At 70.8% G+C, this 56,917-nt stretch carries 51 protein-coding genes and 1 tRNA gene (2 of these 52 only partly in view); 21 read left to right on the top strand and 31 right to left on the bottom strand.

The window, feature by feature from the left end; all coding sequences use genetic code 11:
- The 3 genes in view from ACFC1I_RS09085 to ACFC1I_RS09095 are tightly spaced (each overlapping or abutting the next) and all read left to right on the top strand, a layout consistent with a single transcriptional unit that may run on beyond the window.
- Nucleotides 1–983 carry the end of an RNA degradosome polyphosphate kinase gene (locus tag ACFC1I_RS09085; RefSeq protein WP_376008180.1) on the top strand. 1,183 nt of this gene lie to the left of the window's left edge, so only the last 983 of its 2,166 coding nucleotides appear in the window; the start codon falls outside the window, past its left edge; the stop codon is at nt 981–983.
- On the top strand, nt 980–1,918 hold the full coding sequence (locus ACFC1I_RS09090; RefSeq protein ID WP_376008182.1) for an NUDIX domain-containing protein: 939 nt from the start codon (nt 980–982) through the stop codon (nt 1,916–1,918). Before ACFC1I_RS09085 ends, ACFC1I_RS09090 begins: the two co-directional genes overlap by 4 nt.
- Entirely contained in the window at nt 1,918–2,460 is a 543-nt protein-coding gene (locus ACFC1I_RS09095) for a chemotaxis protein CheY (RefSeq protein ID WP_376008184.1), read from the top strand. Before ACFC1I_RS09090 ends, ACFC1I_RS09095 begins: the two co-directional genes overlap by 1 nt.
- On the opposite strand, the gene ACFC1I_RS09100 is transcribed toward ACFC1I_RS09095, so the two are convergent.
- Genes ACFC1I_RS09100 through ACFC1I_RS09110 form a run of 3 tightly spaced genes read right to left on the bottom strand, consistent with a single transcriptional unit; the run spans nt 2,435 to nt 8,551 of the window.
- Nucleotides 2,435–3,769, bottom strand: coding sequence for a M1 family metallopeptidase (locus ACFC1I_RS09100; RefSeq protein ID WP_376008186.1), 1,335 nt, complete (start codon nt 3,767–3,769; stop codon nt 2,435–2,437). The two genes, ACFC1I_RS09095 and ACFC1I_RS09100, sit on opposite strands and share 26 nt — an antisense overlap.
- Nucleotides 3,766–7,713, bottom strand: coding sequence for a Pls/PosA family non-ribosomal peptide synthetase (locus tag ACFC1I_RS09105; RefSeq protein ID WP_376008188.1), 3,948 nt, complete (start codon nt 7,711–7,713; stop codon nt 3,766–3,768). The genes ACFC1I_RS09100 and ACFC1I_RS09105 overlap by 4 nt, the downstream gene beginning before the upstream one ends.
- 1 nt (nt 7,714) lies before the next feature.
- Nucleotides 7,715–8,551 carry a hypothetical protein gene (locus ACFC1I_RS09110; RefSeq protein WP_376008190.1) on the bottom strand — a complete coding sequence of 279 codons (837 nt, stop codon included), beginning with the start codon at nt 8,549–8,551 and terminating at the stop codon, nt 7,715–7,717.
- Between the two features lie 239 nt (nt 8,552–8,790).
- On the opposite strand from ACFC1I_RS09110, the gene pstS reads away from it, so the two are divergent.
- The 4 genes from pstS to pstB all read left to right on the top strand — a co-directional run bounded on the left by pstS (nt 8,791) and on the right by pstB (nt 12,847).
- A complete protein-coding gene (gene pstS / locus ACFC1I_RS09115) occupies nt 8,791–9,909 on the top strand; it encodes a phosphate ABC transporter substrate-binding protein PstS (RefSeq protein WP_376008192.1) in 1,119 nt (372 codons plus the stop codon).
- 71 nt (nt 9,910–9,980) lie between these two features.
- Nucleotides 9,981–10,925, top strand: a complete 945-nt coding sequence (pstC, locus tag ACFC1I_RS09120) for a phosphate ABC transporter permease subunit PstC (protein WP_376008194.1) — start codon at nt 9,981–9,983, stop codon at nt 10,923–10,925.
- A gap of 1 nt (nt 10,926) precedes the next feature.
- A complete protein-coding gene (gene pstA / locus ACFC1I_RS09125; RefSeq protein WP_376008196.1) occupies nt 10,927–12,036 on the top strand; it encodes a phosphate ABC transporter permease PstA in 1,110 nt (369 codons plus the stop codon).
- A gap of 31 nt (nt 12,037–12,067) precedes the next feature.
- The gene (pstB, locus tag ACFC1I_RS09130; protein ID WP_376008198.1) at nt 12,068–12,847 is read left to right on the top strand and encodes a phosphate ABC transporter ATP-binding protein PstB; all 780 of its coding nucleotides are present in this window, start codon (nt 12,068–12,070) and stop codon (nt 12,845–12,847) included.
- 50 nt (nt 12,848–12,897) lie between these two features.
- On the opposite strand, the gene ACFC1I_RS09135 is transcribed toward pstB, so the two are convergent.
- Nucleotides 12,898–13,446 (bottom strand): TetR/AcrR family transcriptional regulator, encoded by a 549-nt coding sequence (locus ACFC1I_RS09135; RefSeq protein ID WP_376008200.1) that lies wholly within the window; start codon nt 13,444–13,446, stop codon nt 12,898–12,900.
- Nucleotides 13,447–13,513: 67 nt separating this feature from the next.
- On the opposite strand from ACFC1I_RS09135, the gene ACFC1I_RS09140 reads away from it, so the two are divergent.
- Nucleotides 13,514–13,966, top strand: a complete 453-nt coding sequence (locus ACFC1I_RS09140) for a hypothetical protein (protein WP_376008202.1) — start codon at nt 13,514–13,516, stop codon at nt 13,964–13,966.
- Between the two features lie 9 nt (nt 13,967–13,975).
- Here the strand turns inward: ACFC1I_RS09140 and ACFC1I_RS09145 are convergent, their stop codons facing one another.
- From ACFC1I_RS09145 to ACFC1I_RS09180, 8 genes are all read right to left on the bottom strand, one after another.
- Nucleotides 13,976–14,863: an aminodeoxychorismate lyase gene (locus ACFC1I_RS09145; RefSeq protein ID WP_376008204.1), complete on the bottom strand. Its 888-nt coding sequence runs from the start codon at nt 14,861–14,863 to the stop codon at nt 13,976–13,978.
- A gap of 413 nt (nt 14,864–15,276) precedes the next feature.
- Entirely contained in the window at nt 15,277–16,104 is an 828-nt protein-coding gene (locus ACFC1I_RS09150) for an endonuclease domain-containing protein (RefSeq protein WP_376008206.1), read from the bottom strand.
- Between the two features lie 291 nt (nt 16,105–16,395).
- A complete protein-coding gene (locus ACFC1I_RS09155) occupies nt 16,396–17,034 on the bottom strand; it encodes a DNA-directed RNA polymerase subunit beta (RefSeq protein ID WP_376009326.1) in 639 nt (212 codons plus the stop codon).
- 107 nt (nt 17,035–17,141) lie between these two features.
- The gene (locus ACFC1I_RS09160) at nt 17,142–17,549 is read right to left on the bottom strand and encodes a VOC family protein (RefSeq protein WP_376008208.1); all 408 of its coding nucleotides are present in this window, start codon (nt 17,547–17,549) and stop codon (nt 17,142–17,144) included.
- A 59-nt stretch (nt 17,550–17,608) separates the two neighbouring features.
- Nucleotides 17,609–17,956 carry a helix-turn-helix transcriptional regulator gene (locus tag ACFC1I_RS09165; RefSeq protein WP_045298308.1) on the bottom strand — a complete coding sequence of 116 codons (348 nt, stop codon included), beginning with the start codon at nt 17,954–17,956 and terminating at the stop codon, nt 17,609–17,611.
- A gap of 128 nt (nt 17,957–18,084) precedes the next feature.
- The gene (locus ACFC1I_RS09170) at nt 18,085–18,918 is read right to left on the bottom strand and encodes an anti-sigma factor domain-containing protein (protein ID WP_376008210.1); all 834 of its coding nucleotides are present in this window, start codon (nt 18,916–18,918) and stop codon (nt 18,085–18,087) included.
- Nucleotides 18,918–19,520 carry an ECF RNA polymerase sigma factor SigK gene (gene sigK / locus ACFC1I_RS09175; RefSeq protein WP_376008212.1) on the bottom strand — a complete coding sequence of 201 codons (603 nt, stop codon included), beginning with the start codon at nt 19,518–19,520 and terminating at the stop codon, nt 18,918–18,920. Before sigK ends, ACFC1I_RS09170 begins: the two co-directional genes overlap by 1 nt.
- Before the next feature lie 33 nt (nt 19,521–19,553).
- Complete coding sequence (locus tag ACFC1I_RS09180) at nt 19,554–21,272, bottom strand: cytochrome c biogenesis protein CcdA (RefSeq protein ID WP_376008214.1); 1,719 nt, start codon at nt 21,270–21,272, stop codon at nt 19,554–19,556.
- A gap of 224 nt (nt 21,273–21,496) precedes the next feature.
- Between ACFC1I_RS09180 and ACFC1I_RS09185 the strand changes: the two genes are divergently transcribed.
- The 7 genes from ACFC1I_RS09185 to ACFC1I_RS09215 all read left to right on the top strand — a co-directional run bounded on the left by ACFC1I_RS09185 (nt 21,497) and on the right by ACFC1I_RS09215 (nt 32,289).
- Nucleotides 21,497–22,159 (top strand): fasciclin domain-containing protein, encoded by a 663-nt coding sequence (locus ACFC1I_RS09185; protein ID WP_376008216.1) that lies wholly within the window; start codon nt 21,497–21,499, stop codon nt 22,157–22,159.
- A gap of 195 nt (nt 22,160–22,354) precedes the next feature.
- Entirely contained in the window at nt 22,355–23,740 is a 1,386-nt protein-coding gene (locus ACFC1I_RS09190) for a serine/threonine-protein kinase (protein WP_376008218.1), read from the top strand.
- A 459-nt stretch (nt 23,741–24,199) separates the two neighbouring features.
- The gene (locus ACFC1I_RS09195; protein WP_376008220.1) at nt 24,200–27,907 is read left to right on the top strand and encodes a nitrate reductase subunit alpha; all 3,708 of its coding nucleotides are present in this window, start codon (nt 24,200–24,202) and stop codon (nt 27,905–27,907) included.
- Nucleotides 27,907–29,598, top strand: a complete 1,692-nt coding sequence (gene narH / locus ACFC1I_RS09200; protein WP_376008222.1) for a nitrate reductase subunit beta — start codon at nt 27,907–27,909, stop codon at nt 29,596–29,598. Before ACFC1I_RS09195 ends, narH begins: the two co-directional genes overlap by 1 nt.
- Nucleotides 29,595–30,218: a nitrate reductase molybdenum cofactor assembly chaperone gene (gene narJ, locus ACFC1I_RS09205; RefSeq protein WP_376008224.1), complete on the top strand. Its 624-nt coding sequence runs from the start codon at nt 29,595–29,597 to the stop codon at nt 30,216–30,218. Before narH ends, narJ begins: the two co-directional genes overlap by 4 nt.
- Complete coding sequence (gene narI, locus ACFC1I_RS09210; RefSeq protein WP_376008227.1) at nt 30,218–31,006, top strand: respiratory nitrate reductase subunit gamma; 789 nt, start codon at nt 30,218–30,220, stop codon at nt 31,004–31,006. The genes narJ and narI overlap by 1 nt, the downstream gene beginning before the upstream one ends.
- Nucleotides 31,003–32,289: a nitrate/nitrite transporter gene (locus ACFC1I_RS09215; protein WP_376008229.1), complete on the top strand. Its 1,287-nt coding sequence runs from the start codon at nt 31,003–31,005 to the stop codon at nt 32,287–32,289. The genes narI and ACFC1I_RS09215 overlap by 4 nt, the downstream gene beginning before the upstream one ends.
- Nucleotides 32,290–32,305: 16 nt before the next feature.
- Here ACFC1I_RS09215 and ACFC1I_RS09220 read toward each other — a convergent pair whose 3' ends face one another.
- From ACFC1I_RS09220 to ACFC1I_RS09255, 8 genes are all read right to left on the bottom strand, one after another.
- On the bottom strand, nt 32,306–32,608 hold the full coding sequence (locus ACFC1I_RS09220) for a hypothetical protein (protein WP_376008231.1): 303 nt from the start codon (nt 32,606–32,608) through the stop codon (nt 32,306–32,308).
- Nucleotides 32,605–33,054 carry a GNAT family N-acetyltransferase gene (locus tag ACFC1I_RS09225; protein WP_376008233.1) on the bottom strand — a complete coding sequence of 150 codons (450 nt, stop codon included), beginning with the start codon at nt 33,052–33,054 and terminating at the stop codon, nt 32,605–32,607. The genes ACFC1I_RS09220 and ACFC1I_RS09225 overlap by 4 nt, the downstream gene beginning before the upstream one ends.
- A gap of 27 nt (nt 33,055–33,081) precedes the next feature.
- Nucleotides 33,082–33,747 carry a DNA alkylation repair protein gene (locus ACFC1I_RS09230; protein WP_376008235.1) on the bottom strand — a complete coding sequence of 222 codons (666 nt, stop codon included), beginning with the start codon at nt 33,745–33,747 and terminating at the stop codon, nt 33,082–33,084.
- Nucleotides 33,740–34,330 (bottom strand): isochorismatase family protein, encoded by a 591-nt coding sequence (locus ACFC1I_RS09235; protein WP_376008237.1) that lies wholly within the window; start codon nt 34,328–34,330, stop codon nt 33,740–33,742. The genes ACFC1I_RS09230 and ACFC1I_RS09235 overlap by 8 nt, the downstream gene beginning before the upstream one ends.
- Nucleotides 34,327–36,633 (bottom strand): MMPL family transporter, encoded by a 2,307-nt coding sequence (locus ACFC1I_RS09240; protein WP_376008239.1) that lies wholly within the window; start codon nt 36,631–36,633, stop codon nt 34,327–34,329. Before ACFC1I_RS09240 ends, ACFC1I_RS09235 begins: the two co-directional genes overlap by 4 nt.
- 71 nt (nt 36,634–36,704) lie before the next feature.
- Entirely contained in the window at nt 36,705–37,100 is a 396-nt protein-coding gene (locus tag ACFC1I_RS09245) for a hypothetical protein (protein ID WP_376008241.1), read from the bottom strand.
- A gap of 110 nt (nt 37,101–37,210) precedes the next feature.
- On the bottom strand, nt 37,211–37,405 hold the full coding sequence (locus ACFC1I_RS09250) for a hypothetical protein (RefSeq protein WP_376008243.1): 195 nt from the start codon (nt 37,403–37,405) through the stop codon (nt 37,211–37,213).
- Nucleotides 37,405–37,480, bottom strand: a tRNA-Thr gene (locus tag ACFC1I_RS09255). The genes ACFC1I_RS09250 and ACFC1I_RS09255 overlap by 1 nt, the downstream gene beginning before the upstream one ends.
- A gap of 257 nt (nt 37,481–37,737) precedes the next feature.
- Here ACFC1I_RS09255 and ACFC1I_RS09260 point away from each other — a divergent pair.
- From ACFC1I_RS09260 to ACFC1I_RS09270, 3 genes are all read left to right on the top strand, one after another.
- Nucleotides 37,738–38,643, top strand: a complete 906-nt coding sequence (locus ACFC1I_RS09260) for a MetQ/NlpA family ABC transporter substrate-binding protein (RefSeq protein WP_376008245.1) — start codon at nt 37,738–37,740, stop codon at nt 38,641–38,643.
- A gap of 89 nt (nt 38,644–38,732) precedes the next feature.
- A complete protein-coding gene (locus ACFC1I_RS09265) occupies nt 38,733–39,770 on the top strand; it encodes a methionine ABC transporter ATP-binding protein (protein ID WP_376008247.1) in 1,038 nt (345 codons plus the stop codon).
- Nucleotides 39,763–40,422 carry a methionine ABC transporter permease gene (locus tag ACFC1I_RS09270; RefSeq protein WP_376008249.1) on the top strand — a complete coding sequence of 220 codons (660 nt, stop codon included), beginning with the start codon at nt 39,763–39,765 and terminating at the stop codon, nt 40,420–40,422. Before ACFC1I_RS09265 ends, ACFC1I_RS09270 begins: the two co-directional genes overlap by 8 nt.
- Before the next feature lie 81 nt (nt 40,423–40,503).
- Here ACFC1I_RS09270 and ACFC1I_RS09275 read toward each other — a convergent pair whose 3' ends face one another.
- The 9 genes from ACFC1I_RS09275 to ACFC1I_RS09315 all read right to left on the bottom strand — a co-directional run bounded on the left by ACFC1I_RS09275 (nt 40,504) and on the right by ACFC1I_RS09315 (nt 50,006).
- On the bottom strand, nt 40,504–42,063 hold the full coding sequence (locus ACFC1I_RS09275; protein WP_376008251.1) for an alpha/beta hydrolase: 1,560 nt from the start codon (nt 42,061–42,063) through the stop codon (nt 40,504–40,506).
- Nucleotides 42,060–43,229, bottom strand: a complete 1,170-nt coding sequence (locus ACFC1I_RS09280; protein ID WP_376008253.1) for a DNA polymerase III subunit delta' — start codon at nt 43,227–43,229, stop codon at nt 42,060–42,062. The genes ACFC1I_RS09275 and ACFC1I_RS09280 overlap by 4 nt, the downstream gene beginning before the upstream one ends.
- A gap of 241 nt (nt 43,230–43,470) precedes the next feature.
- Entirely contained in the window at nt 43,471–44,109 is a 639-nt protein-coding gene (tmk, locus tag ACFC1I_RS09285) for a dTMP kinase (protein ID WP_376008255.1), read from the bottom strand.
- Nucleotides 44,106–46,823, bottom strand: coding sequence for a type I DNA topoisomerase (topA, locus tag ACFC1I_RS09290; RefSeq protein WP_376008257.1), 2,718 nt, complete (start codon nt 46,821–46,823; stop codon nt 44,106–44,108). Before topA ends, tmk begins: the two co-directional genes overlap by 4 nt.
- A gap of 67 nt (nt 46,824–46,890) precedes the next feature.
- On the bottom strand, nt 46,891–47,208 hold the full coding sequence (locus tag ACFC1I_RS09295; protein WP_376008259.1) for a helicase: 318 nt from the start codon (nt 47,206–47,208) through the stop codon (nt 46,891–46,893).
- Between the two features lie 46 nt (nt 47,209–47,254).
- Complete coding sequence (locus ACFC1I_RS09300; protein WP_376008261.1) at nt 47,255–47,587, bottom strand: TadE family type IV pilus minor pilin; 333 nt, start codon at nt 47,585–47,587, stop codon at nt 47,255–47,257.
- On the bottom strand, nt 47,587–47,829 hold the full coding sequence (locus ACFC1I_RS09305) for a DUF4244 domain-containing protein (protein WP_376008263.1): 243 nt from the start codon (nt 47,827–47,829) through the stop codon (nt 47,587–47,589). Before ACFC1I_RS09305 ends, ACFC1I_RS09300 begins: the two co-directional genes overlap by 1 nt.
- 108 nt (nt 47,830–47,937) lie before the next feature.
- The gene (locus ACFC1I_RS09310) at nt 47,938–48,918 is read right to left on the bottom strand and encodes a type II secretion system F family protein (RefSeq protein ID WP_376008265.1); all 981 of its coding nucleotides are present in this window, start codon (nt 48,916–48,918) and stop codon (nt 47,938–47,940) included.
- 125 nt (nt 48,919–49,043) lie between these two features.
- Nucleotides 49,044–50,006 carry a TadA family conjugal transfer-associated ATPase gene (locus tag ACFC1I_RS09315; protein ID WP_376008266.1) on the bottom strand — a complete coding sequence of 321 codons (963 nt, stop codon included), beginning with the start codon at nt 50,004–50,006 and terminating at the stop codon, nt 49,044–49,046.
- Between the two features lie 744 nt (nt 50,007–50,750).
- Between ACFC1I_RS09315 and acs the strand changes: the two genes are divergently transcribed.
- The gene (acs, locus tag ACFC1I_RS09320) at nt 50,751–52,742 is read left to right on the top strand and encodes an acetate--CoA ligase (protein WP_376008268.1); all 1,992 of its coding nucleotides are present in this window, start codon (nt 50,751–50,753) and stop codon (nt 52,740–52,742) included.
- A 76-nt stretch (nt 52,743–52,818) separates the two neighbouring features.
- Here acs and ACFC1I_RS09325 read toward each other — a convergent pair whose 3' ends face one another.
- Together ACFC1I_RS09325 and ACFC1I_RS09330 are read right to left on the bottom strand one after the other, a co-directional pair.
- Nucleotides 52,819–53,286 carry a RidA family protein gene (locus tag ACFC1I_RS09325; RefSeq protein WP_376008270.1) on the bottom strand — a complete coding sequence of 156 codons (468 nt, stop codon included), beginning with the start codon at nt 53,284–53,286 and terminating at the stop codon, nt 52,819–52,821.
- A gap of 2 nt (nt 53,287–53,288) precedes the next feature.
- Nucleotides 53,289–53,504: a hypothetical protein gene (locus tag ACFC1I_RS09330; protein WP_045298026.1), complete on the bottom strand. Its 216-nt coding sequence runs from the start codon at nt 53,502–53,504 to the stop codon at nt 53,289–53,291.
- Nucleotides 53,505–53,613: 109 nt separating this feature from the next.
- Here ACFC1I_RS09330 and ACFC1I_RS09335 point away from each other — a divergent pair, with 109 nt between their 5' ends.
- Complete coding sequence (locus ACFC1I_RS09335) at nt 53,614–56,457, top strand: transglycosylase domain-containing protein (RefSeq protein WP_376008272.1); 2,844 nt, start codon at nt 53,614–53,616, stop codon at nt 56,455–56,457.
- Nucleotides 56,457–56,917 carry the start of a metallophosphoesterase gene (locus ACFC1I_RS09340; protein ID WP_376008274.1) on the top strand. The gene runs 472 nt beyond the window's last position, so 461 of the gene's 933 nt are visible here — the first part of the coding sequence; it begins with the start codon at nt 56,457–56,459; its stop codon lies off the right edge, out of view. Before ACFC1I_RS09335 ends, ACFC1I_RS09340 begins: the two co-directional genes overlap by 1 nt.

Genomic DNA, 56,917 nt, shown 5'->3' on the forward strand with positions numbered 1-56,917 from the left:
TCGCCATCAAGCAGACGCTGTACCGCACGTCGGGCGACAGCCCCATCGTCGAAGCGCTGATCGACGCCGCCGAGGCGGGCAAGCAGGTGCTCGCGCTCGTCGAGATCAAGGCGCGCTTCGACGAGGCCAACAACATCGTGTGGGCGCGCAAGCTCGAGAAGGCCGGCGTCCACGTCGTCTACGGCCTGGTGGGCCTCAAGACGCACTGCAAGCTCGCGCTCGTCATCCGCGAGGAGAACGGCGTGCTGCGCAGCTACAGCCACGTCGGCACGGGCAATTACAACCCCAAGACGAGCCGCATCTACGAGGACTTCGGCCTCTTCACCGCCGACGACCAGGTCGGCCGCGATCTCACCCGCCTGTTCAACGAGCTGAGCGGTTACGCGATCGAGAAGAAGTTCAAGCGCCTGCTCGTCGCGCCGCTGCACCTGCGCAAGGGCCTCTTGCGGCTCATCGACAAGGAGCGGCGCAACGCGCTGGCCGGCAAGCCCGCCAGCATCCGCATCAAGGTCAACTCGATGGTCGACGAGCAGATCATCGACTCGCTGTACCGTGCGAGCCAGGCCGGTGTGAAGGTCGAGGTCTGCGTCCGCGGCATCTGCTCGCTGAAGCCGGGCGTCGAGGGCATGAGCGAGAACATCACGGTGCGCTCGATCCTGGGCCGCTACCTCGAGCACTCGCGCATCTTCGCGTTCCACAACGACGGCGATCCGGTCGTCTACATCGGAAGCGCCGACATGATGCACCGCAACCTCGACCGCCGCGTCGAAGCGCTGGTGCGCGTGGTCGCCCCGGCCCACGTGAAGGAGCTCAACGACCTCTTCACGCTGTCGATGAGCGACTCGACGAGCTCGTGGCACCTCGGCCCCGACGGCGAGTGGGTGCGTCACAACGTCGACGCCGAGGGCAAGCCGCTCCTCGACCTGCAGGACCGCAGCATGGTCAATGTGCAGCGCCGTCGGCGGGCGCGGGCGGTGCGATGACCGAGACGGCCGTCTACGCGGCCGGGGGCGTCGTCTGGCGTGTCGTCGACGACAAGCTGCGCGTGCTCCTGATCCACCGCACGAAGTACCGCGACGTCACGCTCCCCAAGGGCAAGGTCGACCCCGGCGAGATGCTCGCCGAGACCGCGGTGCGCGAGATCCACGAAGAGACCGGCATCCGTGTCGCGCTCGGTGTTCCCGTCGGGGTGTCGCGCTACCGGCTGCCCAGCAAGCGCACGAAGATCGTGCACTACTGGGCGGCGGAGGCGACGGATGCCGCGATCCGCGCGTCGGCGTTCGTGCCGAACAAAGAGATCGCGGCGATCGAATGGGTGTCGCCGAAGAAGGCGCTGAAGCGGCTGAGCTACCCCGTCGACACCGAGATCATGGAGAACTTCCTCCGCCTCGTCGACGAGGGCGTGCTGCGGACCTTCCCGATCATCGCGCTGCGGCACGCCAAGGCGGTCGCCCGCGAGGAATGGGAGGGGAAGGATGCTGCGCGCCCCCTCGCCGCGCGCGGCCGCAAGCAGGCGGCCTCCATCGTCGGCCCGCTCCTCGCGTTCGGCGTGCGGCGCATCGTGTCGAGCCCTGCCGCCCGCTGCATGAAGACGGTCGCGCCCCTGGCGGCGGCCGTCGGCCGTGACATCGACACGACCAAGCTGATCAGCCAGGACGCGTGGGAGGACGGCCAGTCCGACGCACGCACGGTGATCGGCGAGCGGGTGCGTTCGCGCAAGCCCGCGGTGCTGTGCAGCCACGGCCCGGTACTGCCCGACATCCTGAGCGAGCTCGCCCTCGCGACGGGCACGCTGCGCGGCTCGTACCTCGGCAGCGCCTCGGCCCTGGAGCCCGCCGCGTTCTCGGTGGTGCATCTGTCGGTCGAGAACCCGGGCTCGGGCATCGTCACGATCGAGACGCACGAGCCGAAGGTGTGATGGCGCCCGCGCGGCCTGCCGTCGACATCGCGTGGGCCGTGGTGCCGCCCGGTTCGCCCCGGCGCGCGCACGCGTGGGCTCTGCTGGCACGCCTGCTGCCCGCCGACGCCGAGCTCGACAACCGGTGCCCCCGCTGCGGCGGGCCGCACGGCCCCGTGACCGTCTCGGGTGCGCCGTTCGTCGCGAGCGTCACCTACGCAGGTGGGTACGCGATCGCGGCCGTGGCGGAGATCCGGGATGCTGCGGCCCTGGGCGTCGACGCCGAGCCCGAGGTCGACGCGCGCCGTGAGGCGGCCGGCATGGCCGGGGTGCTCGGCGACGGCGAGGCCACCGTCCGGGACTGGGTTCGGGTCGAAGCGGCCCTCAAGGCCGACGGCCGAGGCCTGCGCGTCGAGCCCGCGACGGTCGTCGTGACCCCGACAGCGGGCGGCTGGACCGCCGTCGTCCCCGGGGGCGAGGTCTACGCGGGGTGGGATGCGGCCGGGCCACCCGGGGTCGTGGTGAGCGTGGCGGTGCTCAGTCCCGGGAGCCCGGAAGCCTGAGCCACCGCCGGGTGGCGGGAGCCGGCAGTCGTTCGGGCAACGGCGGGAGCGCTGGGGCATCGAGCCACTCGCCGAGCAGCTCCGCCGCCGCCGCGCCCGCGACCCGCGTGACGCAGTCGCGGAAGGCGTCGGTCGTGGCCAGCGCGTGCCGGTGCTCGCGCACCCACGTGTGCAGCAGCTCCGCGAACACCTCGGCGCCGACGGTGCGGCGCAAGGCCTCGAGCGTCAGAGCACCGCGCTTGTAGACGCGGTCGTCGAACATGAGCGCGGGGCCTGGATCCGAGATGACGAGGTCCTGCGGCAGCGCCTGCAGGCGCGCGTGGTGCTCGTCGGCGAGCGTCGCGATGTCGGGGCCGCCCGATGCCTCGGACCACACCCACTCGGCGAAGCACGCGAAGCCCTCGTTCAGCCAGATGTCGCGCCACCGCTCGACACCGACGCTGTTGCCGAACCACTGGTGGGCGATCTCGTGCGGCACGAGGCGCGCGGCCTCGGGATCGAAATGGTTCGCGCCGAACACCACGAGCCCCTGGGCCTCGAGGGGGATCTCGAGCGGGTCGGCGGTGACGACCACGGTGCACCCCTCCTGCGGGTACGGCCCGAACGCCTCCTCGAAGCAGCCGAGGATGCGCGGCACGTCGGCGAACCACCGCCGGGCGGCGGTGACGAGCGGGGCCGGGGCCATCAGCCGCGCCGGGCCGAGCGCGCTCTCGCGATACGGGCCGATGTGGACGGCCGCGAGGTAGGTCGCCGTCGGCACCTCCGACACGAACTCCCAGCGCGTGAGCCCGCCGGCGCGCACCGGGGGCTGCGGCACGCCGGTCGCCGCAACCGTGTACTCGGGGTCGGTGGTGATCGCGATGCGGAACTTCGCGCGGTCGTCGGGGCGGTCGTTGCACGGGAACCACGTCGGGGCGCCGACGGGCTGCGAGGCCACGAGCACCCCGTCCTCCAGTTCCTCCCACCCGATCGTCCCCCACCGCGAACGCCGGGGCCGCGGCGCACCCGCGTAGCGCACCTCGATCGAGAACTCCTCGCCCGCCTCCAGCGCCTGCGGCGGCGTGACACGCAGGCCCGCAGCATCCTGTGCGAACTTCGTCCGCGCGTCGCCGTCGACCCGCACCCGCGACGCGCGGAGGCCGATCAGGTCGAGCCGCACCGAGCGCGTGCGCTGGGTCGCTACCGCGTTCACGAGAGCCGTGCCCTCGAGCCGGTTGGTGTGCACGCGGTAGCGCAGGTCGAGGTCGTACGACACGACGTCGAACGAGGCGTCGCCGCTGCGCGGCGTGTACGGATCGGGCCCGATCACGACGTCGACTGGTACGCGCGCACCTTGACCGCGCGCCACGGTCCGATCGGGTTGCCGCTCCAGCGGGAGCCGACGGGCACGCTCTCGCCGCGCATCACGAGGGAGGCAGGCCCGACGGTCGCGTGGGCGCCGATCGACGCGGCCGGGAGGATCACGCTGTGCGGTCCGAGCGTCGCACCGGGTTCGAGTTCGACGGTGTCCATGCTCATGATTCGATCATGGAACAGGTGCGTCTGCACGACGCACCCCCGGTTCACGGTGGACGCCTCGCCCAGCGTCACGAGATCGGGCTCGGGGAGCCAGTAGCTCTCGCACCAGACGCCCCGCCCGATGCGGGCGCCGAGGCTGCGCAGCCACACCGCGAGGGCCGGCGTGCCGGCGGCCGCACGTGCGAACCACGGGGCCGCGAGCATCTCGGTGAAGGTGTCCGACACCTCGGTGCGCCACACGAAGCTCGACCACAGGGGCTGCTCCCCCGCGCGGATCGGTCCGACGAACAGCCACTTCGCCACGGTCGAGATGCCCGCCGCGACCGCGCCCGCTGCCAGCAGCACGATGCCCGACAGCAGCAGCGTGATCCACGGGCCGACGGTGTCGACGAGTGCGGCGAGCGCGAAGAGCACGAGCAGGCCGAGCCCGCACGTGACGACGACCGGGATGAAGCGGCAGATCTCCCACAGCGACCGCGCGACGCGCAGCGACGTCGGCGGGTTGTAGGTGCGGCTCGCGTCGCTCTCGTTCGGCTGGCGACGCAGGCGCGTGGCCGGCGAGCCGAGCCACGACGATCCCGCCTTCGCCTTGACGGGCGCGGCCGACAGCACGGCGACAAGGCCGTCCTTGGGCACTGTGTGACCGGGCGACGCCATGCCGGAATTGCCCAGGAACGCGCGCTTGCCGATGCGCACCTCGCCGAGCCGCAGCCAGCCGCCGCGCATCTCGTAGGACGCCACCATCGTGTCGTCGGCGAGGAACGCGCCGTCTTCGATGCGCGTCATCGCGGGGATGAGGAGGACCGTGGATGCCTCGACATCGTGCCCGACCCGCGCCCCGAGCAGGCGCAGCCAGACCGGCGTGAACAGGCTCGAGTAGAGCGGGAAGAGGATCGTGCGGGCGGAGTCGAGGAGGCGCTCGGTGGTCCACGCCTGCCACCCGACGCGGCTGCGCACGGCGTGCGTGCCCTCGTGGAGCCGGATCGCCGCGAGGCGGACGCCGAGCACGACCGCGCCCGCGTACACGACGCCGGTCACGAGCACCGCCGGGACCAGCCAGACGAGCGCCGCGCCGAGGGCGCTCGCGAGGTCGGGGGCGCCGCGCATGCCGATCGCGAGCACCACTCCGCCGGCCGCGAAGCTCACGATGGGGAGGAGCCCCAGTGCCACGGCCGAGGCGGCGTACGCCCACAGCCACCGGCGCGCCGCGCGCGGGCGCTCGGCCGGCCATCCCTCGGAGGTGCCGCCGACCCGGACGGCGGGCGAGCCCGCCCACGACTGGTTCGCGCGCACGCGGCCGAAGACGGCAGAGCCCGGCGCGATCTCGGCGCGCTGGCCGATGCGGGTGCCGGGCGCGAGCGTGCTGCGCGTGCCGACGGTGGCGTCGGCGCCGATCCGCACCTCTCCGATGCGCACCAGGTCGCCGTCGATCCAGTAGCCGCTGAGGTCGACCTCGGGCTCGATCGAGGCGCGATCACCGACCTTGAGCATGCCGGTGATCGGCGGCAGGGTGTGCATGTCGACGTCGGCGCCGATGCGGGCGCCGAGGGCACGCGCGTAGTACGACACCCACGGCGCGCCGGCGAGGCCGACGGCGTCAACCTGGTCGGAGATCTGCTCGGCGAGCCACAGGCGAAGGTGCACCGACCCGCCGCGCGGGTAGTCGCCGGGACGCAGCCCCGCAAGCAGCAGACGAGCGGATGCCGCGGAGATCGCCATGCGGCCGAACGGCGTGGCGAAGAGCACGAGGCCGATGAGGAGCAGCCACCACGGCGCCGAGGGCAGCGCCTCGAACCCGGGGAAGAGCTGGAGGATCGCGCCGGCGGTGAGGAGGTAGAGCAGCCACCGGACGCCCGCGAGGATGAACAGCGGAGCGCCGAGGAGCGACTGCACCCACTGCGTCGTGCGGGGCGTGGGCTCCGGCATGCGGAACTCCCCTGCCTCCTCGCGTGAGAGGAACGGCTGCAGCGCCTTCGCCATCGCGCCGAGGCGCGGCACGTCGTAGATGTCGGCGACCGAGAAGTCGGGGACGCGGGCGCGGATGCGGGAGACCAGCTGCGCGGCGGCGAGCGAACCGCCGCCGAGGTCGAAGAAGTCGGCCTTGCGGTCGGGCACGGGCAGGCCCAGCACCGCCTGCCACTGGTCGGCGAGCCACGCCTCGTCGGGGCTGAGGTCGGCCCGCGGGATGTCGAGGTCGGGCAGCGGCCACGGCAGGGCTGCACGGTCGACCTTGCCCGAGGTGCGCACCGGCAGGTCGGGCACGACAGCGAGAAGGGGCATGACGCCGGCGGCGAGACGCTCGGCGAGGTGCGCGCGGGCGGCCGCGCGGTCGAGCTCGCCGTCGACGACGAGGTACCCCACGAGCACGGGGACGCCGGCATCGCTGGTGCGCACGGCGGCGCTCGCGGCGGTCACGCCGGGAAGCTCCTGGAGCGCGTTCTCGACCTCGCCGAGCTCGATGCGGCGCCCGCCGACCTTGACCTGGTCGTCGGCACGGCCCTGGAAGAGGAGACCCTCCGGCTCGTAGCGCACGAGGTCGCCGGAGCGGTAGGCGCGCTCCCAGCCGAGGGTCGGCATCGGCGCGTACTTCTCGAGGTCCTTGACCGGGTCGAGATAGCGCGCGAGTCCCACGCCGCCGATGATGAGTTCGCCGAGCCCTCCCGGCTCGACCTGCCGGTCGTCGCCGTCGACGACGGCCAGCGCCCACCCGTCGAGCGGAAGGCCGATGCGCACCGGTCCTTCGCCGTCCAGCAGCGCGGCACAGGCGACGACGGTGGCCTCGGTCGGGCCGTACGTGTTCCAGACCTCGCGGCCGTCGGCCACGAGGCGAGCGACGAGCTCGGGCGGGCAGGCCTCTCCGCCGAAGATGAGCAGCCGCACGTTCTCGATCGCGTCGGCGGGCCACATCGCGGCGAGCGTCGGCACTGTCGAGACGACGGTGATCGCCTGGCGGATGAGCCAGGGCGCGAGGTCCTCGCCCGATCGCACGAGCGAGCGCGGCGCCGGCACGAGGCATGCGCCATGACGCCACGCGAGCCACATCTCCTCGCACGACGCGTCGAAGGCGACCGAGAGGCCCGCCAGCACGCGGTCGCCCGGGCCGAGCGGCGCGCCCTGCAGGAAGAGGCGCGCCTCGGCGTCGACGAACGCGGCAGCAGAGCGGTGCGAGACCGCGACGCCCTTCGGCACGCCCGTCGAGCCCGACGTGAAGATGATCCAGGCGTCGTCCTCGATCGTCGGCGGCGGGACCGTGACGACCGCGTGCGTGCTCGGGTGCGGCGCCGCGCCGCCGAAGAGCGCTGCGGGCTCCTGGCCGTCCGCGGCCGCCGCGGGGATGTACGCGCCGCCCTCGCCGATCACGCCGTGGACGTGGGCCTCGCCGAACACGAGCCGCGCCCGTTCGTCGGAGTCGTCGGCATCGACCGGGACGTACGCCGCGCCGGCGGCGATGATCCCGAGGATCGAGATGTACAGCTCCTTCGAGCCCGAGGGCATCCGCACCCCGACCCGGTCGCCGCGGCGGACGCCCGCCTCGTGCAGCAGCGCCGCAGTGCGGCCGACCCGGGCCATCAGCTCGCGGTAGCTGAGCGCGCCCGAGCCGTCGTCGAGAGCCGAAGCCTCGGGCGTGCGCGCGACGGTCGCACGGAGAATGTCCAGCAGCGTGCGCGGCTCCGGTGCCGCGTCGATGCGATCCAGCGGTGCCGGCACGGCCGGGAGCGAATCGATCGAGCTCACGTCAGGACAGCAGCGTGATCAGCTCGGCCTTGGTGAGCCGCGAGTAGCCGGTGCGTCCCGCGCCGCGTGCGCGCTCGCGCAGCTGCGCGACGGTGAGCGAGTCGAGATCGGACGGGGTGGATGCTGCGGCTGACGCGGCCGGCTTGCTCGCGGGCTTCGCGGCTCGGGGCGCGCGGGTGCGCGGCGTCCGGGGCTTCGGCGCCGGCGCGGCAGGGACCTCTTCGACGGCGGCGACCTCGGCCGCGGCGGCTTCTTCGACGACGGGCTGTGCGGCCTCGGGTTCCCGCGCGGCGGGGGCCGCAGCTGGGCCCACGCGGCCGGAGGCTCCGCGCGACGCGCCAGCGGCGCGTGGAGGGGCCGTGGGGACCGTCACCGTCTCCGTGGAGGTGAGCTCGACTTCGAGCACGCGGTCGGCCTCGAGGGCCTCCTGCTCGGCTTTCGCTGCGGCGCGCTCGGCCTTGGCGGCCGCCTTCTTCAGCGCCTTCGCCTCGGCGGCACGGGTCTTGGCGTCTTCAGCAGCCTTCGCGGCCTCGGCGGCGGCGCGCTCGGCCTCTGCACGCAGACGCGCCTTCTTCTCGGCCTTCGCGACTGCGGCGCGCGTGGCCTTGCGTACGCGCTCCTCGGCGCGCTGCGCCTTCTTCGCGACCTTGCGCGGGTGCTTTCGGACGGCCTTCTTCGACACGTCGACGTCGTCGACGGCCTCGGCCGCGACCTCGCGCAGCTTCTTCGCGCTCTTGCCGGGGAGGGTCTTCGCGACGCGTCGGGCCTTCTTCGCCGCGGACTCCGCGTCATCGATCGCGTCGAAGGCCTTCCGCTCTGCTTTGCTGGTCTTGCTCATGCCAGGCACAATAGCGGGCGCATGTGAACGGCCGGCAGTGCGTGACGCGGAATTCCGGGGAACAGCGGGCCTCCGTGTCAATGCCCGTGCATGGATGTCGGCATCCCGTTCACCTTCCGTTCACCCGCTGAGCCCAGTCTCTTAAGAGTCCGAGCCTACGTTTCAGAGCGAACCCCGCACCGGGTTCGAACCCGAAGGCCGTTTCGGCCTGTTTCCCTGACACGTGAAGGATTCACACAGTGAAGATCTCCCGCATCGCCCAGGTGGGCGCTGTTGCCGCGGTCGCGGCCCTCGCTCTTGCCGGCTGCGCCTCGAACGAGGGCACCCCCGGCGGCACCGACGAGACCACCGCCCCGTCGAACCTCTCGGGTGAGATCTCGGGCGGCGGCGCGTCGTCGCAGGAAGTCGCCGTTCAGGCCTGGACCGCCGGCTTCCAGACGGCGAACCCCGACGTCACCATCAACTACGACCCGTCGGGCTCCGGCGCCGGCCGTGAGTCGTTCCAGGCCGGCGCGTTCCCGTTCGCGGGCTCCGACCGCGCGTTCAAGGTCGAGGAGATCGAGGCCGGCCCGTTCGACGCGTGCGTCGACGGCTCGGGCATCATCGAGCTCCCCACCTACATCTCGCCGATCGCGATCATCTTCAACGTCGAGGGCGTGGACTCGCTCAACCTCGACGCCGCGACCGCCGCGGGCCTGTTCGCCGGCACCATCACGAACTGGAACGACCCGGCGATCGCCGCGCTCAACCCCGACGCGACGCTCCCCGACCTGGCCGTGACGCCGGTGCACCGCGCCGACGACTCGGGCACCACCGAGAACTTCACCGACTACCTCTTCCAGGCCGCCGGTGACGTGTGGAGCTACGAGCCCGACGGCGTGTGGCCGTCGACGCCCGTCGCCGGTGAGGCCGCGCAGGGCACCTCGGGTGTCGTCTCGGCCGTCGCGGGTGGCAACGGCACCATCGGCTACGCCGACGCGTCGCGCGCCGCTGAAGAGGGCCTGTCGACCGCGGCCATCCAGGTCGGCGACGAGTTCGTCGAGTACTCGCCCGAGGCCGCTGCCGCGATCGTCGACGAGTCGCCGTTCGAAGAGGGCCGTGGCGAGGGCGACCTCGCGATCGAGCTGCACCGCACGTCGGACGCCGCGGGTGTCTACCCGATCGTCCTCGTCAGCTACATGATCGCGTGCCAGGAGTACGCCGACGCGGCCGTCGCGCCGATCGTCAAGGGCTACCTCGAGTACGTCGCCAGCGCCGAGGGCCAGGACGCGGCCGCTGCCGCTGCCGGCAACGCGCCGATCTCCGACACCCTGCGCGAGCAGGTCAACGCCGCGATCGACCTGATCGTCGTCGAGTAAGACCCCGATGCCCGGCCCGGTCGCGAGACCGGGCCGGGTATCACCCTGAGACCCGACTCCAGAAGGACACCATGACCACGACGACCGCCCCCGCGACGGGCAAGGTCAAGCAGCGGCCAGGCGACCGCTGGTTCTCGGGAACCGCGCTCGGCGCCGGCGTGATGATCCTCGTCACCCTCGCCGCCGTCGCGATCTTCCTCATCATCCAGTCGATCCCCGGCCTCACCGCCACGGGCGAGACCGCCAGCATCCTCTCGGGCAACTTCTGGGAGTACGTCTGGCCGCTCGCGTTCGGCACCGTGTGGGCGTCGTTCCTCGCGCTCCTGATGGCCGTGCCGCTCGCGGTGGCGGTCGCCCTCTTCATCTCGCACTACGCACCGCGCCGCCTCGCGCAGAGCCTCGGCTACATCGTCGATCTGCTGGCCGCGGTGCCTTCCGTCGTCTTCGGCCTGTGGGGCATCCTCGTGCTCGCCCCCGCCGTGCAGCCGGTCTACGCGTGGCTCAACGCGAACATGGGCTGGATCCCGCTCTTCGGCGGCACGGTCTCGAGCACCGGCCGCACGATCTTCACCGCCGCGATCGTCCTCGCGGTCATGGTGGTCCCGATCATCACCGCCATCTGCCGCGAGATCTTCCTGCAGACGCCGGTCCTCCACGAGGAGGCCGCGCTCGCCCTCGGCGCGACGCGCTGGGAGATGGTCCGCATGGCCGTGTTCCCGTTCGGCCGCAGCGGCATCGTCTCGGCCTCGATGCTCGGCCTCGGCCGCGCGCTCGGCGAGACGATGGCCGTCGCCATGGTGCTCTCGGTGGCCAACGTCGTCACCTTCCAGCTCTTCACCTCGGAGAACCCGGGCACGATCCCCGCCAACATCGCGCTCACCTTCCCCGAGGCGTACGGCCTCAACATCAACGTCCTCATCGCGACGGGCCTCATCCTCTTCATCGTCACCTTCGCGGTCAACGCCATCGCCCGATGGATCGTCAGCCGGCGCAAGGAATTCTCGGGAGCGAACTGACATGACCGTGACGACCGCTCCTCCTCAGCCTCCGCAGGCCTCGCCCTTCGTGCGCGAGACTCCCCGCCTCACCAGCGGCCGCCTGCCCGTGTGGGCGCCCTGGGCCATCCTCGTGGGCAGCCTCGCCATCAGCGCGCTGCTGTTCGGCGTCCTCGCGATGAGCTCCGGCGACGGCTTCAACCTCGGCGGCTGGGCCGTCGTGGCCGGACTGCTGTACCTCATCCTGATCACGACCACCTCCTCCCTCGTCGAGGGCCGGCGCAAGGGCGTCGACCGCCTCGTCACGGGTGTCGTGACGATCGCGTTCCTCATCGCGATGGTCCCGCTCGTCTCGGTCGCCATCACGGTGGTCACCAACGGCGTCGCGGCGCTGTCGGCCGAGTTCTTCACCTCGTCGATGCGCAACGTCGTCGGCGAGGGCGGCGGCGCCCTGCACGCGATCGTCGGCACGGTGCTCATCACCCTCGCGGCGGCCGTCATCTCGATCCCGATCGGCATCTTCACCGCCATCTACCTGGTCGAGTACGGTCGCGGCGGCCGCCTCAGCCGCGGCATCACGTTCCTCGTCGACGTGATGACGGGCATCCCGTCGATCGTCGCCGGCCTGTTCGCCTACGCGGTCTTCGCGCTGATCTTCGGACCCGGCATCCGCATGGGCATCATGGGCTCCATCGCCCTGTCGGTGCTCATGATCCCGGTCGTCGTCCGCTCCACCGAAGAGATGCTGCGTCTCGTGCCGAACGAGCTGCGCGAGGCGTCGTACGCGCTCGGCGTGCCGAAGTGGCGCACGATCTCGAAGGTCGTCCTGCCCACCTCGATCGCCGGCATCACGACGGGCGTCATGCTCTCGATCTCGCGCGTCATCGGCGAGACCGCGCCGCTGCTGCTGACCGCGGGTGTGGCGACCTCGATGAACTACAACCTCTTCGAGGGCCGCATGATGACGCTCCCGGTGTTCGCTTACTCGCAGTACATGAACCAGGGCATCCCCGCGCAGGCCTACATCGACCGCGCCTGGGCTGCGGCGTTCATCCTCATCGTCCTCGTGATGCTCCTCAACCTCATCGCGCGCATCGTCGCGAAGGTCTTCTCGCCGAAGCTCGGCCGCTGAGCGTCCTCACCCGAAAGAACTGACAGGAACCATGTCCAAGAGCATCGAAGTCAACGACCTCAACGTCTACTACGGCGACTTCCTGGCCGTCGAGGGCGTCTCGCTCGACATCGAGCCGCGCAGCGTCACCGCCTTCATCGGCCCCTCGGGCTGCGGCAAGTCGACCTTCCTGCGCACCCTCAACCGCATGCACGAAGTGATCCCCGGCGCCCGCGTCGAGGGGGAGGTGCTGCTGGACGGCGACAACCTCTACGGCGCCAACGTCGACCCGGTCCTCGTGCGCCGTCAGGTCGGCATGGTCTTCCAGCGCCCCAACCCGTTCCCGACGATGTCGATCAAGGAGAACGTGCTGGCGGGCGTGAAGCTCAACAACAAGAAGATGTCGAAGTCGGACTCCGACGCGCTCGTCGAGAAGTCGCTCCAGGGCGCCAACCTCTGGAACGAGGTCAAGGACCGTCTCGACAAGCCCGGCTCGGGCCTCTCGGGCGGTCAGCAGCAGCGTCTGTGCATCGCGCGCGCGATCGCCGTCTCGCCCGAGGTCATCCTCATGGACGAGCCCTGCTCGGCCCTCGACCCGATCTCGACCTACGCGATCGAGGAGCTGATCGGCGAGCTGAAGAACGACTACACGGTCGTCATCGTCACGCACAACATGCAGCAGGCCTCGCGCGTCAGCGACAAGACCGCGTTCTTCAACATCGCGGGCACGGGCAAGCCCGGCAAGCTCATCGAGTACAACGAGACCAAGACGATCTTCACGACGCCGTCCGTCCAGGCGACCGAGGACTACGTCTCGGGCCGCTTCGGGTAAGCCCGCCCGACTCCACGAAGCCCCTCGCCGCACGGCGAGGGGCTTCGTCGTCATACCGGCGCTGTCGCCAGTGCGAAGAGCGTCTCGACCAGCGGACGCGGGTCGGCCGCAGCATCCCATCCGCTCGAGACGAGCTGCTGGTAACCGATGACGGCCGATACGACAATCACCGCGCGGCGGCGCGCCTCGCGCTCCGGAACACCGGATGCCTCGAGCAGGCCGCTCAGGTACGACACGCGTCGCTCGGTCACGGCCTCGACGATCTCGCGCACGTCCGCGGCGGCGGCATCGGCGTAGAGCGTGCGCTCCCCCGAGCGCTCCCCGGTGCGGTGCGCGATGATCTCGAGGAGTGCCGACAGACGCGCCTCGGGGTCGGCGATCGCCTCGACCTGGGCGATGAGGGCCTCGGTCTCGCGGTCCCGCCATGTCTCGAGCACGGCGTCGACGAGTGCCCGGCGGTCGGCGAAGTGCCAGTAGAACGATCCCTTCGTGGTGCCGAGCTCGCGAGCGGTCGGTTCGACGGCGACCGCGCCGATCCCCTCGTCGCTGAACCGCCGGTAGGCGGCGTCGACCCAGTCCGCACGGGTGAACCTTGCCATGTCCGTACGGTACCGTATAGTTTCTCCTCAGGACCATACGTCGGCGTATGGTCGCGAGGAGCTTCCCATGAGAGAACCCGCCTTCTGGTCGCTCGCCCTGGTCGACATCGCAGACCCCGACTACACCCAGGTGTGGATCGACGTGCTGCCCGCGCACGCGTCGGCCGATCCGTCGGCGTGGGCGCGCAACCTGCTGTCGACCTCCGCACTCCCCCGTGGGATCGCGCTCGCCCTGGCGGGCCTCGCGGCGCTCCGCCGTCGACCCGCTCGCTGCGACAGGCTCGCGGTCACCCGGGTCGAAGGCGACGAGGCCCTGGTCGCCGTGGACGCGCGGCGCCTCGACGTGCGCGTCGGCGTGGGGATCGACGAGCAGAACTCGCTCGTACGCGTGGTGGCGGCCATGCGCTTCAAGGGCGCCGGCGGCCGTCTGGCGTCTCTGCCGGTGCGCGCCGGCCTGGCGCTTCTCGCGCGCGCCATGATCGCCCGCGCCCGCCGCGACATGTCGGGCGTGACGCGCTGAGCTCGGGCCTCAGTCGCGCGGACTCAGCAGATACCGGTTGAAGGATGCGGTGAGCTCGGCGTCGAGCGGCACCTCGACGCCGTCGATGGCCGTGATCGGAGCCGCGAGCCGCACGCTCGACACCAGCCACGCGGCATCCGCTCGCTCCAAAGCGCTGGTCGGAAGCACCTCGTAGCCCGTCTCCTGCCCGTGCTCTTCGAGGTGGGCGAACAGGCTCAGCTGCGTCGTGCCGTGGAGGATGCCGCCGTTCGGCGCGGGGGTGACGAAGCGCCCGCCGATGCGGAGGATGAGCGACGCGGTCGGCGCTTCGAGCACGAAGCCGTCGGAGGTGACGAAGATCGCGTCGTCGGCGCCGCGCCGCTTCGCCTCACGGATCGCGGCCATGTTCACCGCGTACGACAGGGTCTTCGCCCCGAGGAGCAGCCACGGCGCCTGCGCGGGAGTGTCGATGCCGTAGCCCCGATCGAGCGTCACGACGCGGATGCCCTGCTCGCGCGCGACCGAGTTGTCGGCAGCGGCCGTGGCCGTCACCCACGCGGTGGGCGCGGGTCCGTGCTCCACGCCGCGGCTGAGGATGAGCTTGATGACGCCCTCCCCCGTCTCGGGTGCGTGCTGCGCGGCGATGGCGACGGCCTGCCGCCACTGCTCGAGGTTCGGGGCGGGCAGGTCGCAGATCTGCGCGGAGTGCGCGAGACGCTCGAGGTGGGCCTCGGTCTCCTGCGCGTGGCCGTCGACGACGCCGATCGACTCGAAGATGCCGTCCCCGCGCTGCGTGCTCAGCTCGCCGACGCTGAGCGCCGGCGCGGAGGGATCGATCACGCGGAACGAGTCGGAGAAGATCGGACGAGGATCATCGGATGCCGCGGGCTCGATCACGAGCGCGAAACGCAGGGCCATGTCCCCGAGCTTAGGCGCTCGGGAATGCCGCGCCCGTGGACTCGGTTACACTGGATCGGCCGGGCCGCAGTAACCCCGGGCTCCAAAATTTGCCGCTTCGAGCGGCACCGCGCCGAGAGGCGTTCTGCGGCCCGGCACTTTCATGCCCGGGCCGCGCCGGCCGCCCGGGCCACTGTGCTTCCGTCGTTGCAGCGCCGCCGCAGCCTGTCGCGTTGCAGCCCTGCCGCTGCGCGACCCGAGGCTCCCGCACCGCCGAGGGGCGTAGCATCCACTCCCCGACACAACATCGGATCCGCAGGTGCGGAGCCGCCGGGCGACACGCCGATGATGGATGCCTCGACCCGGCGTGTTGCGCAGGCCATCCGCACCTGCGGATCCGATTCTGTGTCGGCGAGCACGGCGCACCGCCGCCGTCACACCAGGTGCAGGCCGCGATCGATGAAGCCGAGGATGGCCAGCTCCACGGTGGGCCAGTCATGCACGACCATCGCGTAGTCGAAGCGGAGAGTGACGTACCCCCAGGACGCGGCATGCGCGTCGCGCACGAGGTCTTTGTGGCGGTGGGATTCCCCGTCGTGGTTCGGCGCGCCGTCGACCTCGACGATGAGGCGGTCGCCGATGAGGAAGTCCACGCGCCCGACCGAGACCACATTCATCTGCGTGCGCACGGGCAGCCTTCGACTCCGAAGCCGCCAGCGCAGCAGCGACTCGAGCCCGCTGTCGGCGTCATCGCGCGAATAGTTGATGGCGACGCGCGCCTCGGGACCGACGCGCTCGCGGAGCCACTTCAGACCCGACGCCGTCAGCAGGTGCTGTCGCCGGGCGGACTCCAGCACCACGAAGAACTCCTCGATGCCCCGGCAGATCAGGATCTGCCGCAGAATCCTCGGAACGGTGGGCAGCCCGAACGCATCCTTCGTCGTGCCCTCGTCCCAGTGGGTGACGCAGCGGCAGCCGTCGTGCACGTAGGACCGCCCGTGCGCACGCAGCCACACGTGCGGAGTCGTGTCGGTCTCCAGCACCCACAGCCCGGCGTGACGCGCCGCGGTCAGGCAGGCGATCGATCCCCCGTGCGCGGCTGCGACCGTGACGTCAGCGCACGCGCCGTCCATGGCGTACACGCCGCGACGCAGTGCACGGCGTCCACCGTCGGCCACCTCTTCGCGTAGCCGCGCTCGCGTCATGCCGGCGGCGCTCAGTTCGCGGTACGTCGCCACTGCGGGCTGATCGACACTGCACATGCGCCCATGCTGGTGGGCGCAGCATCCACTCGTCTGCTCGGCGGGGTGATCTGTGGAGCGTTCGCCTCCCGCCTCCCCTGGGGAGGATCCCCCGCTCGACCGAACACAGAATCGGATCCGCAGGTGCGGAGACACCGGGCGACACGCCGATGATGGATGCCTCGACCCGGCGTGTTGCGCCGACCATCCGCACCTGCGGATCCGATTCTGTGTCTGGAACGGCGGCGCGGGAGCCGAACGACGGCGTACACGGGGCACGCCCGCGGGTGGGACTCGGGAGGTGGTCGACGGTCAGGTCAGGGCGTCGCGGCGCCACAGGGACGCGCAGGCCGCGAGGTCGGCGGCATAGTCCGAGAGGCGCAGGGCGCGAGTGGTGAACGACGACGCACGCTCAGGCTCGGTCGCCTCGTAGTCGTCGGCGATGTGGGTGGCGCCGGACGCCTGCACGCGGCAGAACGCGGCCGCGCGGTCGAGCGCGACGGCGAAGTCGCCCTCGAAGAGGCCGCGCAGGATGGTGTCCACCAGCGCGACGAGCTCGTCCGGTCCCGCCGGTGAGGGAGCGCCCGCCACCACGTCGTCGGCGGAGGCGAGCTGGGCACGGCCGCGCTCGTACAGGAGCGCGGCCGTGCGCGGGTCGTCGTGGATCATGAGCTGCACCAGGTACAGCCGCCACAGCGCGCCCGGAAGGGTCTTCGCGGGAGAGCGCGACCACAGCTCGGCGAGGTCGTCGATGCCGTGCTCGTCGGTGAAGGCGACGAGCCGGTCGACGACGGTGCCGTCGGGGTCGGCCCGCACGCGGGCGAGCAGGGCGTGCGCGGTCGTGTGCGCGACGCGGGACACCTCGGCCGGGTCCTCGGCGGCGAACAGCCGGTCGAACATCTCGGCCGGCCGGCGCACGGGCTTGTGGAACTCCCTGGACGAGTCGCTCATTCCGTCCAGGCTACTCGCCGCCACGAGCACGGGCTCGCGGGCGAGCTCCTGTTCGAGCTCGCGCTGCAGGGCCGCGGCCCACGGCAGGCACATGACCGCGCTCCGCCTCAGACCTGGTTGATGCGGATGTGGTTGCCCGCCGGGTCGCGGAACGCCGCGTCGCGCGGACCCCAGCCCTGCTCCTTAGGCTCCTGCAGCACCTCGGCGCCGAACTCGCGCAGCTTCTCGAAGGTGGCGTCGAGGTCGGTGGTGGTGAAGACGTACGGGCCAGGGCCCGATCCCTTCACCACGAGACGCTGCAGCGAATCGCCGTCCTCGGGCGAGCGGCCGGCGGTCGGGTCCGACACGACGAGCGAGAGGCCGGGCTGACCGGGGAAGCCGAAGCTCACCCAGCGGTGGCCGTCGTAGGCGACGTCGTTGACGACCTCGAGGCCGAGTCCGTCGCGGTAGAAGGGGATGGCGGCGTCGACGTCGTCGACGGTGATGGGGCTGTACGCCAGGGCGATGTTCGTCATGGCTGCCACGCTATTGCGCCGCGGCGGCGCGCGCTTCTCCGATCCTGCTCGGTTGCGGATCAGGCGTAGCGCGTGGGGCGCGTGAGGATCTTCGCGACGCACAGCGGCATCGCCTCGGCGGCGTCGTGCGGGCGCGAACGGTACGAGCTCGGCGTCTCGCCGACGATCTCGGTGAACGTCGAGCTGAACGAGCCCAGCGAGGTCGCGCCGACGGCGGTGCAGGCATCCGTCACCGACATGCCCTCCCGCAGCAGCGCCATGGCGCGCTCGATGCGCCGGGTCATCAGGTACGCATAGGGCGTCTCGCCGTACGCGGCCTTGAACTCGCGCGAGAAGTGCGCCGGCGACATGAGCGCCTTGGTCGCCATCGTGGGCACGTCGAGCGGCTGCGCGTAGTCGCGGTCCATGAGGTCGCGCGCGCGGCGCAGGTGTGCGAGGGTCTGGGTCGTCTGGGGGGCGGATGCCACGGCCTCACGCTACCCGGATCGACGACGTCGCGCCGCGCCCGCGCGGCTCAGCGCGCCGCACCCCGGTGTCAGGCTGTCGGGATCGTGACGATCGGGTCGGAAGACGGCTCCCCCGTCGGCGAGCCGCCCTGGGGTTCGACCGTGACCGCGATGACGTCACCCGGCTCCATCGAGCCGTCGAGCAGCGCCGTCGTCGTGCCGTCGGCGGACTCGAACACCCCGGCGGGCACCGCCGCGCCGTCGCGCACGAACCAGAGCTCGAAGCTCTCGTCGTCGGCTATCTGGGGCAGTCCCTGCGAGACCAGCACGACCTTGCCGACGGACTCCGACCAGTGCGCCGTCGCCGTGCCGCCGTCGGTCAGCTCGGCCGTCGACGACTGCGCGTCGGGCGCGCCCTCGATCTGCTGCAGCGCCACGATCTCCGCCGGACGGGTCATGTACTCGTTGAGCTGCACGGCGCCGAGCCCGAGGGCGACGAGCAGCACCATCGAGGCGGCGAGCGCCAGGATGCCGCGGGTCCACCGGCGTCGCGACACCGCCTGGATCACCGCTGTCGGCGGAGGCGGCGGGGCAGCCGGCCCTTCATCGGGCTGCTCGGGAGCGGTCGCCGGGGCCGGCGTCCAGCGGTCGACGGGATCTGCGGTCGCGGCCACCGCCGCGTCCATCGCCGGCAGCTGCGGCGTCGTCGCGATCCGCGAGAGCAGTGTCGAGCGCAGCGTCAGCGGAGGCACGGCATCGGAGACGGTGTCGGCGAGCACCGCGGCGGTGGCGGCATCCGTCTCGATCCAGTGCTCCCATTCGGGGTGCGCGCGGCGCGCCGCGTCGAAGGCCGCGCGGTCGGCGGGCGACAGCGCGTTCAGCGCAGCGCCGGCGGCGAGCTCGGCGAATTCCTGCTCGTCCATCACGCGGTCACCCCCATCTCGGCTCTCAGGCGGGACAGGCCGTCCCGCATCCTCGTCTTGATCGTCCCCAGCGGCGCCCCCACCAGGGCCGCGATCTCGCTCTGACTGTAACCCCCGTAATACGCGAGGGTGAGCGCCTCCCGCTGCGCATCGGGAAGCCCCGACAGCGCGACCGTCACCTTCTCACCCTCGATGCGCAGCTCGACCTGTTCGGCGACCCCGTCGTGGGCGACGTCGAGGTTCCGCAGGCCCGCGCGCACGTCGCGATCGCTCGACGCCTGCGACGACCTCACGCGATCGACCGCCCGGCGGTGCGCGATCGTCAGCACCCACGATCGTCCCTGACCTCTGTTCGGAGCGAACCGCGAAGCGGATTGCCACACCTCGAGGAAGACCTCCTGCAGCACCTCCTCGCTCTGCGCGCGGTCGACGAGCACGCGCAGGATCAGACCGAACACGCGAGGCGAGAGCATGTCGTAGACGCGCGCGAACGCGGCCTGGTCGCCCGCGGCGACACGCTGCAGCAGCTCCCCGATGTGGTCGACGGGGTCGGTGCCGTCCTCGGGCACGTCGATTCCGTCGATCACCATGTCCACCAGCATGCCTTACGCACCTCCCTCCGACCCGCCGTGGCCTCACCCGAAGGTGAACGAGTACACTTCCACGCCCGGCGACACCTCGGCGTCGAGAACGTGGGTGCGTCCGTCCCCCGTGTTCTCGGCGACGGCGTAGGAGCGGGGCGTGCCGGAGACAGCCACGATCTCTTCGCCGCCGCCCTCCAGGCGCACGCGCACCTCGCCTTCGCCCGCGAGCACCATGCGCACCTCGTCGGCATGGAATCGCAGACGGATGCCTCCGCCGCCGTCGCCCGAGGGCGTGGCGTACTGCGTCTCGATGCGCCAGGCGCCGTCGAGAGCGAACGAGTCATCCGGCTGCGCCGCGGGCAGCGCATAGTCCCCGTCGCCCGCGCGATAGGAGCCGTCGCCGCCGTAGTTCACGTCCTTCGCAGACCCCAGGAACGTCTCCCGCGTGCGGCTCGCGTCGGGGGTGTCGTCGGCGACGTCGGTCGGAGCGGGCAATACGACTCCCGGGTGGGCGTCTTCCAGGAGTTCGCGGATGAGCTTCTCGGTCGCGGCGTAGTTGCCCTCACCGAACGCGATGTGGCGCACGGTGCCGTCGGCGTCGATCAGGTAGTGCGCCGGCCAGTAGCGGTTGCGGTAGTTCGTCCAGGTGGACAGGGAGTTGTCGAGGGCGACGGGATAGGTGATCCCGAAGTCGCGCGCACCCGCCGCCACGTTGCCCGCGTCCTTCTCGAAGGCGTACTCGGGCGAGTGGATGCCGATCACCCGGAGTCCCGCGTCGCGGTAGGCGGCGTCCCATGCCACCACGTGCGGGATGCTGCGCTGGCAGTTGATGCAGGAGTACGCCCAGAAGTCGATGAGCACGACCTCGCCCTTGAGGTCTTGCAGGTCGACGGCCGCGCCGCCCGGGGTGTTGAGCCAGGCCTCGATGCCGCGGAGGCTCGGGGCCGTGCCGCAGGACTCCAGCTCGGGCGCGCCGTTCGTGCACTTGTCGAGGTCGCGGTTCTCATCGGTGACGAGGCCGCCGAGGTCGAGGGCCCGGCGGGCATCGGGATTGTCGGTGAGGTCGCGCTGGATGCCGGCGGTGTAGTCGGGAACGAGGCGCTGCAGCAGCTGCGGCACGTTGAACACGAGGCCGACGGCGAGCGCGAGCATCGCAATACCGGCGGCGATGCGCAGGCCGCGCTCGTGGGTGCGGAACGCCCGGATGCGTTCGATCAGCCCCCGCCCGGCGAGCGCGAAGAACAGCAGCGGGACCGCGACGCCGATCGCGAACGAGACGGTGAGCACGACGGTGCCGACGTCGATGCGACCGGTCGAGCCCGCGACGATGATCGCGGCGAGCACCGGTCCGGCGCACGGCACGAACACGGTGCCGAGGGCGAGCCCCACGCCGTAGCCGCTTCCCCGGTTCTGCACCTCCGTGCGCCGGGCGAGCTTCTGGAACGGCCTCTCGAGCACCCGTTCGAAGCGCGGCACGAGAAGGCCGATGCCGATGAGCACCAGCACGGCGATGCCCGCCCACCGGAGCACGTCCTGGGGCAGGCCCAGGGCGCCCAGCAGCAGGGAGCCGAGCAGCGTGACCAGGGTGAAGCTCGTGATCAGCCCCGCGATCACCAGATACGGCCGCCACCGCGAGGCCGGCACCGCGTCGCCCTCCCGGCGCGCCGACTGTGCGCCTCCGGTGAGGAAGATGACCGGCAGCACCGGCAGGATGCACGGCGAGATCCCCGTGATGAGTCCGCCCAGCAGACCGATGATGACGAGCTCCATGCGTCCCCCTCGTGTGTCACGAGTAGTTCGCGCCGGTTGCGGGTTCGGATTGCGCACACCGCGGACGGATGCTGCGGACGCGGGGGCGCAACATCCATTCCGTCCGATCTGCAATCCGATGTCGCGAGCCCTCCGAACAGTCCGTGTAGCCGCTCCCGCGGCACGCACCCCGGCACCGGGGGAACGAACACCGCGGTCCGACGACCGCATCAGAGGAGGAAGACATGTCTCGCATCACTCGGAAGCGGATGTCGGCGGGGCTCGCCCTGGCGGTGGCCGCGACCTTCGCGCTGTCCGCCTGTTCGATGGGCGGATCGACCGCAGAACCCACGACCGAACCTTCGACGCCCTCCATGGAGGCCAGCGAAGAGCCGATGGCCACCGACCCCGCCGCCGACCTCGTCGGGCCCGGCTGCGCCGCGTACGCCGAGGCTGTGCCGGACGGCGCGGGCTCGATCGAGGGCATGTCGGCCGATCCGGTCGCTGTCGCAGCATCCAACAATCCGATGCTCACGACGCTCACCGCCGCAGTCAGCGGCCAGCTGAACCCCGACGTGAACCTCGTCGACACCCTGAACAGCGACGAGTTCACCGTGTTCGCGCCGGTGGACGACGCGTTCGCGATGATCGACCCCGCCACCATCGAGTCGCTGAAGACCGACAGCGCGACGCTGACGTCGATCCTGACGTACCACGTGGTGCCCGGACGGATCGAGCCGGCCGACATCGCGGGCACCCACACCACCGTGCAGGGTGCAGATCTCGAGGTCACCGGCGAGGGCGACATGTGGATGGTGAACGACGCCAACGTGATCTGCGGCGGCGTGCAGACCGCCAACGCCACGGTGTACCTCATCGACGCGGTCCTGATGCCTCCGGCTCAGTGACCCGATGCCGGCGTCACGCCGGCCATGCGGGGGCGGCGAGGCCGCCGGCGCCAGCGAGGTGCGCCGGCGGCCTCGTCGCGTCGTTGCATGTCGGCGATGGCTCGTCAACCCCTCGGCACACGAGCAACCCACTCCCTACGGTGGAAGAGGCCCGATGCGGCGCCGGAGGGGTGCGGGCATCGGTCGGGAGGACTTGTGACAGACCTGCTCGCGTCCGGGGAGCTCGCCACCGGCGAACTCCTGGACGGGCGCTACCTGCTGCGGGAGCGCATCGGCGAGGGCGGCATGGCACGGGTGTACCGCGCCGACGACACGCACCTGCAGCGCCCGGTCGCCGTGAAGGTGTTCCGTGAGCCGACCGACGGCATCGGCTCCGTCGAACGCGCGCTGTCGGAGACGACACTGCTCGCGTCGCTCAGCCACCATTCGCTCGTGACGGTGTTCGATGCGCGCGTCGGCACCGACGAGACCAGCTACCTGGTGATGGAGCTCGTCGACGGCATCACCCTGCGCGACCTGATCGCGCGCGGACCGGTGGACCCGCGAGTGGTCGCGTCGGTCGCGATCGACATCGCCGAGGGCCTGCACGTCGCCCACGACCACGGGGTCGTGCACCGCGACATCAAGCCGTCGAACGTGCTGCTGTGGGCCTCCCCGCGGCCCGGATGGGAATGGCGGGCGAAGCTGGCGGACTTCGGCATCGCCTATCTCATGGACTCGACCCGTGTGACGACGCCGGGTGTCATCGTCGGCACGATGGCGTACGTCGCTCCGGAGCAGGCCAGGGGCGTGGTGCCGGCCCCGGCCGCCGACATCTACGCGTTCGGCCTGCTGCTGACCGAGGCGCTCACCGGCGAGCGTCCGTTCGCCGGCACCGAGGGCATCGGCACCGTGATGGCTCGGCTGTCGTCGGCGCCGAAGATCCCGGACTCGCTGCATCCGGCGTGGCAGGGGCTGCTGCGCGGCATGACGGCGATCCGGCCCGACGACCGGCCCACCGCGCTGGAGGTCGTCGCGACGGCGTCGCGTCTTGCGGCGATGGAGAACACGCTCGCCCGCGAGAACGCCGACCCGGCGACGGCCCCCATCGCGGCGATCGCCACCGAGCCGGCGACGGCCGACGTGGTGCCGCCGCGCCCGCCGGACCCGAAGACTGTCGCATTCTCGCCGACGGCGGCGCTGGCCGCCGAGACCGCCATGGCAGCGAAGCGGACGGATGCTGCGCCCCCGGCCTCGTCGGCCGCGACGCCGCATCGCGCCCGGCGCCGCGGGTACGTCGTGGGCGGCGTGGTCGCGGCGCTCTTGCTGGCCGGTGCGCTCCTCGGCGCCCTCTGGCTCTCGAGCCTGCCGAGCGGGAGTGCGGAGCCGGCACCGACGACGCCGGTGATCCAGGAGCAGCAGCAGACCCCCACCCCCACCCCCACCGAGGAACCGCCGCCCGCTCCGCAGGCGCCCGCTCCGCAGGCACCCGCGGTCGACGACGGAGGAGGCAGCGACAACAGCGGCCCGGGGAACAACAACGGCAACGGCAACGGGAACGGCCCCGGCAGCAACAGCGGCAACGGTAACGGGAACCGCTGACGTGCCCACGCGCATTGCGTTGCTAGGGTGGGAGAGCCCCTATAGCTCAGTTGGTTAGAGCAACGGACTTCAACAGAACAAAATGGAGCGCCGGCGCAGAAATGCGTCGGATGACCGCCGCTATATGCTGGGACGCCCTGAGAGCCCGAGGTACTCGCCACGTGTCTGACGACACCGGCAGTGACAATCCGAGGGATTGGGTAATCAGCAGGTAACCGCAAGGGAACCTCAGAGACTACACGCGGCGCACCTGACCGGCCCGGCCGAAGGTGAAGATATAGTCCAGACTGCAAGCCGGAGACGGTGGCTGGGGAAAGCCCAGTGCAGCAGGTTAATCCGTGGGTCCAGGGTTCGAGTCCCTGTGGGGGCACCACTGCGGCCGGCCGAGGTCACGCCAACCCGTTTTGACACGGTGGAACCTCTGGCGCACCGTCGCGACCTTTCGCTAGGGTCCGAGACATGACGCCCCAGATCGGTGTGGACGGTCCGGCTTCCGACGCCTTGCTGCGCGCAGGGCGGTTCTTCACGAGGTGGGACGAGACCGCCGATCACCGGGCGGCGTTCCTCCAGGGCGGGCGCGAGGGCGACGCGTTCTACCGCGACCGGTGGAGCCACGACAAGGTCGTCCGGTCGACGCACGGCGTGAACTGTACGGGCTCCTGTTCGTGGAAGGTGTACGTCAAGGACGGCATCATCACGTGGGAGGCCCAGGAGACCGACTACCCGAGCGTCGGCCCCGACCGTCCCGAATACGAGCCCCGCGGTTGCCCCCGCGGGGCTGCGTTTTCGTGGTACACCTACTCGCCCACCCGCGTGCGGTACCCCTACGTGCGCGGCGTGCTGCTCGAGGAGTACCGCGCCGCCAAGGCGCGCGGCAACGACCCGGTCGAGGCGTTCGGCGAGATCACGAAGAACCCCGAGACCCGCCGCCGCTACCAGCGGGCGCGCGGCAAGGGCGGGCTCGTGCGCGCGAGCTGGCGGGAGGCCGTGGAACTCGTCGCGGCCGGGTACGTGCACACGATCAAGGAGTACGGACCCGATCGGGTCGCGGGCTTCTCGCCGATCCCGGCGATGTCGATGGTGTCGCACTGCATCGGCACGCGCTTCACGCAGCTCGTCGGCGGCGTGATGACGTCGTTCTACGACTGGTATGCCGACCTCCCGGTCGCGAGCCCGCAGGTCTTCGGCGACCAGACCGACGTCCCCGAGTCGGGCGACTGGTGGGATGCCACCTACCTGATGATGTGGGGCTCGAACGTCCCCGTCACCCGCACGCCGGACGCCCACTGGATGGCGGAGGTGCGGTACCGCGGCACCAAGGTCGTCACCGTCAGCCCGGACTACGCCGACAACACGAAGTTCGCCGACGAGTGGCTGCCCTGCCAGGCAGGCACCGACGCGGCGCTCGCGATGGCCATGGGTCACGTCGTGCTCAAAGAGAACTACGTCGACCGCCGCGTGCCGTTCTTCGCCGACTTCGCCCGCCAGTACACCGACCTTCCCCACCTCGTGCGCCTCACCGAACGCGACGGCGCGTTCGTGCCGGGCACGTTCGTCACCTCGAAGGACCTCGGCGGCGACACTCCCGAGGACGAGTGGAAGACGGTGGTGCTGGATGCTGCGACCGGCGCCCCGCGGGTTCCCAACGGCTCGATGGGGTTCCGGTATGCCGCGTCGGGCGAGGGCCGCTGGAATCTCGACCTCGAGGGCGTGGAACCGGCGCTCTCCATCGCCGATCTCCCCGCCGCGGCTGGTGCAGTGGAAGCGGTCGAGGTGCTCCTCCCCCGCTTCGACGCGGCCGACGGCGAGGGCGCCGTCCTGCGTCGAGGAGTGCCCGCGACGCGGGTGAACGGCATCCTGGTCACCACCGTCCTCGATCTGATGCTCGCCCAGTACGGCGTCGCCCGGGACGGGCTGCCGGGCGAGTGGCCGACCGGGCTCGACGACGCGGAGTCGCCGTACACACCCGCGTGGCAGGAGGAGATCACCGGCGTGCCGGCGCAGGCCTGCACCCGCATCGCGCGCGAGTTCGCCGCGAACGCGGTCGAGTCGAACGGCCGGTCGATGATCATCATGGGCGCCGGCATCTGCCAGTGGTTCCACGGCGACGCGACCTACCGCGCGATCCTGGCGCTGCTGATCCTCACCGGCTCGATGGGGCGCAACGGCGGCGGCTGGGCGCACTACGTCGGGCAGGAGAAGTGCCGTCCGATCACCGGGTGGCTCTCGCTCGCCAACGCGCTCGACTGGTCGCGGCCGCCGCGCACCATGATCGGCACCGCCTACTGGTACATGCACACCGACCAGTGGCGCTTCGACGGCTACTCGGCCGACGCGCTGGCGTCGCCGCTCGCCGAGGGCAACCTCGCCGGCATGCACACGGCCGACACGATCGCCCAGTCCGCGCGGCTCGGCTGGATGCCGTTCTACCCGCAGTTCGACGTCAACCCGCTCGACCTGGCAGACCGGGCCGACGAAGCGGTGGCGAACGGGGAGGCGGCGGACGCAGCATCCTTCGTCGCCTCGAAGCTCGCGTCCGGCGACCTGCAGCCCGCGATCGCCGACGTCGACGCCCCCGAGAACTGGCCGCGCCTGCTCACGCTGTGGCGCTCGAACCTCATGGGATCGAGCGCGAAGGGCAACGAGTACTTCCTCAAGTACCTGCTCGGCACGCACAACAACGTCATGGCGACCGATGAGGCCAGCGTGCGCCCGAACGACGTGAAGTGGCACGACGAGATCCCCGAGGGCAAGCTCGACCTGCTCGTGTCGGCGGACTTCCGCATGACCTCGACGACGCTCCTGTCGGACGTCGTGTTCCCCGCGGCGACCTGGTATGAGAAGCACGATCTGTCGTCCACCGACATGCATCCGTTCGTGCACGCGTTCACCCCGGCGATCGACCCGCCGTGGGAGGCGAAGAGCGACTTCGACCTGTTCCACGCGATCGCGGTCGAGTTCTCGTCGCAGGCGCGCACGCACCTCGGCACCCGGCGCGACCTCGTCTCGGTGCCGATGCAGCACGACACCCCCGGCGAGACGTCGCAGCCCGGCGGCGAGGTGCGGGACTGGGCGCGCGGCGACACGGCGGGCGTCCCGGGCAGGACGATGCCGCAGTTCACGGTCGTCGAGCGCGATTACACCGCGATCGCCGACAAGCTCGCGGCAGTGGGGCCGCTCGCCGACACGCTGGGGTTCACGATCAAGAACGTCACGTACGACGTGGCGCACGAGGCCGAACGGCTCGCGCAGAAGAACGGCGTCATGCTCGGCGGCGCGGCCGACGGGCGGCCCGCGATGGACACCGACGTCAAGATGGCCGAGGCGATCCTCGCCTTCTCGGGCACGACGAACGGCGAGCTCGCGTCGCAGGGCTTCCGCTCCCTCGAGAAGCGCGTGGGCAAGCCGCTCGCCGACCTCGCCGAGGGGTCCGAAGAGAAGCGCATCACATTCGCGATGACGCAGGCGGCACCCGTGCCGGTGATCACGTCACCCGAGTGGTCGGGATCCGAGACCGGCGGGCGCCGGTACGCGCCGTTCACGGTCAACATCGAGCGGCTGAAGCCCTTCCACACGCTCACCGGCCGCATGCACTTCTACCTCGACCACGCGTGGATGCGCGACCTCGGCGAAGCGCTGCCGATCTACCGCCCGCCGCTCGACATGCACCGGCTGTTCGGCGAACCCAGGCTCGGACCGAACGGCGAGCAGCAGGTCGTGGTGCGGTACCTCACGCCGCACTCGAAGTGGTCGATCCACTCGGAGTACCAGGACAACCTCTTCATGCTGTCGCTCTCGCGCGGCGGCCCCACCGTCTGGATGAGCCCGGCGGACGCCGCGGCCATCGGCGCCGCCGACAACGACTGGGTCGAGTGCGTCAACTCGAACGGTGTGCTGGTGGCGCGGGCCATCGTGTCGCACCGCATGCCGACCGGCGTCGTCTACGTGCACCACGCGCAGGAGCGCACGATCGACGTGCCCAAGTCCGAGGCGACCGGCCGGCGCGGCGGCATCCACAACTCCGTCACGAGGCTGCTCGTCAAACCCACGCACCTCATCGGTGGGTACGCACAGCTGTCGTACGCGTTCAACTATCTCGGCCCGACCGGCAACCAGCGCGACATGGTGGCGACGGTACGCCGCCGCTCGCAGGAGGTGGTGTTCTGATGCGCGTGATGGCCCAGATGGGCATGGTCATGAACCTCGACAAGTGCATCGGGTGCCACACCTGCTCGGTCACCTGCAAGCAGGCGTGGACGAACCGCGCCGGCACCGAGTACGTGTGGTTCAACAACGTCGAGACACGGCCGGGCCAGGGCTACCCGCGCCGCTACGAGGACCAGGAGCAGTGGCACGGCGGCTGGACGCTCAACAAGCGCGGCCGGCTGTCGCTGCGCACGGGCAGCCGACTGAAGCGCCTGCTCACGATCTTCTCGTCGCCGGTGCAGCCGAAGCTCGAGGACTACTACGAGCCCTGGACCTACGACTACGAGACGCTGATCGACGCCCCGCTCGGCGACGACTTCCCCGTCGCGCGGCCGAAGTCGCTCATCACCGGCGAAGACACGAAGATCACGTGGTCGGCGAACTGGGACGACGACCTCGGCGGCGCGTCGGAGATGGGCCACCTCGACCCCATCGTCGAGCGCGTGCGGCGCGAGTCGGAAGACACCATCAAGCTGCAGTTCGAGAAGACCTTCATGTTCTACCTGCCGCGGATCTGCGAGCACTGCCTCAACCCGTCGTGCATGGCGTCGTGCCCCTCGGGCGCGATCTACAAGCGCGCCGAGGACGGCATCGTGCTCGTCGACCAGGACCGCTGCCGCGGCTGGCGCCAGTGCATCACCGGGTGCCCGTACAAGAAGATCTACTTCAACCACAAGACCGGCAAGGCCGAGAAATGCACCATGTGCTACCCGCGCCTCGAGGTCGGCATTCCGACGGTGTGCTCCGAGACGTGCGTCGGGCGCCTGCGCTACCTGGGCCTGTTCCTGTACGACGCCGACCGCGTCACCGAGGCCGCCTCGACGCCCGATCCGAAGGACCTGTACGAGGCGCAGCTCGACCTCATGCTCGACCCGAACGACCCCGAGGTGATCGCGGCGGTCCGCGCGCAGGGCGACATCCCCGATGACTGGATGGATGCCGCGCGCCGCTCCCCGGTCTACGCCCTGGCGAAGACCTACCGGGTGGCGTTGCCGCTGCACCCCGAGTACCGCACGATGCCGATGGTCTGGTACATCCCGCCCCTGTCGCCGATCGTCGACCTGCTGCGGGACCAGGGTCACGACTCCGAGGCCGCGGGCACCCTCTTCGGCGCGATCGAGGCGCTGCGGATCCCCGTCGAGTACCTCGCCGAGCTCTTCACCGCGGGCGACACCGACATCATCACGGGCGTGCTGTGGCGCCTCGCGGCGATGCGCTCGTACCTGCGTGACATCACGCTCGAGCGGGACCGCGACGAGTCGATCCCCGCGGCCGTGGGCATGACGGGCGAGTCCATCTACGCGATGTATCGCCTCCTCGCGATCGCGAAGTACGAGGACCGCTACGTCATTCCGACCGCCCACTACGAGCGGGCGCACGAGCTCGAGGAGCTCGGCTGCTCGCTCGACTTCGACGGCGGCCCGTACGGCAACGAGTCCGGCATGTTCGGCGAGGCGAGCGGCCGGCCGGTGCCGGTCGCCGTCGAGACCTTCCACGCCCTCAAGGAGCGCCAGACCTCCGACGCCGCCGCGAGCGGCGAGGCGCTGCGCGGTCGCGTCAACCTCCTCAACTGGGACGGCAACGGTGCCCCGCCCGGCCTGTTCCCCCCGAAGGAGTCGACTCCGGGTGCCTCGGCCGGAGGCTCGTCATGAACGTCCGGGTGGTGTACCAGGCGGCGTCGCTGTGCCTGAGCTACCCCGATGAGGGCGTACTCGGCTCTTCGGCGCTGATCGGCCAGGCCTTGACGGAAGCCGCGCCGCGGGCCGCAGCATCCTTCGCCCCTCTTCTCGAGTGGTGGGAGAAGACACCGGCGTCCGAGGTGCAGACCGTGTACGTCGACACCTTCGACATGTCGCGGCGGCACGCGCTGTATCTCAGCTACTGGACCGACGGCGACACGCGCCGGCGCGGCGCCGTGCTCGCCGACCTGAAGCGGCGGTATCGCGAGGCGGGTCTCGCGATCGACGGCACGGGCGAGCTGCCCGACTTCCTGCCGCTGGTCCTCGAGTTCGCGCGGCATGCTCCGAGCGAGGGTGCGGCGGTGCTGCAGGAGTACCGCGCGAGCCTCGAGCTCATCCGACTCGCCCTCGCCGAACGCGGGTCGCCGTATGCCGGCGTCGTGGCCGCGGTGTGCGACACGCTCCCGGGGCGCTCCCCCGCCGACCGGCAGCAGGCCATGGCGATGGCCGCGGCCGGGCCGCCCCGCGAATCGGTCGGACTCGACGCCTACGACCCGCGGCTGCTGCCGCTCGAGCCGGTCGGGAGGCGCTGATGGACCTGTTCCTGTGGGGCATCCTCCCGTACGTCATGGTCGCGGTGCTCGTCGGCGGCACGATCTGGCGCTACCGCTACGACCAGTTCGGGTGGACCACCCGCTCGTCGCAGCTGTACGAGTCGCGGCTGCTGCGGATCGGCTCGCCGCTCTTCCACTTCGGCATCCTCGTCGTGATCATCGGGCATGTCATCGGCCTCGTGATCCCCAAGGCGTGGACCGACTTCTTCGGCATCTCGGACGAGATGTACCACCTCGCCGCCCTCGGCCTCGGCACGGTTGCGGGAATCGCGACGCTCGTCGGCGTCGGCATCCTGATCTATCGCCGCCGCACCACCGGGCCGGTGTTCATGGCGACGACGAAGAACGACAAGACCATGTACGTCGTGCTGGTGGCCGCGATCGTCGCGGGCCTCGCGACCACGGTGCTGGGAGTCATCGGGCCGCACCAGGAGCTCACCTACCGCGACACGGTCTCGCCATGGTTCCGGTCGCTTTTCGTCTTCCAGCCGAACATCGCCGCGATGAGCGAGGCGTCGCTCGATTACCAGATCCACACAGTGATCGGCATGGTGCTGTTCATGATCTGGCCGTTCACGCGGCTCGTCCACGCGTTCACGGCGCCGGTGCACTACCTGTTCCGCCCGTACATCGTCTACCGCTCGCGCGACGGGCGGCCGACGACGGCGCGCGGCATCCGCCGCGGCTGGGCGCCGGTGGGCACCACTGACCGCACCCCCGACCGCAAGGCTTCGACCACAGGCAAGACGGGAGGCACACGACGATGACGACGGTCCCCACTCCCCCTCCCCACGGCGCTGGCGCGCCGCGGCGAGCCTCCGGGGGCGGGGGCCCAGCCGGGGCCACCGCCGCGCCGAACACCCAGGCCCTGCCGGGGCGCACGAAGAACCTCCTGCTGGCACTGCTGGCCTTCACCATCACGTTCTGGGCGTGGAACCTCGTCGCGCCGCTCGCGGTGCAGTACACCGCCGAGATGGGGCTGACCTCGACCGAGGCCTCGCTCCTCATCGCGACGCCCGTGCTCGTCGGATCGCTCGGCCGCATCCTCACCGGCGCGTTCACCGACCGCTACGGCGGCCGCCTGATGTTCACGGTGCTGACAGCGGCTTCCGCCGTGCCCGTGGTGCTGGTGGCCCTCGCCGGAGTATGGGGGTCGTATCCGCTCATGATCGCGTTCGGGTTCCTGCTCGGCATCGCCGGCACGACCTTCGCGATCGGCATCCCGTTCGTCAACGCCTGGTACGAGCCGGCCAAGCGCGGCTTCGCCACGGGCCTGTTCGGCGCCGGCATGGGCGGCACCGCGCTGTCGTCGTTCTTCACTCCGCGCATGGTGGCGTGGTTCGGCTACGTCGCGACGCACATCATCATCGCGGTCGCGCTCCTCGTCGTCGCGCTCATCGTGTGGCTGTTCATGCGGGACTCCCCACTGTGGAAGCCGAACACGGCGCCGGTCATGCCGAAGCTCAAGGCGGCGTCGAAGCTCGCCGTCACGTGGCAGATGGCGTTCCTCTACGCCGTGACCTTCGGCGGCTTCGTCGCGTTCTCGACCTACCTGCCGACCTACCTCAAGGAGGTCTACGGGTACGACCTCGCCGATGCCGGCGCCCGCACTGCGGGTTTCGCGATCGCGGCGGTGATCGCCCGGCCGGTCGGCGGCTGGCTGTCGGACCGCATCGGCCCGGCGACGGTGCTCAGCATCTCGCTCGGCGGCGCCGCCGTGATGGCCGTCGTCATCGCCCTGCAGCCGCCGCCCGAGCTCCTGGCCGGAGCGTCGTTCGTGCTGATGGCCCTCTTCCTCGGTCTCGGCACGGGTGCGGTCTTCACGTGGGTCGCGCAGCGGGCGCCCGCCGAACGCGTCGGCACCGTCACCGGCATCGTCGGCGCCGCGGGCGGGCTCGGCGGCTACTTCCCGCCGCTGGTGATGGGCGCGACCTACAACGCCGAGGCCCACAGCTACACGATCGGGCTCAGTCTGCTGTGCCTGACCGCGCTCCTGGCCCTCGGCTTCGTGATCTACCTGGCACGCAAGGGGCGCCAGGCGGCGGTGTGACCGTCGGGTCGCCGGGTCAGCGGGCGATCGATGCCGCGATGAACCACGCGACGATACTCAGCACGAGGGCGATCAGCGGGTACCAGAACGCCCGGCGCTTGCGCGACAGCGCGACGATGCCGGCGACGGCACCGATCACCGCCAAGGCCAGGGGCACATAGCCGCCCAGCACGATCGCCACCGTGTTGTCGTGGTTGCCGATCGCCCATACGAGCGAGACGAAGAAGAGCACCACCGCGGCGCCGACCGAGAACCCGATCAGGAGCAGCGTGGCGACGAGGTCTCCCATGCTGCGCTCGGCGGGAGCAGCCGCGCTCATCGGCCGAGTCCGATCTCGTAGTGCACGAACCCGGTGTGTGTCGCGACGCGGTCGTAGAGCGTTCGCGCGGTGGTGTTGGTCTCCTGCGTGAGCCAGTACACCTTCGCGGCGTCGTGCGCGCGCGCCCACTCGGTCACGTGGGCGATGAGCGCGCGTCCGGCCCCAGTGCCCCGGGTGTCGGGGGCGACGAAGAGATCCTCGAGGTAGACGTAGGGCGCCGGCGACCAGGTCGCGGCGTGCGTGAGCCAGTGGACGAAGCCGACGGCCCGTCCCGTGTCGTCGACGGCGACCGCGCCGTGGATCGGGAACTGCGGGTCGAGCAGGCGGTTCCAGGTCAGCGCGGACTGCTCGTCCGACACCTGGGACTCGTAGAACTCGATGTAGCCGCGCCAGAGCGGCAGCCAGGCGTCGCGGTCGGCAGGGGCGAGGGGGCGGATCTCGGTCACGAGCCCGAGAGTAGCGGGTCGCCCGCCTCAGGCGAGCGCGGTGCGGGCGGTGCGTCGCGCGTGAGCGCTGAGGTCGTCGCCTCGCCGCGCGAGGAACTCCTCCAGCCGGCCGGGGTCGACCCGGCCGATCTCGCGGAGGGCGACGCCCACGTTGGTCTGCACCAGGTGCTCGGGGTCGTCCGCCAAAATCTCGCAGAGCGCGAGCGGGTCGTCGAGGTCCCGGCCGCGGATGATCGAGAAGGCGGCGGTGATCGCCGTGCGCCGATGCCAGCGGTCGTCGGAGCGCGCGAGCTCGAACAGCACGTCGCGCCGGCGGTCCAGCAGGTACAGCCCCACGACGCGCGGCGCAGAACGGTCGATGTAGTCCCACGTGTCGATGCGATCGAGACGCCGCATCCACAGCTCGTACAGCGCCGCGCGGTCGACCCCCTTGGTGCGCGCCTGGAAGTCGAGGATCGATACCGCGACCATCCGCATCTCGTAGGCGTCGGAGTCGAGCAGCCGATCGACCTCGGCCAGCGGCATCCGTGAGTTCGCCTTCGCGATGTCGAACACGGTGCCCATGCGGACGCCGATCACCTCGGTGCGCGCGTCGGTCATGCGCCGTTCGATCTTGGCGCGTTCGTCGATGGATGCTGCGCCCTCGAGCGCCGCGCGGACGCCCTCGGCGGTCGGCGCCCCGGGCTCAGTCACCGCCCTCGGGTCCCGAGGGTGTGAGCTCGGCGCCGGCGTGCGCGAGCTCGGCGAGCGCCGCATCGCTCGTCTCCGCCGCGACCCCGGCGATGAGGTCGGTGAGGATGCGGACGTGCCGGCCGTGCTCGATGGCGTCGAGCGCCGACGCGCGCACGCAGTAGTCCGTCGCGAGGCCGGCGATGTCGACGTCGACGACCCCGTTCTCTTCGAGCAGGTGCGCCACCGTCACGCCGTCATCGGTGGTGCCCTCGAACAGCGAGTAGGCGGGCTTGCCCTGCCCCTTCTTGACGTGGTGGGTCACCGCCGAGGTGTCGAGCCCGGGATCGTACTCGGCGCCCTCGGTGCCGCTCACGCAGTGCACCGGCCAGGTGTCGATGAAGTCGGGCTCGGGGTGGAAGTGCCCGCCGTTGTCGCCCTCGGCGTGGTGCCAGTCGCGCGAGGCCACGATCACGGCGTACTCCTCGGCATGGGTGACGAGGAACTCCGAGATGTGCTCGGCGACCGCGTCCCCTCCCTCGACCGCGAGCGCTCCCCCTTCGGTGAAGTCGTTCTGGACGTCGACGATGAACAGCGCCTTGCTCATGGTTCGAGCGTACGCCGATACTCCTCGCGGGTGAGCGGGTGCCCGTCGCCGGCCACGAGCTCGGGGTCGGTCTCGGCGGGCAGCAGCGCCTCGCTGCCATCCGTCGCCCCCGCGGCGACGACATCCTTGCGCCACAGCTTCGAGGGCCACCAGATCGCCTTGCCGATGTCGTACGAGAGCGCCGGCACCAGGAGCGACCGCACGATGAACGTGTCGAGCAGCACACCGAAGGCGACGATGAACGCGATCTGCACCAGGAACAGGATCGGGATGACGCCGAGCGCCGCGAAGGTCGCCGCGAGCACGAGTCCTGCCGATGTGATCACCCCACCCGTGGCGACGAGGCCGCGGAGGATTCCCGGTCTCGTCCCGTGGACGAGCGACTCCTCGCGCACGCGCGACATCAGGAAGATGTTGTAGTCGACGCCGAGCGCCACGAGGAACACGAAGCCGTAGAGCGGCACCGCGGGGTCGGCACCCGGGAAGCCGAACACCTCGTTGAAGACGAGCGCGCTGACGCCGAGGGCGGTCGCGAACGACAGGATCACCGTGCCGATGAGGAGGAGCGGCGCCAGGATCGAGCGCAGCAGCAGCATCAGGATCAGGAGGATCACGGCGAGGATCACCGGAATGATGACCGTGCGGTCCCGCGTCGACGTGTCGTTGGTGTCGATGTCGGTGGCGGTCTCGCCGCCCACGATCGCGGTGCCGGCGCCGAGCGTGTCGTCGAGTGCGACGCGGAGCTCGCGCACGGTGTCTTCCGCAGCCACCGAGTCCGCAGCATCCGTCAACGTGCCGATCACCAGCACGTCGCCGTCCGAGACGGTCGGCTCGGGCGCAGGCGTACCCGGAGGCCCGACCGCGGTGAAGACCGGTTCCCCGTTCTCGACGGCGACCTGCGCCTGCCCCGTCGGCGAGTCGTCCGAGGCGACCGACACCGAATCGATGCCGTCGGAGTCGTCGAGCACGCCGACCGTGTCGGCCAGGTCCTCCTCGGGCACGATCACATAGACCGGCGAGCCGGAGCCGGCCGGGAAGTGCTCGGCGAGCACGTCCTGCCCGTCGCGGGCCTCGGACGAGCCGAGCACGAGGTCGCTCGTGGGCACCCCGTCGGCCTTCAGCTGAGTGATGCCCAGGGCACCGGCGAGCAGCACGATCGTGCAGGCGATCCACACGATGCGCGCGTGGCGGGCGACGAAGCGCGCCTGTCGCGGCCAGAGGCCCTTGACCGGCTGGGTGAGGTCGTCGGGGATCATCGCGATCGGCTGCTTCGGGATGAAGGGCCAGAACGCTGCGCGTCCGCACAGCGCGAGAAGAGCGGGCAGGAACGTCAGCGCCGACAGCATCGAGAACCCGATCCCGATGGAGGCGATCGGGCCGAGCGCGCGGTTCGTCGCGAGGTCGGAGAGCAGCAGGCACAGCAGGCCCGCGATCACCGTGCCGCCCGAGGCCAGGATGGGCTCGAAGGCTCCGCGCCACGCCGAGAGCACAGCATCCCATTTCGACACCCCCGTCGCGATGGATTCGCGGAACCGGGCGACGTACAAGAGGGCGTAATCGGTCGCCGCGCCGATCACGAGGATGAACAGGATGCCCTGCACCTGGCCGTTGAGCACGACGATGCCGGCGAAGGCGAGCCACCACACGGTGAGCAGGGCCACGCAGAGCGCGAACACCGAGGTCAGCAGCACGAGGACGGGCAGGAGCGGCGAGCGGTAGACGATCACGAGGATCAGGAACACCGCGAGCAGCGCGACGCCGAGAAGGAGCCCGTCGATCCCGAGGAAGCCCTCGACGAGATCGGCGGTGAAGCCGGCGGGGCCGGTGACCCAGCCCTCGAGACCGGAGGGCAGATCGTCGGCGACGAGCGTGCGGATCTCTTCGACGGTGGGCCCCACCTCGCCCGAGGCGTCGATTGGCACGAAGATCTGCACGGCCTCGCCGTCGTCCGACGGGATGGGCGGCGACACGTCCTCCTGCACCCCCTCGACCTCGGCGATGTCGTCGGCGAGCGCCTGCACGTCGGCGATGTCGTCCTGCGAGAGCTCGCCGTCGCCTGTCACGACGACGACGGCTGGGATGCTCTCGCCGCCGAGGAAGTCCCCGAGCCGCTCGTTGACCTGCGTTGCGTCTGCGCTCTCGGGGAGGAACGAGGAGCGGTCGTTGCTCGACACCTCGTCGACCTTGCCGAAGTAGGGGCCGCCGATCGTGCCGGCGGCCAGCCAGAGGAGCACGAGGAGGGCGGGGATGCCGATCCGGAGCCAGCCCGAGGGGCGACGGTTCGCGTGGTGAGGCGAGGTCATATCGCTAGCTTATCTAGCGATCTGCCCCGATTCGACCACGCGCGAGAGTTCTTGGGCGAAGGGCCGGTCGATCAGCCGCGCAGGAACAGCATCACGAGCGAGGTGACGAGCGCCACGACGCCGAGCGCCAGCATCCCGATCGCGAGCCGCGTGACCGCCCGCACCGCCGGGGAGCCGTGGGTCAGCCGCATCCGGTGAAGCGATCCGCGGCGCACGTAGACGTCCGCCATGTCGGCATCGCCGATGTGGTGATCCTGCTCGGGAGTGAGCTGCGCCTCCCCGACACCGCCGTCCTCGTCGAACCAGCGCACGAACCGGCCGTTCGGCCCCCGTTCGACGACGGCACGCACGGGCAGCCAGGTGCCGTCGAGGAGGTACATGATCAGCGCGACGCCCGCAAGGAGCGCCCCCACGCCGAACCCGATCCACGAGAAGATCTCGGCGAGGGCGTCGATCGCCTGAGACACGCATCACCGTCCTTCGCATACGGAAAACGGCCGCTTCCGCGGCCGCCTCGGGTTGTCGGCCCAGCCTAACGGATCACCCCGCCACGACGCGGCGCCCACCCGCCGCCCCGTCAGCGCGACGCGGCGCCCGCCACGTCGAACGGGCGGAGCCGGCCGCACATGCCGAACCGTCGCTCGCCGACCAGCTGCGGCGCGCTCTGCACGCCCGACAGATGCAGGTTCGCGGCGTCGCCCTCGGCGTGCGCACGCGTGATCGCGAGGCTGTGGTGCGCCGGCGCGGCCGAGCACGACGCCGGAGTAGTCATGGAGCCACCTAAGGGAATCGAACCCTTGACCTAATCATTACGAGTGATTCGCTCTGCCGACTGAGCTAAGGTGGCGGGCTTCGCTTGCGCGACGCACAAGCAACGATCTTACAGGGTCACGAGGGTGCTCGCGAACCACGGCGGCCGAGGCATCCGTTCCGCCCCCGATCCCCTCTCGGACGCACTCGGTGTCGACGTGTTACGCCCCGGTTCGAGTCGGCGTGCAGAGCCCGCGTAGGTTCGAACCCGGTCCGCGACGAAGCGTGCGCGGTCCGTGGATCGTGCGCGCGGTCACAAGCCCGAGACGGGCCTCGATCCACAGGAGCACTCACATGTCCACGTCCAAGAAGCTCGCCGCCGCAGCAGCACTCGCGCTTCCCCTCGCCCTCCTCCTCGCCGGCTGCGCCGGGACCGGAACGGATGCCGCCGCCGGCGGCTCCGACGAGAACGAGGTCGTCCGCATCGGCGTCGTCGGCGCCGGCGACCCCTACTGGGAGACCTACAAGGAGGCCGCCGCCGAGGAAGGCATCGACGTCGAGCTGGTGGACTTCAGCGAGTACTCGCAGCCGAACCCGGCCCTCTCGGCCGGAGAGCTGGACCTCAACCAGTTCCAGCACATCATCTACCTCGCGACCTACAACGTGCAGAGCGGCGACGACCTCGAGCCGGTCGGCGCGACCGCCATCTACCCGCTGGGCCTCTACTCGACGCAGTACGACTCCGTCGACGACATCCCCGACGGCTCGACCGTGGCGATCCCGAACGACGAGTCGAACGGCGCCCGCGCGCTGCTCGTGCTGCAGTCCGCCGGTCTCATCGCGCTCGAGGACGGAGGCTCGGCGTTCTCCACCCCCGCCGATGTCATCGAGGCGGAGTCGAAGGTCCGCGTCGAGCCCGTCGCCGCCGACTTCACGGCGTCGTCGCTCCCCGACTACGCGGGCGCGATCGTGAACAACGACTTCGTCACCAAGTCCGGTCTCACCGAGGACGAGCTGCTCGCGCAGGACGACCCGACCGACCCGTCGGCTTTCCCGTACATCAACATCTTCGCTGCGAAGGCGGAGGACGTCGATAACCCGACGTACCTCAAGCTCGTCGAGATCTACCAGAACACCAAGGCCGTGCAGGACGGCGTGCTCGAGGTGTCGGGCGGTACCGCCGTGCTCGTCAAGACGCCCGTCGACGACCTGCTGACGTCCCTCAAGGACGTCGAGGACGACATCCGCGCCGGCTCGTAATCCCGCCACACCACGGCACCGCCTGTGCGGCCCGAGTGCGCTCTTCGCGCAGCGGGCCGCACACGCGCGTTCCGGCCCAGGAGCACCCCATGACCCTCATCCGACTCACCGGCGTCACGAAGGCCTTCCCGCCCGCCTCGAAGGGCGGAGCGCCCGTCGTCGCCGTCGACGACGTGTCGCTCGACGTCGCCGCCGGCGAGGTGTGCGGCATCATCGGCTACTCCGGTGCCGGCAAGAGCACCGTGCTGCGGCTGGTGAACGCGCTCGAGACGCCGACCGCCGGCACCGTCGAGATCGACGGCCGCGATGTCACGCATCTGCGCGAGCGCGAGCTGCGCGAGCTGCGCGGCGACATCGGCATGATCTTCCAGCAGTTCAACCTCTTCGACTCCCGCACGGTGGCGAAGAACGTCGCCTACCCACTCGAGGTGGCCCGTCGTCCGCGCGCCGAGATCGCCGCGCGCGTCGACGAGCTGCTGCGCTTCGTCGGGCTGGCCGACAAGGCGAAGAACTACCCCGAGCAGCTGTCGGGCGGCCAGAAGCAGCGCGTCGGCATCGCCCGCGCCCTCGCGACGAGCCCGCGCATCCTGCTCGCCGACGAAGCGACGAGCGCGCTCGACCCCGACACGACGCAGGAGGTGCTCGCGCTCCTGAAGCGCATCAATGAGGAGCTCGGCGTCACGATCCTGGTGATCACGCACGAGATGGACGTCATCCGCACCCTGGCCGACAGCGTCGTGGTGATGGAGAGCGGCCGCATCATCGAGAGCGGCGCCGTGTTCGACGTGCTGTCGGCGCCGCAGCACGCGGCCACACGGCGATTCGTCGCGAGCATCATCGAGGACGTCCCGGTCGGCGACCAGCTGCGCACCCTCCGAGGCCGTCACCCCGGACGCATCGTCACGTTCACGATCCGCGACGGCGACGTCACGCAGGCCGACGTGTTCGCGGCGCTGTCGTCGCACGGCGTGCGCTTCGAGCTCGTGCACGGCGGCATCAATGACATCGGCGGGCGCGTCTTCGGGCATCTCACGCTGGCATTGGCCGGAGAGGCGGATGCTGTGCAGCAGGCCATCGACGCCGCCTCGGCGTTCGCGCCGCTCATCGAGGAGGACGCCCGTGGATAGGCTCGTCGATCTTCTTCCCGAGCTCTGGGCCGCGACGGCCGAGACGCTCTACGTCGCTTCGCTGAGCCTCGTGTTCGGCGGTCTCGCGGGCCTCTTCGTCGGGCTCGCGCTCTATGCGACCCGGCCGGGAAGCCTGTTCCCGAACCGGTTCCTGTTCGGCACCATCAACGTGATCGTCAACTTCTTCCGGCCGATCCCGTTCGTGATCCTGCTGGCGTCGGTGCAGCCCCTCGCGCGGGCCCTGGGTCTGCCGGGCATCGGCGTCCCGTTCGCGATCTTCGCGATCACGCTCGCGTCGCTGTTCGCGATCAGCCGCATCGTCGAGCAGAACCTCCTCACCGTGCGCCCCGGCGTCATCGAGGCTGCCCGCGCGACCGGTGCGAGCCGCACGCGCATCCTGTTCCGGCTGCTCCCCCGTGAGGCGCTGGGCCCGCTCATCCTCGGCTACACGTTCATCGTCGTCGCGCTCGTCGACATGACGGCGGTCGCCGGCGCCGTCGCGGCCGGCGGCCTCGGCGAGTTCGCGATCGTCTACGGCTTCAAGCAGTACAACCCGTGGGTCACATGGGCGGCCGTGCTCGTCATCATCGTGATCGTGCAGGTGGTGCAGTTCGTCGGCAACGCGCTGGCGCGGCGGGTGCTGCGCCGCTGAGCGACGCCAGCCGCGCAGGGACATCAAGAGAGCGCGGATGCCTCTGGTCGAGGCATCCGCGCTCTTCTCATGACTGGCGGGTCACTCGCAGCGCAGGCCGTCCTGCGGGGGCGTGCCGTCGAGCAGGTACGTCTCGATCGCGGCGTCGACGCAGGCGTTGCCCTTGTTGTAGCCCGTGTGCCCCTCGCCGACGCGCGTCACGAGCACGCCGGACGACAGCTGGTCGGCCAGCGACACCGACCACTCGTACGGGGTCGCCGGGTCGTTCGTGGTGCCGACCACGACAATCGGCGCGGCGCCGTCGGCGGTGATGCGCTCCCGCACGCCGGTGGCCGGGTACGGCCACACCTCGCACGGGTCGGGGCCCGCCCAGTACGGGGCGACGGTGGGCGCCTCGGCCTCGAGCAGCGCCATCGCGTCGGCCTGCTGCTGGTCGGTGGCGTCGACCGGGTAGTCCATGCAGTTGTACGCGCGGAACGCCTCGGTCTGATTGCCGGTGTACGCGCCGCCCTGGCGGTCGTAGTAGAAATCCGCCAGCTGGAATGCCACCTCGGCCTTGCCCTGCAGCGCGTCGGCGAGCGCCATCGTGAGGTACGGCCAGCTGTCCTGCGAGTACAGCGCCGCGACGATCGCGGTCATCAGCGAGTCGGAGCCGAGCATGCGGCCGTCGGCGTTCGGGATCGGGTCGCGGTCGACGCTCGCGAGGAGCGTGCCCAGGTCGGCCATCGCCTCGTCGACGGTGCCGCGGAACGGGCAGTCCTTGTCGGTCAGACAGTCCGCCATGTAGGCGCGCAGCGCTGATTCGAAGCCGATGCCCTGCGTGATGCCGACGTCCAGCCCCGAGATCGACGGGTCGATCGCGCCGTCGAGGACGAGTCGGCCCACCTTGTCGGGGAAGAGCTTCGCGTACGTCGCACCGAGGAAGGTGCCGTACGAGTAGCCCAGGTAGTTCAGCTGCGTGTCGCCGAGGACGGCGCGCAGGAGGTCCATGTCGCGGGCCGAGTTCTCGGTCGTGATGTAGGGCAGCACGCCGTCGCTGTTCGCATCGCACGCCTCGCCGAACGCCGTGTGCCGGTCGAGCAGCTCGGCGGTCCAGGCAGCCGTCCCTCGCGCGTTCTTCGGGACGTCGAAGAGGTACGCGTCCATGTCGGCCGCGTCGTAGCAGGTGACGGCGGTCGACTCGCCGACGCCGCGCGGGTCGAACCCGATGACGTCGAACTCACGGCGCACCGGGTCGCTCACCGCGAACGACACCGAGTCGCGGATCAGCGCCACCCCGCTCGCGCCGGGGCCGCCGGGGTTGGTCAGCAGCGACCCGATGGGGTCGGTCGTGCCCTCGGCGCGACTGCGGATCACCGACAGCTCGATGTCGCCCTTCGTCGGGTCGGCCCAGTCCAGCGGCGCGGTGACCGTCGTGCACTCGAACGTGTCGTCGCAGCTCGACCAGTCGAGCGTCTGCTCGTAGTACGGCAGCAGGTCCTCGGCGACGCCCGCGGTGTCGGCGGCCTTGCTCGACGTCGGGCGGGGCGACGCGCCGGGGATCATCGCCGACAGACAGCCGCTCAGGACGACGGATGCTGCGACCAGGCCGGCGACGACGGCAGCGGCGCGACGAAGCCTGCGGGGACGGGTCGGGTTCACGGGATCCTTCCGCTCGCGACGGTGACGAGCATGCTTTCGAGCGCCAGTGCGGGCGCGGCGTTCAGTTCGAGGTTCTCGCGCGTGACGCCGATGCGGTCGACGACCGTCAGCGTGCGCTCGGGCGTCCACGCGGTGGCGAGGGCGCGGAGGTCTGGTTCGAGCTCGCGGTTGATGAGGTCGGTGTCGCGCCCGAACTGCAGCAGCAGCACGTCGCGGAACAACGACTCGAGGTCGGTGAGCACACGATCGATGCCGTCGCGCAGGCTGCGTGTGGCGCGGCGCTTCTGCTCGTCTTCGAGGGCCGACAACTGCGACCGCACGGCGGGCGGGATCGCGCCGCCCTCGGCGATGCCGAGCGTGCGGAGGAGCCCGGCGCGCTCCGCCTCGTCGCGCTCCGCCGTGAGCGCCTTCGCGTCATCGGTCGCGGCGGCCACGATCTTGCCGGCCACCTCGACCGCGTCGCCGACGCCTCGCACCGCGAGCACGCCGCGCAGCGTGGCATCGCGGCGGGCGCGGGCCGCAGCATCCGTCGCCAATCTCTGGGCCATGCCGATGTGACGCTGAGCGTGCCGCGCGGACTGCTCGGCGATCACGGGGTCGACGCCGCTGCGGCGGACGATGAGATCGGCGACGTCGGCGACGTCGGGCTCGCGCAGGCGCAGCGTGCGCACGCGGGAGCGGATCGTCGGCAGCAGGTCGGCGTCGCTCGGCGCGCACAGCACCCAGACGGTGCGCTCGGGCGGCTCTTCGAGCGCCTTCAACAGCACGTTCGAGGTGCGCTCGGCCATGCGGTCGGCGTCTTCCATGACGATCACGCGGTAGCGCCCGAGCGAGGGCGCGAAGTACGACCGCTCGACGAGGGCGCGGGCGTCTTTGATGGAGATGATGACGCCCTCGGTGCGCAGCGCGGTGAGGTCGGGGTGGGTGCCGGCAAGCACCTGGTGCATCGTGCGCTCGTCGCCCGGCTCGGCGATGAGCGCCGCCGCGAAGGCGTGGGCGAGCGTGGACCGGCCCGAGCCGGGAGGCCCGGTGATGAGCCACGCGTGGGTCATCGAGGCGGGATCGGATGCTGCGTCCCTGAGCGCCGCGACGGCATCGGGCTGCCCCCACACGTCGCCCCAGGGGAACGCCTGGTCGACCACGCGGGCGTCGAGGTCGGACTGCATCCCCTCAGCCTAACCGCGGGCACCGACGCCGCCCCGCCCACCACCTCCGCATTGTCTTCGAATCAGGCGATGAGGCGAATTCAGGCCACTCGGCTGGCTTTTCGTCCTGATTTCGCCTCATCGCCTGATTCGGGCACGGGGCATCGGGCACGGGCGCCGGTACCGGGCACGGGGCACCGGGCACGGGGCACCGGGCACAGGCACGGGCATCGGGCGCGGCGCATCGCGCACCGGGCCGGGCTCAAGCGAGGAGCGGCTCCACGTGTGCCCGGACCGCGGCGGCGAGCTCGTCGGCGGGAAGCGATGCGTCGAGCACGAGGAAGCGCTCGGGCTCGGCGGCGGCGAGGGCGAGGAACTCCTCCCGCACACGGGCGTGGAAGTGCTCCTTCTCGGCCTCGAGGCGGTCGAAGGGCTTGTCGTCGGCGTCGAGACGCGCGCGGGCCGACTCCGGGTCGAGGTCGAGGAGCACCGTGACGTCGGGGAGCAGCCCGCCGGTCGCCCAGAGCGACAGCTCGCGCACCTCGTCGCGGCCGAGCACGCGTCCGGCGCCCTGGTACGCGACCGAGGAGTCGAGGTAGCGGTCCTGGATCACGACCTCGCCGCGCGCGAGCGCGGGGCGGACCAGCGTCTCGATGTGGTGCGCGCGGTCCGCGGCGTACAGCAGGGCCTCGGCACGGGGCGCGACCTCGCCCCGGTGGTGGAGCACGATGTCGCGGATGAGCACGCCCACCTCGGTGCCGCCGGGCTCGCGCGTGCGCACCACGGTGCGCCCGGCGTCGGTCAGCCACTCGTCGAGCAGCGCCGACTGCGTCGTCTTGCCGACGCCGTCACCGCCCTCGAACGTGACGAACAGCCCGCGCGCGGTGTCGCCCGCCGTCACTTCTTCGCCGCGGGCTTGCGCGTGGTCGTCGTCCGCCGGGCGGGTTTCTTGGCGGGGCCCTTCGCACGCTTGTCGGCGAGCAGCTGCACCGCGCGCTCGAACGTGACCTCCATCGCGTCCTCGCCGCGCGGGATCGTCGCGTTCGTCTCGCCGTCGGTGACGTACGGGCCGAAGCGGCCGTCCTTGAGCTTGATCGCCTTGCCGCTGGTGGGGTCGGCCTCGAACTCCTTGAGGGCCGACGACGCCCCGCGGGCGCCGTACTTGGGCTGCGCGTAGACGGCGAGCGCCTCCTCGAGCGTGATGTCGAAGATCTGCTGCTCGCTCTGCAGCGTGCGCGAGTCGGTGCCCTTCTTGAGGTACGGGCCGTAGCGCCCGTTCTGAGCCGTGATCGGCGCTTCCGTCTCGGGGTCGATTCCGACGGTGCGCGGCAGGTCGAGCAGCTTCAGCGCGGTGTCGAGGTCGATGGTGTCGACCGACATCGACTTGAAGAGGGAGGCCGTGCGCGGCTTCGGCGCGGCTTCCTTCTTCGCGCCGCGCTTCTTCGGCGCGGGCTCCGGCTCGACGGCGACGACCTCGCCGGTCTCCTCGTCCACGGCCTCTTCGGCGGGCGGGTCGTTCTCCTGCACGTAGGGCCCGAACCGGCCGTCCTTCACGACGACGAGCTTGCCGTTGGCGGGGTTCTCCCCCAGTACCCGGTCGCCCGCGACGGGAGCGTCGATGAGCTCCTGCGCACGCGCCGGGGTCAGCTCGTCGGGGGCGAGGTCCTCGGGGATGTTGACGCGCCGGGGCTCGGCATCCGCCTTCTCCTTGTCGGGCACCTCGAGGTACGGTCCGTACTTGCCGAACCGCAGCGTCGCGACGTCGCCGATGGGCGTCGAGTTGAGGGCGCGCGCGTCGATCTCGCCGAGGTTGTCGACGATGTTGCGCAGGCCCACGTGGTCGGTGGAGCCGAAGTAGAACTCCTGCAGCCAGTCCTGGCGCTTCTGCTCGCCGCGGGCGATCGCGTCGAGGTCGTCCTCGAGCGCGGCCGTGAAGTCGTAGTCGACGAGATCGGCGAAGTGCTGCTCGAGCAGGCGCACGACGCTGAACGCGAGCCAGCTCGGGATGAGCGCCTGGCCGCGCTTGGTGACGTACCCGCGGTTGAGGATCACGTCGATGATGCTCGCGAACGTCGAGGGGCGGCCGATCCCCTTCTCCTCGAGCGCCTTGACGAGGCTCGCCTCTGTGTAGCGCGGCTTGGGGCTCGTCGCGTGGCCCTTCGGCTCGACGTCGCGCAGGCGCAGCACGTCGCCGACGGCCATCGCGGGAAGCGCCTGGTCGTCGCTCTTGTCGCTGTCGCTGCGCTTCTCGTCGCGACCTTCTTCGTACGCCTCGAGGAAGCCCTTGAAGGTGTAGACGGTTCCGGATGCCGTGAACTCGGCGCGGCGGCCGGCCGCCGAGACCTCGAGGGTCACGGTGGTGGTCTCGTACTTCGCGTCCGACATCTGGCTGGCCATCGTGCGCTTCCAGATGAGGTCGTACAGCCGCAGTTCGTCGCGGTCGAGCTGACCCGACACCTCGGAGGGCGTGCGGAAGGTCTCGCCCGACGGGCGGATGGCCTCGTGCGCCTCCTGCGCGTTCTTGCTGTTGTTGCGGTAGCTGCGGGGGTTCGGCGGCACCGACTTGTCGCCGTACATCTTGACGGCCTGCTCGCGCGCGGCCTGCACGGCCTGCGTCGACAGCGCCGTCGAGTCGGTGCGCATATAAGTGATGTACCCCTTCTCGTAGAGACGCTGTGCGACGCCCATGGCGTGCTTGGCGCTCATCGAGAGCTTGCGACCGGCCTCCTGCTGGAGGGTCGAGGTCGTGAACGGGGGCTTGGGGCTGCGGGTGCCGGGCTTGGATTCGAGAGCGGTGACGGATGCCTCGGCCGCCGCCTCGATCGCGGCGGCGAGTTCGCGCACTTGCGACTCGTCGAGGACGAGCACGGCCTTCTTCAGTTCACCGCGATCGTCGAAGTCGGTGCCGCGGGCGAGAACTGCACCGTCGACGCGGGCGAGGCGCGTCGAGAACGACTCGTCGATGCCCTGCGGGCGGTTCGGTGCGGCGAGCGCCTCGATGTCCCAGTACGACGCCGACACGAACGCCATGCGCTCGCGCTCGCGGTCGACCACCATGCGGGTCGCTGCCGACTGGACGCGGCCGGCCGACGTGCCCTGCTGCACCTTGTACCAGAGGACGGGGCTGACGTCCCAGCCGTAGAGACGGTCGAGGATGCGGCGGGTCTCCTGCGCGTCAACGAGCGCGAGGTCGAGCTCGCGGGTGTTGCCGACAGCGGCCTGGATCGCGTCCTTGGTGATCTCGTGGAAGACCATGCGCTTGACGGGAACCTTGGGCTTCAGCGCTTCGAGAAGGTGCCACGCGATGGCTTCGCCCTCGCGGTCTTCATCGGTGGCGAGCAGGAGCTCGTCCGCCCCCTTCAGCGCGCGCTTGAGCTCGGCGACCGTCTTCTTGCCGCGGTCGCTCTCGACGTAATACGGGTCGAAGCCGTTGTCGATGTCGATCGAGTACTTCCCATAGGCCTGCTTCTTATCGGCCGGGATGTCGCGCTTGTCCGCCAGATCGCGGATGTGCCCGACGGAGCTGAGCACCTCGTAGCCATCGCCGAGGTACCCCTGGATCGACTTCATCTTCGTCGGTGACTCGACGATGACGAGCTTCTTGCCTTCTGCCAACGGGGGCGTCCTTTCTTCGACGCAAACCATACACGCCACTTCTCGGTGCAGGCGCTGTGAGACGAGATCAGGGCGGCGGTCCCGCCCGAGCGGAAGCCCGTGCGAGGACCGGGCCGAAGCGTATCGAGACGGTGACCGTCGCGATCAGTTCGTCGAGGCCGCACGCCTCGACGACAGCGCCGAAAGCGCTTGTGACCTCGGCCGCACGTTCGCACGGGACACCGGCAACCGCACCGGACGCCGCGTCCGCAGCGGCCAGCGCGCCGGCGTCCGCTGCCGACGCCAATCGTTGGCTCGCCACCGCCGCAGCACCGGCGCCGGCGAGACCTGCGGCGAGCACCGCCGCAGCGGCGACGATACCCACCGCCGCCATCGTCCCGGCCATCAGCCCGGTCCCCTCGTCCGCGCGACGACGAGGTCGCCCGAGGCGGTCACAGCCCGCCCGCCAGCGCGCAGCCGGACGCTGTGATGCTCACGCCGAACAGCGCGGGTGCGGACGCCGCCACACACACGAGGTCGCCTTGGGACGTGATGTCGACGGATGCCTCGGCCACCGTCGACGCGACGGCGGCGCGCACCCGCTGCTCGGACTCGCCACGCGCACTCAGGCGGGCAGCATCCGCCACCGCATCCTGCAGCCGGACCTGCCGCGACGCTCCGGCCAGCGCGCCCACGCCGAGCAGCAGGACGAGGGCGACGGCCGGGAGGGCGACCGCGAACTCGGCGACGACCGCACCGCGGTCGTCGCCCAGCCGCGGGCGCATCACGCCACCGTGAGCGCGCGTCGGATGAGGTCGGTGAGGATGGTGCGCACCTCGTCCGAGCGCATGATCACGACCAGCAAGCCGGCGAAGGCGACCGCGGCCATCGTCGCGATCGCGTACTCGGCCGTCGCGGCGCCGGTGTCGTCGGCCCCGGCGTGGTCGACGCCGGGCGCCGCGTAGAGGCGCTCCGCGCGGCGGCGGGTGAGGAGCGGGACGACGCGGGCGGTTCGGGTCAGGGACATGGGTTCTCCGTTCGGTGGATTCGTGGTGTCGGGCACGGTCGGGGCGATCGGCGGCGCGGTCGGTGCCGGGCGCGGAGAGGTGGCGCCGCGGGGTGGCGCGTGGACCCGTCACAGCGACACCGACATCGTCGACATGACGCCGAGCAGCATCGGCGCGACGCCGAGAAGGAGGAAGGCGGGCAGCGTGCACACTCCGAGCGGGAGGAGCAGCCGCGACGAGAGTCGTGCCGCGCGCAGACGTGCGTCGACGCGCGCGCGGTGCCGCGCATGAGCGGCCGTTGCGCGCAGCAGCTCCACGGCCGGCACGCCCGCGGTGCGCGACAGCGCGAGCACGGCATCCACATCATCTGCGGCTCCGGCGTCTGCTGAGCCGGCGTCCGCGCCGGTCTTCGTGGCGCCCCGTGCGACCGTCGGGTCGAGCGCACCGCCGCCGTCGCCGTCGCCGTCGTCGCCTGCGCTCTCCCCCGCCGCTCCCAGCCGGCGCGCGTCCCGCACGACCGCCCGCGCACGATCGATCGAGACGCCGCCGCTGAGCGCGATCGCGATCAGCTCGGCGTCGAGGCCGGGCGCGTCGTCCGATGCCGCGGCGGCGCGCACGAGCCGCTTCGTCCAACGGTGGGCGGCGAGCATGAGCACCGCGCCGGCTCCGAGACAGGCCAGTCCGAGGGGGTCCGTGAACAGAGTTGCGAACGTGTCGAACCCGAGCGCAGCGCCGAGCCCCACAGCGACGAGTGGGAGCCAGCTCATGAGCCGCGCCGTTCCTGCGGGCTCGGCGAGCGCCACCCGCACGTCGTCCGCGGCTTCCTGCGCATCGCGCAGCGCTGCGGCGAGTCCGCGCAGGCAGTCGGCGAGCGGCGCGCCGACGACCAGCGCGACCTGGCACGCGACGCCGACCTCGCGCCACGCGCCCGGTCCGCCGGTCGTGATCGCCTCGTGCAGCGGCACCCCTCGTGCGATCGCCGACGTGACATGCCCCGCCGCCGGATCGCCGCCGCGGGCGAGATGCTCCCACGCGCGAGCCGGCGCGATCCCCGCCTGCAGCAGCACAGCCAGCCGCAGCACCGTCTCGGCGACATCGGCCGCCGACATCGACGGCGGCCGCGATGCCCGGTGTCGACGTGACGACCGTGGCGGCGCCAACCGGGCGGTTCGTGCCGCCTGCGAGCGCAGTGACGGCCCGCGAGCGCGCCGCCCGCCCGAAGGCTGCGTCAGGCTCAGTCCCATCGCTCCTCCTCGATGGCAAGGCGCCCGTCCGCGTCCACGACGGGGCGCCCGGCGCCGGCGATGCGGCGCGAGCCGTCCGCGAGCCTCTCGACGTGGACGACGAGCCCGATCGCGCTGGCCGCCTGCCGGGCGAGCGCGCGGTCGTCGAGTCCTGCCGGCGCACCGAGCGCTTCGAGCCGAGCCGGCACGTCATGGAGTCCGTTCGCATGCACGGTGCCGGCACCGCCGTCGTGGCCGGTGTTCAGCGCCGACAGCAGCTCCCGCACTTCGTCGCCGCGGCACTCCCCGACCACGAGCCGGTCGGGCCGCATCCGGAGCGCCTCACGCACCAGCCGCGCAAGCCCGACGCCGCCGGTGCCCTCGATGTTGGGCTGCCGCGCCTCGAGGCGCACGTGGTGCGGGTGCGCGATGCGCAGTTCGGCGACGTCCTCGATCGTGACGATCCGCTCGTGCGCGGGCGCCTCGGCGAGGAGCGCCGCCAGCAGCGTGGTCTTGCCGGCACCGGCGGCCCCCGAGACGAGAAGGTTCGTGCGCCCGGCGATCGCCTGATTCAGCCGGTCGCGCACGGAATCGTCGAACATGCCCGTCTGCTGCAGATCGTCGAGCGTGGCGGCACCCAGTCGCGGCACGCGGATCGACAGCACGGTGCCTTCCGGCGCGATCGGGGGAAGGACGGCGTGCACCCGGATGCCGTCGTCGAGGCGCACGTCGACGCACGGCGACGCGTCGTCGATGTGCCTTCCGCCGAGCCCGATGAGCGCGACGGCGAGATCCCGCACCTCTTCTTCTGTCGCGCGCCACTCGCGTGCCGGCGACACCCCGGCGCCGCGGTCGACGAACAGGCCTGCTGCGCCGTTGACGAACAGGTCGGTGACCTCCGGATCGTCGAGGTAGGCCGCGAACGGCGCAAGGACCGGATGCCGATCCGCCGGCACCCGCGTGGGCCGCGGCATGGGCGCCGGCTCGGCACGCGCAGCTTCGGTGGCGCCGACGCGGCGGGGCACCCACGCCCCAGGTGCGACATCCGCCGCCGGCGCCCGTTGCGGCACCGGAGTCCGCGCGTGCGTCCACCCCGGAGACGGCACCGGCGCGGGAACCGGAGCCGAGGCCGGCGCCGATGCCTGCGCGAGCGCCGGCGCCGCGGCGGGCGCAGCCAACCTGACCGCGTTCGCCGCCGGGGCTGACATCACGGGCCGGGCCGCGGCATCCCCTCGTCGCTTAGATGCGGCTGCGCCGGAGGCCCCGGAGCGGGGACGGACGACGAAAGGTGCGGACATGCTCCGACGCTAGGGAAGCGGCGCCTCACCGTGACGGGCAGAAGGGGTGATCCGTGGAGAGTCGGCCCGCATCACACATTGGGGAGGAGACGGCGACGCGAGCCGCGGAACCGCTCCCAAAAAGGAGAGGCGGCATCCCATGGGGGGAATGGGATGCCGCCAAGCGCGGCCCCGAATTCGGGGGGTGACGTCGGGAGCCGCAATGCCAGAATCGATGTTCGGCCATCGGTCAGCATAGGCGAGGTAAGGGTCCTGACAAAACGAAAAGGAGAGGATTCTCACTGATATATCGGTAGGGATCGATGTATGAGGAGCCCCCTACTATCGGGGGTAGTCGGTTCCGGCGGCGGTGGGTACATTTCCTGGCAGACTCGCCGACACCGCTCGGCCTCGACCCAGCCCGCAAAGGAGCGCGCTCCCATGAGCGAACAGACCCCTCTCACGCACGCCAGCAGCCAGATCGACCACCTGCTGAACGAGGACCGGCGCTTCGCGCCCACCGCCGATTTCGCCGACAACGCGATCGCGACAGCCGAGCTGTACGAACAGGCCAAGGCCGACCGCCTCGGCTTCTGGGGCGACCAGGCACGCGACCTGCACTGGCACAAGCCGTTCACCGAGGTGCTCGACTGGTCGAACCCGCCGTTCGCGCAGTGGTTCGCCGACGGCGAGCTCAACGTCGCCTACAACTGCCTCGACCGTCACGTCGAGGCCGGTAACGGCGACCGCGTCGCCCTGCTGTGGGAGGGCGAGCCCGGTGACGAGCGCCGCGTCACGTACGCCGAGCTCACCGACGAGGTCAAGCGCCTCGCCAACGTGCTCGAGCGCCTCGGCATCGGCCAGGGCGACCGCGTCGCGATCTACCTGCCGATGATCCCCGAGGCGGTCGCCTCGATGCTGGCAGTCGCGCGCATCGGCGCCATCCACTCGGTCGTGTTCGGCGGCTTCTCGGCCGACAGCCTGCGCGCCCGCATCGACGACGCCGGCGCCAAGCTCGTCATCACCGCCGACGGCGGCTACCGCAAGGGCAAGGTCTCCCCCCTCAAGCCGGCCGTCGACCTCGCGCTCACCGACCGCGGCGCCGGCGTGCAGGAGACCGTGGAGCACGTGCTCGTCGTCAAGCGTGGCGAGAACGAGGTCGACTGGTCCGACGGCCGCGACCTCTGGTGGCACGACGTCGTGCCCGCGGCGTCCGCCGAGCACGAGGCGCAGGCCTTCCCCGCCGAGAACCCGCTGTTCATCCTCTATACGTCGGGCACCACCGGCAAGCCCAAGGGCATCCTCCACACCTCGGGCGGGTACCTCACGCAGTCGGCGTTCACCAACAAGGTCGTGCACGACCTGCACCCCGAGACCGACGTGTACTGGTGCACAGCCGACATCGGGTGGATCACCGGCCACAGCTACGTCACCTACGGCCCCCTCGCCAACGGCGCGACGCAGGTGCTGTACGAGGGCACGCCCGACGCCCCGCACCCGGGTCGCTGGTGGGAGATCGTGCAGAAGTACGGCGTCACGGTGCTCTACACGGCTCCCACCGCGATCCGCTCGTTCATGAAGCTCGGCCGCGCGATCCCGAAGCAGTTCGACCTGTCGTCGCTGCGCCTGCTCGGGTCGGTGGGTGAGCCCATCAACCCCGAGGCGTGGATGTGGTACCGCAAGATCATCGGCGGCAAGACCGCGCCGATCGTCGACACGTGGTGGCAGACCGAGACCGGCTCGATCATGGTGTCGGCCCTCCCCGGCGTCACCGAGACCAAGCCCGGCTCGGCACAGGTGCCGCTCCCCGGCATCTCGATCGACGTCGTCGACGAGGACGGCACCCACGTCGGCAACGGCAACGGCGGTCTCCTCGTCGTCACCGAGCCGTGGCCGTCGATGCTCCGCGGCATCTGGGGCGACCCGGAGCGGTTCGTCGAGACCTACTGGGACAAGTTCCAGAAGCAGGGCTACTACTTCGCCGGCGACGGTGCGCGCCTCGACGACGACGGCGACGTGTGGCTGCTCGGCCGCGTCGACGACGTCATGAACGTGTCGGGGCACCGCCTGTCGACGACCGAGATCGAGTCGGCGCTGGTCGGCAACGAGGCCGTCGCCGAGGCGGCGGTCGTCGGCGCCTCCGACGAGACCACCGGCCAGGCGGTCGTGGCGTTCGTCATCATCAAGCAGTCGTACCTCGACGCCCACTCCCCCGACGGCCTCGCGCAGAGCCTGCGCGTGTGGGTCGGCGAGCAGATCGGCCCGATCGCCCGCCCCCGCGACGTCTACATCGTGGGCGAGCTGCCCAAGACCCGCTCCGGCAAGATCATGCGCCGGCTCCTCCGCGACGTCGCCGAGGGCCGCGAGGTCGGCGACACGACCACGCTCGCCGACACCGCCGTCATGTCGGTGATCTCCGCGCAGGTCAAGTAGTCAACGACAGAGAGCGGATGCTGCGGCCCAGGGCCGCAGCATCCGCTCTCCGTTCGTTCGTGGTTCGCGTCCGCGATCAGGCGAACGAGAAGACGACCTCTACCTCGACGGGGGCGTCGAGCGGCAGCACGGGCACGCCGACGGCCGAGCGGGCGTGCTTGCCGGCGTCGCCGAAGACCTCGCCGAGCAGCTCGCTCGCGCCGTTGATGACGCCGGGCTGGCCGGTGAACTCCGGGACGGAGGCGACGAAGCCCGTGACCTTGAGCACGCCGGTGAGGCGGTCCACGCCGCCGACGGCGGCCGCGGCGGCCGCGATCGCGTTGAGGGCGCTCTGTCGCGCGTACCCCTTCGCGTCGGCTGCGGGCACGAGGCCGTCGCCCTCGCCGACCTTGCCGGTCGCCGGCAGTGCACCGGCGATCATCGGCAGCTGGCCGGCCGTGTAGACGAGGTCGCCGTGCGCCTTCGCGGGGACGTACGCGGCGACGGGCGGCACGACGTCAGGAAGGTCGATGCCGAGCTCGGCGAGGCGGGCGCTCACGCTCATGCTCACGCCTCCTCGAACTGCTTGGCGGCCTGGGCCGCAGCATCCAGTCCCGCGTTCTGCTGACCGCCGCCCGATGGACGCTTGAAGTAGGCGACCAGGCCGCCCTCGGGACCCTGCACGACCTGCACGAGCTCCCAGCCCTGCTTGCCCCAGTTGTTGAGGATCGCGGCGGTGTTGTGGATCAGAAGGGGCGTGGTGAGGTACTCCCACGTCGTCATCGCGACTCCTCGAGTGTGCGGAATGGACGGCTGGTGAAGGCTGGGAAACACCCCGGTGGGCTGAGCGTCCTTGATGGATCGCCCAGGTATCTCCCTTACGATCAAGCCTATGCCTGATACCAAACGCACGGCCACCGGTGTGCTCGGCGGACTCGCCGGGCTCGTCGGCCTCAGTGCCGCAGCCGGTGTCCTCATTGCGGCGACCGTCACCCCCGCGGTCGCACTCACGAGCACCGCGGCCGAGCGCGCGATCACGATGTTCGATAATCTCCCGAGCGTCCTCGAGATCGACAAGCTCATGCTCCCGAGCAACTTCTACTACACCGACCCCGCCACCGGCGAGCCGGTGCTGATGACGCAGTTCCTGGAACAGGACCGCACCCCGGTCAACTTCGACCAGGTCAACCCCGTCATGTACGACGCGCTCCTCTCGAGTGAGGATCCGCGCTACTACCAGCACGGTGGAATCGATCTCATCGGCACGGCGCGCGCCCTTCTCTCGAACGCCCAGGGGGGCGGCGAGACCCAGGGTGGGTCGTCTGTCAGCCAGCAGTACGTGAAGAACGTGCTGATCCAGAAGTGCGAGCAGAACGCCGAGACGGTCTATGAGACCGATAAGGACGGCAACCGCGTCCTCGACGAAGAGACCGGCCAGGACAAGGTCAAGCTCACCACCGAGCAGGCGCTTCGCCAGTGCTGGGTCGACGCGACCACCGCCGAGGGCAGCGAGGGCTACAGCCGCAAGCTGCAGGAGATGCGCTACGCCATCTCGCTCGAGCAGAAGTACTCGAAGAACGACATCCTGCTCGGGTACATGAACATCGCCAACTTCGGCGGCATCACCTACGGCATCGAGGCCGCGGCTCGGCGCTACTTCAACACCACGGCGGCGAACCTGACCGTGGCGCAGGCCGCCACGCTCGCGGGCATGGTCCAGAACCCGAACAACTACCGCATCGACAAGCCGGGCGGATCGATCTTCAGCTCCGACGGCACGTCGTTCAACAAGGCGCCGGACGGCGTCATCGATGAGGGCGCCAAGCTCGGTGCGCTCGACAGCCTCGTGGCTTCGGGCGAGATCACCGAGGAGCAGAAGCTCGCAGCGGCGGACGGCTACACCTCCACGAAGGTGCGACAGCTCTACGTGCTGAGCCGCATGCTCGACGACGGCAAGATCACGCGCGAGCAGTATGTCGAGGCTGCGGTGTGGCCCATCACCCCCGACGTCGTCGAGCCGAAGACCGGCTGCGCCAACGCGGGCGGCGCCGCGTACTTCTGCCAGTACGTCAAGTACGTGATCGGCAACGACCCGGCCTTCGGCGAGACCCCGGAAGCCCGTCAGGAGACGCTGCGACGCGGTGGGCTCAACGTCTACACGACGCTCGACCCCCGCGTGCAGGTGGTGGCCGAGCAGGCGATGGCGGCCTACGCACCGTCGTACATCGAGATGCGGCAGGGAACCAACGTTCCGAGCACCGGACGATTCGGGTCGACCACCGTGAGCATCGAGGCGGGCACGGGTCGCGTCCTCTCAATGGCGCAGAACACCCAGTTCAGCGAAGATGCCGCGAACTCCGAAGACTGGAACTTCTCGGCGCAGGTGTACGCGGGCGACCAGACCTTCGGCAACTCCAAGGGCTTCAGCGCCGGGTCGACGTTCAAGCTCTTCACGCTTCTCGACTGGCTCGAGAAGGGCAAGTCCGTCAACGAGACGCTCAACGGCACGCTTCGGGTCTTCAAGAAGATGACGTACTGCGGCCAGACGTCGGCGACCGGCGCCACCAAGCCCACGGGTAACTTCGGCGGCGACCGCGGTCGCATGGGCACGCCCATGCAGTTCACGGCCTCGTCGCTGAACACCGGGTACCTGGCGATGGCCGAGAAGCTCGACTACTGCGACATCGCGAACGTCGCGACGAAGATGGGCGTGATGGACACCTATGCGAACAAGCCGGTGGACATGAACACCCTTAACTCCGTCATCGGCACCGCGGCCGTGTCGCCGCTGGCGATGGCGGAGGCCTACGCCACCGTCGCCAACAACGGCGTCTACTGCCAGCCGCAGGTCATCGATCGCGTCACCGATTCGGACGGCAACGACCTCCCCAAGCCCGAGCGCACGTGCAGCCCGGTCCTCGACCCCAAGGTCGCCGCGACGGCCGCCTACGCCCTGCAGGGTGTCATGAACGGCGGCACCGGAGCCCAGGGCAAGCCGCGCGACAACGTTCCGCTCATCGGCAAGACCGGTACGCACGAGGAGCTCCAGTCCTGGCTCATCGAGGCGAGCACCAAGGTCGCGACGGCGACGTGGGCCGGCAACGTGCAGGGCGGCGGCGACATCTTCAAGACGTACACCGCGAACGGACTCCGACTCGCCGACATCCGGTACCGGATCGCCCGCGACGTGCAGGGGGCCGCGAACGCCGCCTACGGCGGCGACCGGTTCGCGGCGCCCGACGGAGAGCTGACGAAGCAGGTGCTCACCGATCTGCCGAACGTCGTCGGCAAGACGGTCGACGAGGCGACGACGATCCTGACCGAGGCGGGCTTCACCGTCGAGGTCGGTGCACCGATCGACTCCGACCAGCCGGCGGGCGTGATCGGCGCACAGAACCCTGGACCGGGCAAGGTCGCGGGCGGCACCACCGTCACGATCAGCCCGAGCAACGGCGAGGGCATCGCCGTGCCCGATGTGTCGGGCCGCTCTCTCGACGACGCGAAGAAGGCGCTCCGCGGCGCTGGATTCGGCAACGTCGGCAACGGCGCCTGTACGGTCGATGCCGCAGCCGGGCAGGGCAAGACCACGGCGACCAACCCAGCCGCAGGCACTGTGGTCAACCGCAACGCCTCGATCACCGTCGACTATGCGGCAGCGGCCTGTGGTGGTGGCGGCCCCGGCAACGGCGGCGGCGGCGGTGGCGGCAACAACAACGGCGGCGGCGGCAACGGCTAGTGCCGTCCTCCCCGACTCGCGCCGCCCTCACCGTGCTCGGCACGGTGGGGGCGGTCGGCGCGGGTGCCGCGGTCTGGGGCATCGGCATCGAGCGCTACCTATTCACGGTCCGCTTCCATGAGGTGCCCGTTCTGCCCGAGGGCGCGAAGCCGCTCCGCGTGCTGCACCTCTCCGACGCCCACATGGCGCCGTGGCAGCACCGCAAGCAGGACTGGATCGCGGCACTCGCCGAGCTTCAACCCGACCTCGTCGTCAACACCGGCGACAACATGGGGCACCCTGAGGGCCTGCGCGGACTCCGTCGGGCGCTCGATCCGCTTCGCGGCGTGCCCGGCGTCTTCGTGCACGGTTCGAACGACCATGCAGCGCCTACGCCTCGCAACCCCTTCCTCTACTTCATGGGTCCATCGAAGGTGGACCAACCCGAGGAGCCGCTCGACACCGAGGCGCTCGACGACTA

The sequence above is a fragment of the Microbacterium sp. NPDC056044 genome (assembly GCF_042267145.1).
GTDB lineage: Bacteria > Actinomycetota > Actinomycetes > Actinomycetales > Microbacteriaceae > Microbacterium.

Bases quoted from the DNA above. Each gene is read 5' to 3' on its own strand.
- ACFC1I_RS09305 (WP_376008263.1), bottom strand. From the start codon at position 47,829: ATGTCCCTGACCCGAACCGCCCGCGTCGTCCCGCTCCTCACCCGCCGC.
- ACFC1I_RS09330 (WP_045298026.1), bottom strand. From the start codon at position 53,504: ATGACGACGTGGGAGTACCTCACCACGCCCCTTCTGATCCACAACACC.
- ACFC1I_RS09140 (WP_376008202.1), top strand. From the start codon at position 13,514: ATGAGAGAACCCGCCTTCTGGTCGCTCGCCCTGGTCGACATCGCAGAC.
- ACFC1I_RS09135 (WP_376008200.1), bottom strand. From the start codon at position 13,446: ATGGCAAGGTTCACCCGTGCGGACTGGGTCGACGCCGCCTACCGGCGG.
- pstA (WP_376008196.1), top strand. From the start codon at position 10,927: ATGACCGTGACGACCGCTCCTCCTCAGCCTCCGCAGGCCTCGCCCTTC.
- ACFC1I_RS09095 (WP_376008184.1), top strand. From the start codon at position 1,918: ATGGCGCCCGCGCGGCCTGCCGTCGACATCGCGTGGGCCGTGGTGCCG.
- ACFC1I_RS09215 (WP_376008229.1), top strand. From the start codon at position 31,003: ATGACGACGGTCCCCACTCCCCCTCCCCACGGCGCTGGCGCGCCGCGG.
- ACFC1I_RS09250 (WP_376008243.1), bottom strand. From the start codon at position 37,405: ATGACTACTCCGGCGTCGTGCTCGGCCGCGCCGGCGCACCACAGCCTC.
- ACFC1I_RS09220 (WP_376008231.1), bottom strand. From the start codon at position 32,608: ATGAGCGCGGCTGCTCCCGCCGAGCGCAGCATGGGAGACCTCGTCGCC.
- ACFC1I_RS09315 (WP_376008266.1), bottom strand. From the start codon at position 50,006: ATGCCGCGGCCCACGCGGGTGCCGGCGGATCGGCATCCGGTCCTTGCG.
- ACFC1I_RS09170 (WP_376008210.1), bottom strand. From the start codon at position 18,918: ATGGACGAGCAGGAATTCGCCGAGCTCGCCGCCGGCGCTGCGCTGAAC.
- ACFC1I_RS09235 (WP_376008237.1), bottom strand. From the start codon at position 34,330: ATGAGCAAGGCGCTGTTCATCGTCGACGTCCAGAACGACTTCACCGAA.
- narI (WP_376008227.1), top strand. From the start codon at position 30,218: ATGGACCTGTTCCTGTGGGGCATCCTCCCGTACGTCATGGTCGCGGTG.
- ACFC1I_RS09300 (WP_376008261.1), bottom strand. From the start codon at position 47,587: ATGCGCCCGCGGCTGGGCGACGACCGCGGTGCGGTCGTCGCCGAGTTC.
- ACFC1I_RS09155 (WP_376009326.1), bottom strand. From the start codon at position 17,034: ATGAGCGACTCGTCCAGGGAGTTCCACAAGCCCGTGCGCCGGCCGGCC.
- ACFC1I_RS09180 (WP_376008214.1), bottom strand. From the start codon at position 21,272: ATGGAGCTCGTCATCATCGGTCTGCTGGGCGGACTCATCACGGGGATC.
- pstC (WP_376008194.1), top strand. From the start codon at position 9,981: ATGACCACGACGACCGCCCCCGCGACGGGCAAGGTCAAGCAGCGGCCA.
- ACFC1I_RS09165 (WP_045298308.1), bottom strand. From the start codon at position 17,956: ATGGACCGCGACTACGCGCAGCCGCTCGACGTGCCCACGATGGCGACC.
- ACFC1I_RS09240 (WP_376008239.1), bottom strand. From the start codon at position 36,633: ATGACCTCGCCTCACCACGCGAACCGTCGCCCCTCGGGCTGGCTCCGG.
- ACFC1I_RS09150 (WP_376008206.1), bottom strand. From the start codon at position 16,104: ATGTGCAGTGTCGATCAGCCCGCAGTGGCGACGTACCGCGAACTGAGC.
- ACFC1I_RS09295 (WP_376008259.1), bottom strand. From the start codon at position 47,208: ATGGCCGGGACGATGGCGGCGGTGGGTATCGTCGCCGCTGCGGCGGTG.
- narJ (WP_376008224.1), top strand. From the start codon at position 29,595: ATGAACGTCCGGGTGGTGTACCAGGCGGCGTCGCTGTGCCTGAGCTAC.
- ACFC1I_RS09195 (WP_376008220.1), top strand. From the start codon at position 24,200: ATGACGCCCCAGATCGGTGTGGACGGTCCGGCTTCCGACGCCTTGCTG.
- ACFC1I_RS09265 (WP_376008247.1), top strand. From the start codon at position 38,733: ATGACCCTCATCCGACTCACCGGCGTCACGAAGGCCTTCCCGCCCGCC.
- ACFC1I_RS09260 (WP_376008245.1), top strand. From the start codon at position 37,738: ATGTCCACGTCCAAGAAGCTCGCCGCCGCAGCAGCACTCGCGCTTCCC.
- ACFC1I_RS09160 (WP_376008208.1), bottom strand. From the start codon at position 17,549: ATGACGAACATCGCCCTGGCGTACAGCCCCATCACCGTCGACGACGTC.
- acs (WP_376008268.1), top strand. From the start codon at position 50,751: ATGAGCGAACAGACCCCTCTCACGCACGCCAGCAGCCAGATCGACCAC.
- ACFC1I_RS09145 (WP_376008204.1), bottom strand. From the start codon at position 14,863: ATGGCCCTGCGTTTCGCGCTCGTGATCGAGCCCGCGGCATCCGATGAT.
- ACFC1I_RS09185 (WP_376008216.1), top strand. From the start codon at position 21,497: ATGTCTCGCATCACTCGGAAGCGGATGTCGGCGGGGCTCGCCCTGGCG.
- ACFC1I_RS09325 (WP_376008270.1), bottom strand. From the start codon at position 53,286: ATGAGCGTGAGCGCCCGCCTCGCCGAGCTCGGCATCGACCTTCCTGAC.
- ACFC1I_RS09335 (WP_376008272.1), top strand. From the start codon at position 53,614: ATGCCTGATACCAAACGCACGGCCACCGGTGTGCTCGGCGGACTCGCC.
- sigK (WP_376008212.1), bottom strand. From the start codon at position 19,520: ATGCTGGTGGACATGGTGATCGACGGAATCGACGTGCCCGAGGACGGC.
- ACFC1I_RS09090 (WP_376008182.1), top strand. From the start codon at position 980: ATGACCGAGACGGCCGTCTACGCGGCCGGGGGCGTCGTCTGGCGTGTC.
- pstB (WP_376008198.1), top strand. From the start codon at position 12,068: ATGTCCAAGAGCATCGAAGTCAACGACCTCAACGTCTACTACGGCGAC.
- narH (WP_376008222.1), top strand. From the start codon at position 27,907: ATGCGCGTGATGGCCCAGATGGGCATGGTCATGAACCTCGACAAGTGC.
- ACFC1I_RS09110 (WP_376008190.1), bottom strand. From the start codon at position 8,551: ATGAGCAAGACCAGCAAAGCAGAGCGGAAGGCCTTCGACGCGATCGAT.
- ACFC1I_RS09310 (WP_376008265.1), bottom strand. From the start codon at position 48,918: ATGTCGGCGGCCGATGTCGCCGAGACGGTGCTGCGGCTGGCTGTGCTG.
- ACFC1I_RS09280 (WP_376008253.1), bottom strand. From the start codon at position 43,229: ATGCAGTCCGACCTCGACGCCCGCGTGGTCGACCAGGCGTTCCCCTGG.